Annotated in this window: 47 protein-coding genes (2 of these 47 cut by a window edge); 19 read left to right on the forward strand and 28 right to left on the reverse strand. The window is 65.9% G+C overall.

The window, feature by feature from the left end; translation table 11 throughout:
• The 17 genes from AC0KVN_RS07310 to AC0KVN_RS07390 form a co-directional block, all read right to left on the reverse strand.
• Positions 1–393 carry the 5' end (the start) of an acyltransferase family protein gene (locus tag AC0KVN_RS07310; protein WP_435566528.1) on the reverse strand. The gene continues 693 nt to the left of window position 1, outside the view, so 393 of the gene's 1,086 nt are visible here — the first part of the coding sequence; the start codon lies at positions 391–393; its stop codon lies off the left edge, out of view.
• On the reverse strand, positions 390–1,511 hold the full coding sequence (locus AC0KVN_RS07315; RefSeq protein WP_435566529.1) for an endo-1,4-beta-xylanase: 1,122 nt from the start codon (positions 1,509–1,511) through the stop codon (positions 390–392). The genes AC0KVN_RS07310 and AC0KVN_RS07315 overlap by 4 nt, the downstream gene beginning before the upstream one ends.
• Positions 1,508–2,473, reverse strand: coding sequence for a glycosyltransferase family 2 protein (locus AC0KVN_RS07320; protein ID WP_333701026.1), 966 nt, complete (start codon positions 2,471–2,473; stop codon positions 1,508–1,510). The genes AC0KVN_RS07315 and AC0KVN_RS07320 overlap by 4 nt, the downstream gene beginning before the upstream one ends.
• The gene (locus tag AC0KVN_RS07325) at positions 2,473–3,414 is read right to left on the reverse strand and encodes a glycosyltransferase family 2 protein (protein ID WP_097382948.1); all 942 of its coding nucleotides are present in this window, start codon (positions 3,412–3,414) and stop codon (positions 2,473–2,475) included. Before AC0KVN_RS07325 ends, AC0KVN_RS07320 begins: the two co-directional genes overlap by 1 nt.
• Positions 3,411–4,340, reverse strand: a complete 930-nt coding sequence (locus tag AC0KVN_RS07330; protein WP_159366367.1) for a glycosyltransferase family 2 protein — start codon at positions 4,338–4,340, stop codon at positions 3,411–3,413. The genes AC0KVN_RS07325 and AC0KVN_RS07330 overlap by 4 nt, the downstream gene beginning before the upstream one ends.
• Positions 4,333–5,715 carry an O-antigen ligase family protein gene (locus AC0KVN_RS07335; RefSeq protein ID WP_136187150.1) on the reverse strand — a complete coding sequence of 461 codons (1,383 nt, stop codon included), beginning with the start codon at positions 5,713–5,715 and terminating at the stop codon, positions 4,333–4,335. Before AC0KVN_RS07335 ends, AC0KVN_RS07330 begins: the two co-directional genes overlap by 8 nt.
• Before the next feature lie 3 nt (positions 5,716–5,718).
• Complete coding sequence (locus AC0KVN_RS07340) at positions 5,719–6,993, reverse strand: polysaccharide biosynthesis protein (protein WP_435566530.1); 1,275 nt, start codon at positions 6,991–6,993, stop codon at positions 5,719–5,721.
• Positions 6,986–7,792, reverse strand: coding sequence for a WecB/TagA/CpsF family glycosyltransferase (locus AC0KVN_RS07345; protein ID WP_435566531.1), 807 nt, complete (start codon positions 7,790–7,792; stop codon positions 6,986–6,988). Before AC0KVN_RS07345 ends, AC0KVN_RS07340 begins: the two co-directional genes overlap by 8 nt.
• Complete coding sequence (locus AC0KVN_RS07350) at positions 7,789–8,694, reverse strand: P-loop NTPase family protein (RefSeq protein ID WP_099232688.1); 906 nt, start codon at positions 8,692–8,694, stop codon at positions 7,789–7,791. The genes AC0KVN_RS07345 and AC0KVN_RS07350 overlap by 4 nt, the downstream gene beginning before the upstream one ends.
• Positions 8,691–10,046 (reverse strand): GNVR domain-containing protein, encoded by a 1,356-nt coding sequence (locus tag AC0KVN_RS07355; RefSeq protein WP_017499212.1) that lies wholly within the window; start codon positions 10,044–10,046, stop codon positions 8,691–8,693. Before AC0KVN_RS07355 ends, AC0KVN_RS07350 begins: the two co-directional genes overlap by 4 nt.
• Complete coding sequence (locus tag AC0KVN_RS07360) at positions 10,043–11,455, reverse strand: AAA family ATPase (protein WP_435566629.1); 1,413 nt, start codon at positions 11,453–11,455, stop codon at positions 10,043–10,045. Before AC0KVN_RS07360 ends, AC0KVN_RS07355 begins: the two co-directional genes overlap by 4 nt.
• Before the next feature lie 5 nt (positions 11,456–11,460).
• Entirely contained in the window at positions 11,461–12,324 is an 864-nt protein-coding gene (locus AC0KVN_RS07365) for a polysaccharide biosynthesis/export family protein (protein WP_435566532.1), read from the reverse strand.
• A 19-nt stretch (positions 12,325–12,343) separates the two neighbouring features.
• Positions 12,344–13,501 carry a hypothetical protein gene (locus AC0KVN_RS07370; RefSeq protein ID WP_435566533.1) on the reverse strand — a complete coding sequence of 386 codons (1,158 nt, stop codon included), beginning with the start codon at positions 13,499–13,501 and terminating at the stop codon, positions 12,344–12,346.
• 261 nt (positions 13,502–13,762) lie between these two features.
• The gene (locus AC0KVN_RS07375; protein ID WP_010339081.1) at positions 13,763–13,972 is read right to left on the reverse strand and encodes a hypothetical protein; all 210 of its coding nucleotides are present in this window, start codon (positions 13,970–13,972) and stop codon (positions 13,763–13,765) included.
• Between the two features lie 168 nt (positions 13,973–14,140).
• Positions 14,141–15,532 carry a sugar transferase gene (locus tag AC0KVN_RS07380; protein WP_435566534.1) on the reverse strand — a complete coding sequence of 464 codons (1,392 nt, stop codon included), beginning with the start codon at positions 15,530–15,532 and terminating at the stop codon, positions 14,141–14,143.
• A gap of 286 nt (positions 15,533–15,818) precedes the next feature.
• Positions 15,819–16,055 (reverse strand): hypothetical protein, encoded by a 237-nt coding sequence (locus AC0KVN_RS07385; protein ID WP_313229385.1) that lies wholly within the window; start codon positions 16,053–16,055, stop codon positions 15,819–15,821.
• Between the two features lie 91 nt (positions 16,056–16,146).
• A complete protein-coding gene (locus tag AC0KVN_RS07390) occupies positions 16,147–18,294 on the reverse strand; it encodes a TonB-dependent receptor plug domain-containing protein (protein WP_435566535.1) in 2,148 nt (715 codons plus the stop codon).
• Between the two features lie 75 nt (positions 18,295–18,369).
• On the opposite strand from AC0KVN_RS07390, the gene AC0KVN_RS07395 reads away from it, so the two are divergent.
• Both AC0KVN_RS07395 and AC0KVN_RS07400 read left to right on the forward strand, forming a co-directional pair.
• Complete coding sequence (locus AC0KVN_RS07395) at positions 18,370–18,897, forward strand: hypothetical protein (RefSeq protein ID WP_435566536.1); 528 nt, start codon at positions 18,370–18,372, stop codon at positions 18,895–18,897.
• Entirely contained in the window at positions 18,894–19,880 is a 987-nt protein-coding gene (locus AC0KVN_RS07400; RefSeq protein ID WP_435566537.1) for a cytochrome-c peroxidase, read from the forward strand. Before AC0KVN_RS07395 ends, AC0KVN_RS07400 begins: the two co-directional genes overlap by 4 nt.
• On the opposite strand, the gene AC0KVN_RS07405 is transcribed toward AC0KVN_RS07400, so the two are convergent.
• Entirely contained in the window at positions 19,875–20,252 is a 378-nt protein-coding gene (locus tag AC0KVN_RS07405) for a winged helix-turn-helix domain-containing protein (protein ID WP_099232695.1), read from the reverse strand. The genes AC0KVN_RS07400 and AC0KVN_RS07405 overlap by 6 nt on opposite strands.
• Before the next feature lie 160 nt (positions 20,253–20,412).
• Here AC0KVN_RS07405 and AC0KVN_RS07410 point away from each other — a divergent pair, with 160 nt between their 5' ends.
• The 3 genes from AC0KVN_RS07410 to AC0KVN_RS07420 all read left to right on the forward strand — a co-directional run bounded on the left by AC0KVN_RS07410 (position 20,413) and on the right by AC0KVN_RS07420 (position 24,966).
• Positions 20,413–22,854 (forward strand): hypothetical protein, encoded by a 2,442-nt coding sequence (locus AC0KVN_RS07410; RefSeq protein ID WP_435566538.1) that lies wholly within the window; start codon positions 20,413–20,415, stop codon positions 22,852–22,854.
• Between the two features lie 62 nt (positions 22,855–22,916).
• A complete protein-coding gene (locus AC0KVN_RS07415; RefSeq protein WP_435566539.1) occupies positions 22,917–23,885 on the forward strand; it encodes a magnesium and cobalt transport protein CorA in 969 nt (322 codons plus the stop codon).
• Positions 23,886–23,970: 85 nt separating this feature from the next.
• Positions 23,971–24,966, forward strand: a complete 996-nt coding sequence (locus AC0KVN_RS07420; RefSeq protein ID WP_435566540.1) for an AraC family transcriptional regulator — start codon at positions 23,971–23,973, stop codon at positions 24,964–24,966.
• Positions 24,967–24,970: 4 nt separating this feature from the next.
• Here AC0KVN_RS07420 and AC0KVN_RS07425 read toward each other — a convergent pair whose 3' ends face one another.
• From AC0KVN_RS07425 to AC0KVN_RS07440, 4 genes are all read right to left on the reverse strand, one after another.
• Complete coding sequence (locus tag AC0KVN_RS07425; RefSeq protein ID WP_435566541.1) at positions 24,971–25,810, reverse strand: TauD/TfdA dioxygenase family protein; 840 nt, start codon at positions 25,808–25,810, stop codon at positions 24,971–24,973.
• A gap of 18 nt (positions 25,811–25,828) precedes the next feature.
• Positions 25,829–26,602, reverse strand: a complete 774-nt coding sequence (locus tag AC0KVN_RS07430; protein ID WP_435566542.1) for an SDR family NAD(P)-dependent oxidoreductase — start codon at positions 26,600–26,602, stop codon at positions 25,829–25,831.
• Positions 26,599–27,354: an SDR family oxidoreductase gene (locus AC0KVN_RS07435; RefSeq protein WP_435566543.1), complete on the reverse strand. Its 756-nt coding sequence runs from the start codon at positions 27,352–27,354 to the stop codon at positions 26,599–26,601. Before AC0KVN_RS07435 ends, AC0KVN_RS07430 begins: the two co-directional genes overlap by 4 nt.
• A 108-nt stretch (positions 27,355–27,462) precedes the next feature.
• Positions 27,463–28,032: a TetR/AcrR family transcriptional regulator gene (locus AC0KVN_RS07440; RefSeq protein WP_435566544.1), complete on the reverse strand. Its 570-nt coding sequence runs from the start codon at positions 28,030–28,032 to the stop codon at positions 27,463–27,465.
• Positions 28,033–28,181: 149 nt separating this feature from the next.
• On the opposite strand from AC0KVN_RS07440, the gene AC0KVN_RS07445 reads away from it, so the two are divergent.
• The 3 genes from AC0KVN_RS07445 to AC0KVN_RS07455 are packed head-to-tail and all read left to right on the forward strand — an operon-like array spanning position 28,182 to position 30,247.
• Entirely contained in the window at positions 28,182–29,354 is a 1,173-nt protein-coding gene (locus AC0KVN_RS07445; RefSeq protein WP_097382962.1) for an FAS1-like dehydratase domain-containing protein, read from the forward strand.
• 41 nt (positions 29,355–29,395) lie between these two features.
• Positions 29,396–29,644: a hypothetical protein gene (locus AC0KVN_RS07450; RefSeq protein WP_004212448.1), complete on the forward strand. Its 249-nt coding sequence runs from the start codon at positions 29,396–29,398 to the stop codon at positions 29,642–29,644.
• A gap of 12 nt (positions 29,645–29,656) precedes the next feature.
• Positions 29,657–30,247, forward strand: a complete 591-nt coding sequence (locus AC0KVN_RS07455; protein ID WP_435566546.1) for a TetR/AcrR family transcriptional regulator — start codon at positions 29,657–29,659, stop codon at positions 30,245–30,247.
• Positions 30,248–30,285: 38 nt separating this feature from the next.
• On the opposite strand, the gene AC0KVN_RS07460 is transcribed toward AC0KVN_RS07455, so the two are convergent.
• The 4 genes from AC0KVN_RS07460 to AC0KVN_RS07475 all read right to left on the reverse strand — a co-directional run bounded on the left by AC0KVN_RS07460 (position 30,286) and on the right by AC0KVN_RS07475 (position 33,654).
• Positions 30,286–30,600: a hypothetical protein gene (locus AC0KVN_RS07460; RefSeq protein WP_037521534.1), complete on the reverse strand. Its 315-nt coding sequence runs from the start codon at positions 30,598–30,600 to the stop codon at positions 30,286–30,288.
• A 125-nt stretch (positions 30,601–30,725) separates the two neighbouring features.
• Entirely contained in the window at positions 30,726–31,859 is a 1,134-nt protein-coding gene (nagA, locus tag AC0KVN_RS07465; protein WP_435566547.1) for an N-acetylglucosamine-6-phosphate deacetylase, read from the reverse strand.
• Positions 31,859–32,902 carry an SIS domain-containing protein gene (locus AC0KVN_RS07470; protein WP_279606538.1) on the reverse strand — a complete coding sequence of 348 codons (1,044 nt, stop codon included), beginning with the start codon at positions 32,900–32,902 and terminating at the stop codon, positions 31,859–31,861. The genes nagA and AC0KVN_RS07470 overlap by 1 nt, the downstream gene beginning before the upstream one ends.
• A gap of 8 nt (positions 32,903–32,910) precedes the next feature.
• Positions 32,911–33,654 (reverse strand): GntR family transcriptional regulator, encoded by a 744-nt coding sequence (locus AC0KVN_RS07475; RefSeq protein WP_435566548.1) that lies wholly within the window; start codon positions 33,652–33,654, stop codon positions 32,911–32,913.
• A gap of 200 nt (positions 33,655–33,854) precedes the next feature.
• Here AC0KVN_RS07475 and AC0KVN_RS07480 point away from each other — a divergent pair, with 200 nt between their 5' ends.
• From AC0KVN_RS07480 to nagE, 4 genes are all read left to right on the forward strand, one after another.
• Positions 33,855–36,515, forward strand: a complete 2,661-nt coding sequence (locus AC0KVN_RS07480; RefSeq protein WP_435566549.1) for a TonB-dependent receptor — start codon at positions 33,855–33,857, stop codon at positions 36,513–36,515.
• Positions 36,516–36,645: 130 nt separating this feature from the next.
• Positions 36,646–38,922, forward strand: a complete 2,277-nt coding sequence (locus tag AC0KVN_RS07485; RefSeq protein ID WP_435566550.1) for a beta-N-acetylhexosaminidase — start codon at positions 36,646–36,648, stop codon at positions 38,920–38,922.
• The gene (gene ptsP / locus AC0KVN_RS07490) at positions 38,919–41,387 is read left to right on the forward strand and encodes a phosphoenolpyruvate--protein phosphotransferase (RefSeq protein WP_435566551.1); all 2,469 of its coding nucleotides are present in this window, start codon (positions 38,919–38,921) and stop codon (positions 41,385–41,387) included. The genes AC0KVN_RS07485 and ptsP overlap by 4 nt, the downstream gene beginning before the upstream one ends.
• A complete protein-coding gene (gene nagE / locus AC0KVN_RS07495; protein ID WP_435566552.1) occupies positions 41,384–43,060 on the forward strand; it encodes an N-acetylglucosamine-specific PTS transporter subunit IIBC in 1,677 nt (558 codons plus the stop codon). The genes ptsP and nagE overlap by 4 nt, the downstream gene beginning before the upstream one ends.
• Here nagE and AC0KVN_RS07500 read toward each other — a convergent pair.
• Complete coding sequence (locus AC0KVN_RS07500) at positions 43,057–44,637, reverse strand: ABC-F family ATP-binding cassette domain-containing protein (RefSeq protein WP_435566553.1); 1,581 nt, start codon at positions 44,635–44,637, stop codon at positions 43,057–43,059. The two genes, nagE and AC0KVN_RS07500, sit on opposite strands and share 4 nt — an antisense overlap.
• A gap of 295 nt (positions 44,638–44,932) precedes the next feature.
• On the opposite strand from AC0KVN_RS07500, the gene AC0KVN_RS07505 reads away from it, so the two are divergent.
• The 7 genes from AC0KVN_RS07505 to AC0KVN_RS07535 all read left to right on the forward strand — a co-directional run bounded on the left by AC0KVN_RS07505 (position 44,933) and on the right by AC0KVN_RS07535 (position 56,572).
• Positions 44,933–46,105 (forward strand): FAS1-like dehydratase domain-containing protein, encoded by a 1,173-nt coding sequence (locus AC0KVN_RS07505; RefSeq protein WP_435566554.1) that lies wholly within the window; start codon positions 44,933–44,935, stop codon positions 46,103–46,105.
• Between the two features lie 192 nt (positions 46,106–46,297).
• Positions 46,298–46,645 carry a hypothetical protein gene (locus tag AC0KVN_RS07510; RefSeq protein ID WP_004212463.1) on the forward strand — a complete coding sequence of 116 codons (348 nt, stop codon included), beginning with the start codon at positions 46,298–46,300 and terminating at the stop codon, positions 46,643–46,645.
• Positions 46,645–47,364 (forward strand): ParA family protein, encoded by a 720-nt coding sequence (locus tag AC0KVN_RS07515; protein ID WP_037521547.1) that lies wholly within the window; start codon positions 46,645–46,647, stop codon positions 47,362–47,364. The genes AC0KVN_RS07510 and AC0KVN_RS07515 overlap by 1 nt, the downstream gene beginning before the upstream one ends.
• The gene (bcsA, locus tag AC0KVN_RS07520; protein WP_435566555.1) at positions 47,361–51,737 is read left to right on the forward strand and encodes a UDP-forming cellulose synthase catalytic subunit; all 4,377 of its coding nucleotides are present in this window, start codon (positions 47,361–47,363) and stop codon (positions 51,735–51,737) included. Before AC0KVN_RS07515 ends, bcsA begins: the two co-directional genes overlap by 4 nt.
• On the forward strand, positions 51,734–55,108 hold the full coding sequence (locus tag AC0KVN_RS07525; RefSeq protein ID WP_435566556.1) for a cellulose synthase subunit BcsC-related outer membrane protein: 3,375 nt from the start codon (positions 51,734–51,736) through the stop codon (positions 55,106–55,108). The genes bcsA and AC0KVN_RS07525 overlap by 4 nt, the downstream gene beginning before the upstream one ends.
• Entirely contained in the window at positions 55,108–55,572 is a 465-nt protein-coding gene (gene bcsD / locus AC0KVN_RS07530) for a cellulose biosynthesis protein BcsD (RefSeq protein WP_010339109.1), read from the forward strand. The genes AC0KVN_RS07525 and bcsD overlap by 1 nt, the downstream gene beginning before the upstream one ends.
• Positions 55,562–56,572, forward strand: coding sequence for a family 8 glycosyl hydrolase (locus AC0KVN_RS07535; protein ID WP_435566557.1), 1,011 nt, complete (start codon positions 55,562–55,564; stop codon positions 56,570–56,572). Before bcsD ends, AC0KVN_RS07535 begins: the two co-directional genes overlap by 11 nt.
• A 19-nt stretch (positions 56,573–56,591) precedes the next feature.
• On the opposite strand, the gene hutU is transcribed toward AC0KVN_RS07535, so the two are convergent.
• On the reverse strand, positions 56,592–57,671 hold the 3' portion of the coding sequence (gene hutU, locus AC0KVN_RS07540) for a urocanate hydratase (protein ID WP_435566558.1). Its footprint extends 588 nt past the window's final position; only the last 1,080 of its 1,668 coding nucleotides appear in the window; the start codon falls outside the window, past its right edge — the gene reads right to left on this strand; its stop codon occupies positions 56,592–56,594.

Genomic DNA, 57,671 nt, shown 5'->3' on the forward strand with positions numbered 1-57,671 from the left:
AATCGGCTGGGTACCCCATCCCCAGCTCTGGATCATCAGCAGGTTGGTGAGGATATTGGGCAGGTCGAGCGGGATCGCCTGCGTTCCCGACACATTGACCAGGATGCGGGCCATGAACACCAGGGTGACGATCAGGTGCAGCGGCCAGACGCGGGCGGTGCGGTTGATAAGGAAGTCCATGTAGCTGGACCGCCCCAGATTGTGCATCAGCCGGTCATAATAGCCGTAGGAAATGACGAAGCCACTGAGAATGAAGAAAAGATCGACAGCCAGATAGGCGCGCGAGAAAAGCGGGATCGCGAAGGCCTGAAAGGCCGGCGCATGGGGGATATGGTAGAGCAGGACCGAAACGGCGGCGATGCCGCGCAGGCCCGTGAGCGAGGAAATTCTCATGCGGCATGTCTCCCGGCCGGCGGCGCGTCGTCGAAGGCGGCGGCGATGGCGTCCCACAGCGGCTTGCGGCGCAGGGAACCGTCCAGCGGCAATCCGCGCGACAGTTGGCCGTCGGGCCATTTATAATCCTTGTAGTTGGACAGCCAGGAATAGCGGTCCGACAGACCCCAGCAGAGCACGGCCTGCATCGCCGGATTGTCCAGCGCGACATCGATGAAGGCCCGGCCGACACTGGCAACTTCGCTGTCACGTTTGGCCGGGTTGGGTGGGCCGCCAATGTCGGCAATGTCGAACTCGGTAATCTCCAGCTTCAGGCCATAGCCGCGCAACTGGTCGAGGAAATCGGCGAAGCGACGCTCGTTGAACCCTTCCTTATAGGGTTTGAGATGGCCCTGGATGCCGATCGCGTCGATCGGCACGTCGCGGGCCTTCAGTCGGTCGAGCAGCTTCAGCATCGCGGTCCGGCGGCGCTCGCAGCGGGGCGAGTCATGTTCGATGCCATAATCGGTCAGGAACAGGGTCGCCTTGGGATCGGTATCGCGCGCGGTGTGGAAGGCGATGTCGATATAATGTTCGCCGAGCGCCTGCATCCACATGCTGTCGGCGCGCATCCCGTCGGCGCGGCCGTCATTGGGTTCCAGCGCCTCGTTCACCACGTCCCATTCCTGGATGCGGCCGGCATAGCGGGGCATGGCGGTGGTGATATAGCTGGTCATCAGTTTCTGGCGGCCGCGATCGCTGGCGGCCTGCAGTGCGGGTTCCAGCCATTTGGGCTGGGCGGCATACCAGACCAGGGCATGACCGCGCGCGCGCATGTCATGCTTCTGGGCGAAATCGATGATCTGGTCGGCACCGCTGAAATCATATTGGCCCGGCTTGGGCTCGGTCGTGCCGCGCTTCAGCTCATATTCCTGCACCAGGATATTGCATTCCTGCGCCACCGCCTGGGTGAAGCCCGCATCCTCGCGCAACTGGCGCGACTTGACCGCCGCGCCGAAATAGCGGCCCTTGGCACGGGCATGGGTGGCGAGGCCGGGCGGCATGGCGGCCGCCGCCACGCCAGCGGGCAGCGTCGCCGCCAGCGCCATGCCGCCGGCCAGAAATTCGCGACGCTTCACAGGCGCGGCCTCCCGCCCACCATCTGGGCCATGTCGATCCAACGGTCGGAAATCCGGCGATAGACGGGATCGGGCAGGATGATCTGCATCAGCACGGTCGCGGCCAGCCGCGGGCCGAAGGCGCCGCGCAGCACGGCGCCGATATAATAGCGCATCGCCTGAAACCGACTGGTCGGCCAGATGCTCTTGGCCGCATGCCAGCCCATATAGGCGGAAAAGGCGCGGGCCGAGATATGCGGGCGCAGGTCGCGCAGCCAGATGAGGCTGCCGACGCTGCCGCGCACCGCCGACAGCCGATGTTCGGCATCGCGGTCGGCCCAGATCGTGCCGGGCCGCGCGGTCATCTGGAACTGACCGCCGGCCAGCGCCAGACGGACGGCAAAGTCGGTATCGTCGCCGAACTTCACATCCTCGCGATAGCGGACCTTGTTGGCGAGGCCGCGACTGAGCGCCAGGCTGCTGGTCTGGATGAACCCGCGATCGCACATGAGATAGCGGTCGATCGTCTCGCCGGTCGCGATCGCGCGCGGGGGTTTGAGGAAATTGCGGCCCTGGCCGCGATCGACCAGCACCTGGCCATAGGCGACCACATTCTCGTCCTGTTGCAGCAGGGGCAGCAGGTCGGCCAGATGATGGGGCAGGAAGCGGTCATCGCAGTCAAGAAAGGCGATATAGCGCCCGTGCGCCTGCGCGATCCCGGTGTTGCGCGCCGCCGATGCGCCGCGATTGGGCTGGACGATGACGCGCAGGCGCGGATCTGCGATCCCGGCCAGAACCTGTTCGGTGTCGTCGGTCGATCCGTCGATCACGACGATCACCTCAATCAGCGCGATTGTCTGGTCGAGCGCGGATAGCACCGCGTCGACCACCTTGTCGCGGCGCTGATAGGTCGGGATGACCACGGAAAAGAGCGGCGAGGCCGCCTGTTCCTGCAGCGCGGACGGAGGTTGCCAGGCCGCCATCACGAACGGGCGCCGCTACTGAGGGCATCGGCCTTGCCGAAGCGCAGAACGAAGCCGTTGACGAGCGAGCGATAGAGCGACTTGGGCATGTAGGAGCGCAGCAGCTGGCGCGCGATCACCCGTGGCGGAACACCGCCCGCGGTCAGGCCGATGGCGAGGTCGCGGATCGCCGCGACCGGGCGGATCGGCGCCATATGATAGGCGAGCACGGTGGCGCGATAGCCACGCCGCGCCCGGTTGGTCAGCATATGGCCGCAGCGATCGAGCCAGTCGAGCGAGGTTTCATAGCCGCGTACATAGGAGGTACGGCCGACCTCGGTCGCGTCCAGCCAGATGGTGAGCGGGCGGTCGATCATCCGGAAGCGCGCGCCGGCGCCCTGAAGCCGGACGCAGAAGTCGAGATCCTGCCCCTTCTTGAGCGCGGGGTCGAACAGCACCTGCTGGGCCATCCGGGTTGGCACGACCATCGTCGAGGTCTGCATGAACTGGTTGGCGCAGAAGAGATATTCGCCGACATCCTCATCTTCCCGAATGCCGCGGTCGGGGCGGATCCAGTAGCGATCGACGCCTCGATCGACCTTCATCCGCGAATAGAGAACCGTGCGGCCGCCGTCGCCCGCCAGCGCTTCCGCCATGGTCGACAGCTTGCCGGGCAGGAACAGGTCGTCGGAATCGAGGAAGGCGATGTAGCGCCCCTCGGCGGCGAGAATGCCCCGATTGCGCGCCGCACCACCACCGGCATTGTCCTGGCGGATGTAACGCAGGCGCGGGTCGCCAATCGCCTCGATCACCGGGCCGGGATTGTCATGCGAGCCATCATCGACGACGACGATCTCGAAATCGGTCCAGTCCTGCGCCAGCACCGACCGGATCGTGTCGGTGACCACGTCGGCGCGGTTGTAGAGCGGGATGACGACGGAGAAGAAGGGGATGTTGGTCATGCGCCATGGACCTTTCGATATTCTTCATAATGGATGCCGGTGAGGCCGGCGATCTTGCCCGCGGCGCGATAGAGCTTGCCGAGGCGCTCCACCCGCTTGCCGCGGTCCAATGTGGTGAGGGGGCCGACCGCGCCGACCAGGAAACCGACCGCGATACGGGGGCTTTCGCTGAGCGCTGCACGAAGGGCGCCGCCATGGGTGCGGGCGACGATCATGTCGGTCATGCCGACGCGATAGCCGCGCATCAGCAGCCATTTGGCGGTGACGCGGCTGGCCGGGATGAGTTCGGTGACCAGCGCTTCCTCCGACCAGGCAAAGCGGAAACCGGCGCGCTGCATCCGGGTGAAGAGCTGCTTGTCCGACCCGCCGGTGAGCGCCATGCGCTCGTCGAACGGGCGGGCGCCGATGCGGCGCAATGCATTCGCGGACATCAGTACATTGGCGGTGCTGTCGACCAGCGACACGGGGCCGGACTTGTCGCGTCGTTTGGGCTGGAGCAGCGGATGGCGCGAGGCCCAGGCGGGCAGCGGGCTGTCCATCTCGCGCAGCACCGCGCCGCCGACGACATCGGCGTCCCAGCGATCGGCCGCCGTCACCAGCGCGTCGATCCAACCGGGACAGGCGGCCTCGTCATCGTCCATCATCGCCACATGGGTGACGCCGGGCCGGGCGAGAGCCGCCTCGACCAGCGCATTGCGGACCAGAGGGATGCCGCGTTCGCGCACCAGCAGCGCCTCGATCGGCCAGCGATAGCCCGATGTCGCCAGCGCCTCCACCACGGCCAGTCCCTGTTGCTCCCTGGCGTCATTGTCGGCGACCAGCACATCGATCCGGTGGCGGGTTTCGAGCGCGGCGAGCGAGGCAAGCGTGCGCCGCAGCCCCTGGGGGCGATTGCAGGTCGCGATGCAGATGACGACATTAGCCATGGGAAGCCTCCGGGCGGGCGAGAAAGCGGCGGCGCCACTGCGGAAGCGGGCGCGCCTTGTAGGTGGCGTGAGCGGCGGCGATGGCCGCCAGGAAGATCACCCAGACCTGCCGATCCTTGTCGAAGAACGAGGTTTCCAGCAGATTCTGGTAGAGGACGAAGACCCAGATCGCGAAGCAGGGCACCATGATCGGCCGGTTCTGCGGCGTCGCCCCAGTCAGGAACCAGATGGCGGGCAGCGCCAGGAAGGTGAGCAGCAACATGATGAGGCCCAGCGGTCCGGTGGTCACCAGGATTTCCAGATAGCCATTGTGCGAATGGGCGGTCAGCGTCTGGAACGCCTGGTTGAGATAATCGAGCGAGGGGCTGCGATCGCCGACCTGCCAGAAGCCGCCGAAACCCGCGCCCAGGAACGGATGGTCCTTGAGATAGGCGAGGTCGACTTCCCAGATCGACACGCGGCCGGTGAAGGAGGTGGGATCGGCGAAGATCCGCTCCACCACGGGCTGGAAAGCGACATAGAGCCACAGCACCCCGACCATACCGAGCGCGACCATGATCAGCAGCACAGCCCGTTTCTGGGTGGAATCGCTCAGTGCCCGATAGACGGCGCAGACGCCCAGGATGGCGAAGGACAAGGCGAGCGAGGTCTTGCTCTTGGTCCCGATCACGAAGACGAAGGCCATCACCGAGAAGAGGGCATAATACCATTTCTTGGTATCGACCCAGGCATTGGCCGCAACCATGAAGGTGAGCGCCATGACCGCGCCGGCAATATTCTTGTGGAAGAAGAAGCCGCGCCAGGCGCCGATCAGTGCCTTGTCGCTCTCGGTCGGCGGATGGACTGCAGCGGAGGTCAAGGGCAGCGAGACCCAGCAGATGATGAGGGACAGGATCAGGGCGTAGCGCAGCGCCTGGAGCAGCCTTTCGGGGCCGATCAGGCTGAGCGCGCTGAAAGTGATGTAGATCACGATCAGCTGCTGCATCGCCCGCTTGAACGACACGAACGGATCGACACCCCAGCTGCAGGTGATGAAGAACCAGGCAAGCATGATGGCCAGCGGCCAGAGCGTGAAACGATAGCGTGGCGGATAGCGGCGGATCAGCTGCACGCCGGTCAGCAGCATGGCAAAGCCAATGAATAGCGCCTGCTTGAACAGGTCCGATCCGTTATTTTCCTGGGCCATGGCCACCAGTTCATCCTGGGTGCGCGAGGCGAAAGGCTGCTGGCCGATGAAGACCAGCATCAGGAAGGTGAAATAGAAGATTTGGGCGACAAGGATCAGCCGGGCGCTTTCGGTCTTCTTGATGGCGGCGACGCCCGGCCGGGCCAGGACCGGCGCGGGAATGTCACGATGCCAGGGGGTGCTTGCCATCGCTCAACCCTCCGCCTGGTTGCGGCGCCAGCTGCGGTCGAGCTGCCAGATGCCGAGCATCATGACGAACTGCGACAGCACGACGCCGGCGATCGAGAAGACGGGCGCGACCAGCAGGGTCAGCAGGGTGACGGCGGCAATGCCGACGCCGCAGCTACGCAGGCTCTGGGCGGCGAGCGGACGGAAGGCCTTGCGTGCCTGGGTCATGACGCTCATCGGCGTCTGCACGCACTGGACCAGCGAGAGCAGGGCGCAGAGCGCCACGGCAGTGATCACCAGCTGATGGTCGAGCGTGGGCTTGAGGATCAGGCCGGGGAAGAAATAGAGCGCGCCGGCCGCGACGACGCAGGTGCCGAGCCACAGGAAGACAAGGGCGCCCATGAAGATGCGTTCCGACTGGATCGCGGCCTGATGATCGCCGCGCGCGACGGCACGGGTCATGCGCGGGCGTTCCAGCTGAGTGAGGGCGGTGATGCAGACATTGACCGGGCGGAAGAACAGCATACCGACGGCGATCGGAGCGAAAGCGGTCGGCCCCGCGAGCAGGGTCACGGCATAGCTGTGGGCGTTCGACGTTGCCTCAGTCGATAGCACGCCGACCAGCGTCCAGGCCGACTGTTCCTTCCACACCGGGCGGTAGGCGCGCAGGGCGGCCAGCGGCGACATGGCGACATGGCGGCGCAGATAGGGACTGCCGAAGGGCAGCAGGCCAGCGAGGCTCGCGGCGACCAGCATGGTGCCGATGCCGGTCAGGTCCGCGCCGGTGCGCATCGCGACCAGCAGGCCAATCAGGATGGTCGCGGCATAGGCGATGTCGGACCGGGCGGCCTGCATCGGCGCATGATGGGCATAGGCGTTGGAACGGCCGAACCAGCGGATCAGCGACAATGTGCCCGCGAGGCCGAAGACCAGGGCGGCCTGCGGCGAGGCGGTGGTCCAGGCGATCGCGGCGCAGATCAGCCCCTGGCTGAGTGACAGCAGCAGGTTGACCGGAAAGAAGAAGCCATGCGCCGCGCGATCGACATCCTCGCCCTGGTTCACGGCGATCGTATAGGGCGTCGACACCAACGCGTTGGACAGGCTGTAGCCGAACTGGATGATGACCAGCAGGAAGGCGAGCACGCCGATGCCGGTGGTGGCGAGATGGTGGATCGAGAAGAGCTGGACCAGCAGATGGCTGACCGAGACGATCGCCGAGGAGAAGCTGGCGAGGCCGAAGCGGCCGAAGATGGTGCCCAGGCGCTGGGTACGGCCGGAAGCCGCCTGCGCCTCAGCCATGGCGGTGCTTCCAGATCAGCCACAGGGCATGGGGATTGGTGGTGATATAGCGCCAGGCCAGTTCCTTGGGCCGGGTGCCCATGCGGTGCAGCCATTCCAGGCCATTGCGCTGCATCCACATCGGTGCGCGCGGATAGTCGCCGGTGATATAGTTGAACAGGCCGCCGCAGGTGACGATCCAGCCGGCCTTGATCCGGTCGCGATTGCGCACGCAAAAGGCCTGCTCGCGCGGCTTGCCGGTGCCGACCCACAGGACGTCAGGCGCGGCCGCATTGATCGCGTCGATCACCGCATCCTCTTCCTCGGGCTTCCAGAAGCCGTTGCGGCGCCCCGCGACGGTGAGGCCGGGTGCCATCTCGACGATCCGATCGGCGCAGGCGGCGTTCACCTTTTCCTCGCCGCCGAGCAGATAGTAGCTGACCCCCGCCTTCGCTGCGGGCACCAGGCTGTCGATGAACATGTCGGTGGTGCTCGACCGGTCGGCGATCGGCGGCTGGCCGACCCAGCGCGAGGCGGCGACGACGATCTGGCCATCGGCATGGATCAGGTCCGCCTGCGCCAGATTGTCGCGAAACCCCTTGTCGGTGGCGTTCATCGACAGGCCCTGACCATTGCAATCGAAGATCAGCAGCGGCCGCTGGTCGAGCGCGCGGCGCAGCGGCGCCTCGCCCAGCATCCGGTCGATCAGCGCTTCGAGCGACAGGGTCGACACCGGAATGCCGCCGACCAGGGCGATCTCCTCCGGTGTGGACACGGGCTGTTGCAGCGGTTGGCGGGGAATGGCCTGCTCCAGGCTCATGCGATCACGCTCCCTGCGATTGCGACGCCGTGGCGGTCCAGATCGTCGATCACGCGGCGCATGTCGGCGATCGCGGTCTCGCCACGCCGGGCGACAATGGTGACGGCATCGAAGCCCGCGAGGATGGAGCCGAATGGTGTCTGCTCGCCGCGCCGCTGGGCGAGATAGAAGAGCATCGACGTGTCGTGCAGGCCCCAGCCGGCGGCGGTGTCCGCCAGCGGCCCCTTGGTCACCAGGCTCGATGCGCTGCCCGATGCCCGGCCGGCTGTCATCAGCCACAGGCCATCGACCGCCGTGCGTGCGGCAGGCAGCAGCGCGGCACTGCCCAGCAATTGTTCGGCCAGACCCGCCTTGTTGGCGACGCGGAACAGCCGATCGAGCGAGGGGCGGTCGATATCGACATCGACCAGCATCGTCTGCCCGTCCATCTGCGCCATCACGACGGCCAGATTGGCGGCAAGGATCGCGGCCTCGTCGCCCGCGTCGATCGACAGGATGGCAAGGCGCAGGGCTGCGCCGTCGCTGTCCTTTGCCGCCGCGCGCATCTTGGCGCGGATGGTGCGGACCTTGGCGGCATAGGCGTCCGCCGGGTCGAAGGCGCTGACCACCAGCGGATCGACCCGCTGGTCGCCGGCCGCCAGCAGCGGGAAGCCGCCCTGCATGGCGAGGATGATGCCCGCCGTCTCGGGATCGAGCAGGCCAAGGTCGATCGCGGCCTGCTGGAAGGGCTGGCCGGCGGCATGGCCATGGGCTTCGATCCGGCCGATGTCGGTTTCGGCAAGGAAGCCATGTTCGACCGCGAGTTGCGCGAAATCCTTGGTGTCGCGGGCGCGGGGCTTGAGGCCGGTCGTGGCGCCGGCGGTCAGATGGGGATGGGCACTAGCCGTGGAACGCAGTCTCATGCGGCCTCCTGTCGCTTGGGGAGCCAGCCGCCCCGCGCGGGGGCAGGCAGCAATTCGGTGATGACTTCGACCTCGGTCGCGCGGGCCACGCCGGCGGCGGAGCGGACGCGGGGCTGGGCGATTTCGATCAGGACGACCGCCGCGATGCCGCCGACCAGGCCAAGGGCGATGCCGCCGACCAGCCAGAGCAGCAGGTTGGGCTTGGCCGGCAGCAGCGGCACGGTCGCCTCGTCGAGCAGGCTGGCATTAGGCTGCGAGATCTGGCTCTTGAGCGCCGCTTCGTTGAAGCGCTGGCGCACCGTGTCATAGGTCTGGCGGGCAGCATCGACGTCGCGTTGCATGACCATCAACTGGTCCTGCACGTCGGACATGCGGATCATGCGGTCTTCCTGCGACGCCATGTTCGACTTGAGGTCGCCCTCGCGGCGGCTGGCGGCGACGCTGTTGGCGCTGACCGCACCGGCCTGGCTGGCGCGGGCGGCGCCAAGCTTGGTCTGGAGTTCGGACAATTGCGCCGAAGCGGCCGCCATGGTCGGATGGTTCGGACCAAGCGTCTTGCCCAGTTCCTGCACCTTGGCCGACTGGGCAGCAACCTGTTCCTGCAAATTCTGGACGATCAGCGATCCTTCGATGTCCGATACCGAACCGGCGCCGGCCTTGCCGCGCGCGGCGGCGGCTTCGGCCTGGGCCTGGGTCAGCTGATAGGACATGTTCTTCAGCTTTTCGGCCTCAAGATCCATGCGGTTGATGCCGATGATGTCATGGGCGCGCTGGAAGTCGGACAGGCGCTTCTGCGCATCCTCATAGCGGCGACGCACGTCGGCGGTCTGTTCGTTGAACCATTTGGCCGAGGTGCGCGCCGGTGAGGCGCGCAGTTCCACCTGCTCGCGCATGTAGATCTGCGCGGCGAGGTTGGCGACGCGGGCGGCGACCTGCGGATCGGGATCGAGATACTGGATTTGCAGCACGTTGCTCTGGCGGCCGGTGGTCACCAGCAGCCCGGCGCGCACGCGCGCGGCGGCCTGTTGCAGGCGGGCATCGGCCGGCATGTCCGCGGGCAGTGCGTCGATGAAGCCCGCTTCCTTGGCGACCGCATTGATCACCTTGGCGCTGCGGATGATGTCGGTCTGGGTGCCCAGGATCGAGTCCACCTCGACCCGGCCCTGATTCTGGGTCGTGTCGGTCGGATCGGTCTGCGACAGGTCCAGCATCAGCGAGGTCGTCGCCATATATTGGCGCGACTGCATGAAGGCCGCGACGGCGATCAGCAGGAACAGGGCGCCGCCGATCATCGCGGCGACCCGCCAGCGCGCCTTGACGGCGGCGGCAAGGTCCAGGGGGTTCATCGTCATAGTCCGTCCACTCCTCGGAGCATGGCGCGCATTTCCTCGGCCGGCGTCGGCGCGACGGTGCGCGGCGCGGGCTGCTTGGCCATCAGCAGCAGAAATTGCGGCGCCAGCGTGTCTTCAAACATCCACAATTCGCCGCCCGGCGTGGGCGTAAGGGCAGGCTCCAACCGGGCCAGTGCATCGCTGGCATCGGCCTCCATGCCCGGATATTCGCCCAATATGTCGCTGCCGACGCGCAGCAGCCGCTCCAGCGAAATCGCTGACATCTGCGATGCGACGATGCCGGCCAGCGCGATCATCCGGCGCCCTGATGCGCTGTCGCGCAGGGCGCGCGTGAACAGGCCATGGCTGGCGCTGCTCATTTCCGCCCAGTCGTCCAGCGCGCTGGCCAGCCCCTGTTCGACATCGCTGGCGGTCACCTGCTCGCGGCCGCCGGCCTCGGTAACAAGCGCCGCCTGCATGCCGAACAGCCTCGCATGATAGGGCGACCCCATTGCTGCGCCGGCCAGCGCCTCGACGGCTTCGGGCGTGATCGACAGCCCGGCCTTCTCACCGCAGCTTGCCAACAGCAACTCCAACTCGGGGCGGGCGATCGGGCTGACCCGCTGGGGCGCGATATGGCGGCGGAGCGAGGGATGGGCGGCGATCAGGCCGTCCACATCCCCGGCTATGCCGACCAGCACGACCTGCACCGGCGAATGGATATCCGTCAGCAGCTTGAGCAGCGTCGCCACATCCTGCTTGGCGGTGTCGGAGCGGACCCGGTCATATTCGTCGAGGATCAGGATGGAGCGCTGGCGCACCTCCTCGACCAGCAGGGTCGCAAGGCCATTCACGTCGAGCGGACCGGTGGCGAGCTTGCGGGCCCGTTCCTGACCCGCGCCGCTCATCGGCAGTTCGGTCAGGAAGGGGCGGAACAGCGAGTCGAAATCGGCCTCGCCGCTCGCCGACCCGTAAAGGGCGACGCAGCCCGCCTCGTCGGCCAGATCGCCGAAGACGCGCGCGAGCGAGGTTTTGCCCGATCCGCGCGTGCCGAAGATGATCGCATGCTTGCGCTGGACCACGATCGCTTCGACCAGCTTTTCCAGCTCATTGTTGCGGCCGGCCAGGCCATGGCGGTCGGTCACCGGCATGGCGGTGTTGAAGGCGCTGTAGATCGAATCGCGGCGCAGGCTGATGGGCTTGAGCGGCGTTGCCATCGCGCCCATCGAAAGCGGTCGCGGGGTGTCGTCGGGCGCCGGTTCGGGCTCTGCCGTCCGGTGGAAGCTCGGTGCGACCGGTTCCTCCAGCAGCAACGGAGCCTGATCGGGGATGACACGGGCGGAGAGGCTGGAGCCGCCGGCCAGTCGGCGCGGCAGGGACCAGAGCCAGTCGAGCGTGCCCGCCGAGCGGGCGCCGAAATCATGTTCCATCGCGGTCAAAACAGCTTCTCCCGGATGATGAGGACGTCTTCGGGCTTGACCGGATCATCCAGCTTGGCCTGTACCTCCTGGCCGCCGCGCTTCACCTTGATGCTGCGGGTCGAACCGGCGAGGGTCGGACCACCGGCCAGGGCAAGCGCCTGGCGGAAGGTCTGGCCCGCGACATAGGAGAAGGCGCCGGGCTGCTGGACCTGGCCATAGACATAGACCTTCTCGGCCGGCGGCACGAACAAGATGTCGCCGGCCTGGAGCGGCCGTCCGGCGCCGGCGCTCATGTCGGTGAGCGAGATGCGCACCGCGCCGCTGCCATCGGCCGGGGTCAGGATGACGGCATTGGCGCCGGCCGTGGTCGCGCCGCCGGCCTTGGCCAGCATCGATGCCACCGTATAGTTGCGATCGAGTGGGTAATTGCCGGCTTGGGGCACATTGCCCAGCACCGTGACCGAGCGGCTGACATAGTCGCTCACCTCGACACTGACCGAGGGTTTGGTCAAATAGCCGCCACCGGCATAGCTGGCGGCGATGTCGGACGCGAGCTGGGACGTGGTCTTGCCTTTCGCATCCACCGGCCCGACCAACGCGAGCAGCACCGTGCCGTCGGCCTTGATCCGAGTTTCGGTCGAGAGGTCGGGCTGGCCGAAGATCGAAATCTTCAGCTGATCGTCCGGGCCGAGCAGATAGCCGGCGGGGGCAGAGGCCGTCGGCCGCGCGGGCGTGGCGGCAACCGCCGCGGCTGCGGCGGCACCGGCAGGCGCCTGTGCTGTCTGGACCTGGGCCGTTTGGGTTTGCGCCGACAATGCGTTCGGCACCGCCAGCAGGGGGAGGGCGGCAAGGATATGGAAGCGTGTCGCTATTCTCATGGGTCAGGCTCCCTTCGGGTCAAAAGCGCAGCAGGGCTGAGAGCGTCACCTGCGTGCCGCTATAGTTGGAGACATCGGTGTCGGTACGACGGCGGTAATGTTGGGCGTCGAGGCTGAGATCGAAGCGATCGGTCAGCTTGCGCTTGAGCGTCGCGCCGAACTGGCGATTGCGGTCCGCCTCAATCGAGAAGGGGCGCAGCGCCGCATCCTGCCGGAACTTGCGCCTCTGCCAGTCGGCGTAGAGGCCGGCCGAGGTCAGCTCGCTGATCGCGAACTCCCCCTCGATCCGATAGCTGGAACGGATCGCGAAGCCGCTGGCGATCAGGCTGTCGTTCATGATGTCGCGGGCGGTGGAGGCGGTCAGCTTGACGCGCGGGATGATGCTGGTCGACAGCCGCACATCCCAGCCCATGCCATTATAGTTGCCGACGGCGGCGGAATCGCTGCTGACATCCAGCCATTGCAGGTCAGCATCGATCTGGGTGATCGGCGTTACCGACCGCTGGAAGCGCAGGCCATAGGCGTTGATGCGGTTCTTGATGCCCAGCGTGCGCCGGTCGCTGACCGTCCGCTCATAATAAGTGGTGAGCGTGCCGAAACTGGGCTTGTTATAGCCCAGGCCGACCTTGAAGCTGTCGCTGTCCTGGTCGGCATAGTCGAAATCATCGGCGTTGCGGGTCGTGTCATGCTGGTAGCCGGCGACGGGAAAGAAGCCCGGCCGTTCGCACGACAGGTCGGCCTCCAGCGTCGAGAAGCGCTGGAGATTTTCGGTTGCGGCGTTGATGTCGCCATAATCGGCCCGCTGCTGACGATAGCTGGCGTGTGGCGTGATGCCGCAGGTCGCTCCGAATCGAATCGTCGCCCTGGCCTCCGCATCGAGTCGCAGCTTGCTGCGCTGGGTCTCCGACACGAACTGGTCATAGCCGGCCTTGGCCCGGATCTGGATGTCGTGCCGCCCGATCGGATGGGCATAGGTCGCCTCGATTGAGGGTGTGACGATCAGGTCGCCGGTGGGGTCTTCGACCCGGTCGTCGACGCGATAGACATTGTCGTCATAGAGAAGATCGAGCCCGGCCGTCAGGTGCAGGCCGAGCGTATCTATACGCTTGTCATCATCCTGGGCCTGCGCCGTGGAGGGCAGGCCGGCGAACAGCATTGCGCCGCCTAGAGCGGCCATGGCGGCCGCATGCGGCCATGCAAAATCATTTGCTGCGGGCGCACAGGGGCGCGCCCGCAAACACGGGTTATGGGCATTATCCAAACGCATGAATCCTTATTGCATTGCAGCAACAAGGGGCATGCTAATCGTATTTTTACGTAATGCACACGGGTCCGGACGCGACTTGTCGCGCCAAAACAACGGCTCGTTTCATCGACGAAAGGAGCCGTTAACAGCCGATCCCGGCTGTTAATCTGAGGGCAAGGAAACTGGCCCCGATCAGAAGATCAGATAAGCGATCGCGCCGATTGCCGCGCAGAAGGCGAGGATGCCCGCCCAGCGCGAAACAAACTGAATCGGCCCTTCCGCGCGGTCGGCGATCGACAGCGCATGGCCGTTTTCGGGGAGATCGCGGACGGCGATGCCCGCATCGGAAAAGGAGGTTTTCGTTGCGGCAACTGCCGCCAATTCATCAGCCACGACCGTCATCCTGGGAACTTTATGAACGGTCGTTAATATAGGATTTTAGGGTTCACAAATAGTTTACATCGGCATGAAAGCCGGCTCAGCTCATCGCAAAAGCCGGCTTCTGATGCGAAAAATCCTCAATCCTGGTCAAAGCCCCTGTAAACATTGGGGCTTCGCCAGGAAGCGGGATCAATAGGCGTTGCGGTGAACCAGAACCCGTGCCGTGCCGACCAGGATGCCGATGTCGCGCATCAGGCTCCAGCCGTGCAGATATTCCAGATCCGCCTCGACCCGGTTCAGAATGTCGCGCCGGGTTTCGGTCGCGCCGCGGAAGCCGCGGATCTGGGCCAGGCCGGTGATGCCGGGCTTGAGCGCATGGCGATGCCAATATTGACGGTCGACCTGCCAGAACAGTTGGTCTTCGGCGGTCGAACCCAGCGCATGGGGGCGCGGGCCGACCAGGCTCATCTCGCCAAGCAGCACGTTGAGCAGCTGGGGCAGCTCGTCGATGCTGGTGCTGCGGATGAAGCGGCCGACGCGGGTGATGCGGTTATCGTCGCGCTGGGTCGAGGTGGCGCCGGCGGTGTCGCACTGTTCCACCCTCATGCTGCGGAACTTGAGGATGTGGAACAGGCGGTTGCCGCGGCCGATCCGTTCCTGGCGGAAGAAGACCGGGCCCGGCGAGTCCAGCCGGATCGCGATGGCCACCGCGATCATCAGCGGCGCCAGCGCGATCAGCACCGGCACGGTCAGGATGATGTCGAGCAGCCGCTTCTTGGCGCGATTGGCAAGATTGAGCGGGCCGCGAGCGACCACCAGCGTCGACACGCCGCGATGGCTCTGCACCGCGAGCGGCGCCATCGGGTCAAGCTCCGGCACGATGATCTCGCCCAGGATGTTGCCACCCTTGAGCATCTGTGCCCAGTCCGCCTTGCGCTCCAGCGGGCAGGAAATGACCACCCGATCGAAATCGCGCAGCAGCATGCCAAGACGATGCAGCATATAGGGATCGTCCAGATCGGCGCGCAGGCCGAGCGTCGGAGCGTCCACGATCGTCATGCCGTTCACATCGTCGGGGATCAGGCCGTCGTCGATGATCAGCAACTGGGCGAACAGGCCTTCGGCGAAATGGCGGCGAACGGCGCGGACGACCAGCACCCGCTGCATGACGATCAGCGCGCCGCTGAAGAACAGGCCGGTGCTGATCCCCAGGCGCGAGAAATTGTCGGTAACCTTCAGCGAGAAGACGACCAGCAGGAAGATCAACAGGGTTCCGGCGAAGGCCATTACTGCACTGCGGCATGAAGCCGTCATGCTGGTCAGGCAACGCGGGTTGTAGGCCTGGTTGTGAAAGGCGATGGTGCCATAGACCAATATCCCCCCGGCGAGCGGTTGCCAGACCTCCATCGACAGGATCGGAATGCCGGCCACGCGCAGGCCGATGACGAACCCTGCGGCCAGGGCCATCATGTCTGCAAGCAGCAGAACCAGGCTCAGCCACAGGCGCGCGTTCCGCTGGAAAGCGGCGGTGGCGGGCTGGCGACTGGGGGTTCCTGCAATCGCCAGATCTATTTTGGACATCGGCAACCCTTTAAATGCGTCGTGACGTCATGGTCCGCCCGCCCGTTGTCAGACGGTGGCGATCTTTCCCCAGGACATCCGCTGCCTTTGATTTATGTTGCGTAGCAGCAGGACATAGTTGCTCGGTTGTTACAATTGGGGGAGGGATATTCGGACGCACATTTCCGACGATCCGTTGAACGCACAATTTTCATCCTGCCGCCCCTTCGTTCTGTCGCAGGGAAAATCGATCAGACGCGGTGAGAGGCCTTGCCGGCCTGATGGAAACGACGTCGAATCAAATCGCTCAGCGAAACAGCCACCAGCCGATCAGAAGCAGCGCGCCGACGAGGGCCACGGGGCCGGCCCAGCGCGACAGCAACTGCACGCCGGCTTCGGCCAGATGATGGGGGAAAGGCCAGATTCTGGGGCCATCCGCATCCTCGCCATGCTGCGGGACGGGATCATGCCGTGGCGCCGACCGGGCGCTGTCGTGTCCGGCGTTGCGATCCTGTGGTGGCGGAAACAGATCGACCATCATCATTCCCGATGCGATGCGAGAATAGCGACCGCAGATCACGATAACCTGCGGCCGGGTAAAGATAAACCATTATCCCCACCCGGCCGCGTTCGGTTCAATAGCGGAAACGGGCCGACGCATAGACGGTGCGTCCCGGTTCGGGAAAACCATCCGTCAGCGTGTAATAGTCATCGAACAGATTGCGCCCACCAATGCTGAGGTCGATCTGGTCGGTCAGCGCCAGATCAACGCGCAGGCTGGCATTCACATAGGCGCCGGTGCGGTAATAGCGGGCGGGCTGTGAGGCCGGGGTTGCGGTGAACAATGTCCAGCGGTTCGACGCCAGATCGACGCTGGGGACGATGTGCAGCCGTTCGACCGGCGCCCAGTCGAGATAGGCAAAGCCCTTGTGCGTGGGAACGCCGGTGGGACGGAAGCGCGCGTTTGACGGGTCGGTCAGGTCGCGCTTGATGCCGGTATAGTTGATGCCCGCGTCCAGCGCCGGCAGCAGCGTCGCCGACGCCGACAGTTCGATGCCATAATATTCGCCCTTGCCGACATTGCGGCTCTGGCTGAGGTTGGTGAGGGCGCAGCCCGTGGTCGGGACGGCGGGCGGCGTGGTCGACGCGGTGCAGGGATAGGCCGGCGTCGGCACGCTGAAGATCGCGTCCCGCACCCAACTGTAGAAGAGCGCGCCTTCCAGCCGGATCGATCCCTGGCTCCAACTTCCGCCGATCTCCGCATTGGTCGCCCGTTCCGCCTTCAGGTCGGGGTTGGGGATGGCGGTGTTGAAGCGCTGGCTGAACCGTTCAAAGATGGTCGGGAAGCGGGCACGCGATGACAGGCTGGCGTGGAGCGACAGCGCATCGCTGGCCTGCCAGTCGAACCGGCCTTGCGCATTCCAGGTGTCGGCGTCCCTGCGCGGATAATTGTAGATGACCGATGGCGTGCCCGACGTGCCGAGCGGGGCGCCATATTCCTCCGCCCGTTCCAGGTTGCGCCAGTCATAGCTGCCACCCAGGGTGAAGCGAAGCGTCGGGCTCAGCGCCAGCTCATTTTCCAGCGCAATGGAATAGGTGGCCTCGCTCTGGGTTTGTTTCGGCTCCGTGGTGGCGACGCCGACCGTCGAAAAGCTGGTCTGGAACTCGACATGCTCATCATGGCGATAATGGAAGGCGAGGCGCAGCGTGTCCGCATCGGTCGCGGTGAAATCCAGTTGGGCCGATCCGCCCCAGGCCTTGTCCTCATAGGGGCTGTCAAAGGCGTAGGGGCGGCTCTGCGTGGTCTGCGTCCGGTCGTTGAAGGAGCGGAGCATCGAATCGAACTGGTTATAATAGGCGCGGGTCTTGAGCGTCGCCCGGTCGCCCAGCGCCGTGGTCGACAGGAAATAGACGCTGGTGATGTCCCAGGACGGCCAGTCCCAGAAACGAGCCGTGGTGACCGTGTCGCTGATATGCAGCGGCGCGCCCTTCGATCCTTCCTGATGGGTATAGCTCAGCGCATATTCGTCGGTGGCGTTGGGGGTGAAGCCGACCTTGGCATTGACCCGCCAGTCCTCCGACCGCGAAAAGTCGCGCGCGCCGCCATCTTCCAGCGTGGACACGCGCGGCGTGAAATCATTGGGCAGGTCCCAATGATCGGTAAAGCTGCGCGCATAGCTGGCCTGCGCATACCAGAGATCGTGCCGGGTGCCGATCTTGGCCGACGTGGTATAGCCGGCATAGTCCATGTCATTGTCGAAGCTGACCTGTCCGCGAAGATCGATGTCGAGCGCTTTGGTCGGTTTGCTGGTCACCAGATTGATGGCGCCGCCCATGGCGCCGGGCCCGTCCAGCACGGAGGCATAGCCCTTGGCCACCTGGACCTCGGCAATGTCGGTGGTCAGGAAACGGCCATAATCGAGCCGGTTGTCGGCGGGCAGATAGACACGGATGCCGTCGATCGAGAGCGGCACCTGGAACCGGTCGAACCCACGCACGAAGACCAGTCGCTCGTTGCGGGTGCCGCCGCTGTTGCCGGCGGACACGCCGGGCATGAGGTTGACCGCATCGTCGAGCGAGGTGCGGTTGAAGCTGTAGATGGCGTCGGAGGACAGGGTGCTGCCGTCAATCTCGATCCCGCTGGTGCGGGGGGCGGTGACGATGATCTGGCCGAGCGAGAAGCGATCGCTGTCGCCGGCCGCGTCGGGCGCGCCCTGCGCCTGGGCCGTCGCGGTCCAGCAGCACGCGCTGGCCAGCAAAATGCGCATCATGGTCTGTCGCATGAAAATCCCCCTATTCTTGGTCGTTCGACTCGCTATATCCCGCCGTATATAGTTTTGCCTTCGGGAGGGAAGCCCGTGCGTCAGCCACTGTTCCTGCTGTTTCCGGCCCTGTGCGCGGCTTTGGTGCCGGCATCGGCCTTCGCGCAAATGTCGGGCATGCCGGCCTGCGCCGCGCCGGCCGATCCGCCGGCGGAGATGGCATCCTGGCGCGCGCCGCAGCCGATGAAGGCGGCGGCGGATGCCAAGGGAGCCGGCAAGGTCAAGCTGAAAGCCGGGCAGGCCGCGGCGCTGACCCTGCTGCCGACACCCAGGATCAGCTATCCGTTTCGCCCGGCCAAGCCGGGCGGCAGTGTCAGCTTCGGTGGCATCGTCCATTTCACCGTCGATCAGCCCGGCACCTGGCGAGTGGCGCTGAGCAGTGGCGCCTGGGTCGATGTGGTGAAGGACGGCACCGCCGCGACCTCGACCGCGCATGGCCATGGCCCCGATTGCACCGGCATCCGCAAGATGGTCGATTACAGCCTGGAACCAGGCGACTATATCCTGCAACTCGCGGCCAATGGCGATCCGCAGATGACGGTGCTGGTGACCCGCCTGCCGTGAAGCCGGCGCGCTGGCCGCTATTGCTCGCGACGCTGCTGCTGATCGGGGCAGGGCGGCCATGGCATTGGAGCTTGCCCCTGGGCGAAGCACCGCCCCCGGTCCCGGTCGGCAACGCAATGAGCGGGGCGAAGGTCGAGCTTGGCCGCCGCCTTTTCTATGACGCCGACCTGTCGGCCAATGGCACGTTGAGCTGTGCCGGATGCCATGAGCAGCATCGCGGCTTTGCCGACGGCAATCGCACGCGGCCCGGCGTCCATGGTGATCCGGGCCTGCGCAATGTGCCGGGCCTGGCCAATGTCGCCTGGTTCCCGCGCCTCACCATGGCTGATCCGGCGATCACCAGCCTGGAGGCGCAGGTCGCCGTGCCGCTGCTCGGCGAGCATCCCGTCGAAATGGGGATGAAGGGGCTGGAGGCGGAACTCCCGCGTCGGCTGGGCGCCGATGCCTGCTATCGCCGGATGTTCGCGCGCGCTTTCCCGGACCGTCGCGGCCGGATCGACATCGTGACGGTGTCGGCGGCGCTTGCGGCGTTCGAACGCACGCTGATTTCGCGCGACAGCCCTTATGATCGCGATCGACGGGGGCAGGCTGATGCCCTGTCGATGTCGGCCCGGCAGGGCGCACATCTGTTCGCGGACAAGGGCTGTGCGTCATGCCATGCGGGGCGGGATTTCAGCGACGGCGCCTATCATCGGCTGGAACCGGCGACGGCAGCCGATCAGGGGCTGGCCGAAAAGACGGGGCTCACAAGTGATGCCGGGCGTTTTCGCACGCCCCCGCTCCGCAATGTCGCGGTGACCGGTCCCTGGTGGCATGATGGGTCCGCGCAAACGCTGGATGCGGCGATCCTGCGCCATGGCCAGAAATTGACCGACGCCGAACGGATAGCGATCACGGCTTTCCTCGACAGCCTGACCGATCAGGCGTTCCTCACCGATCCACGCTTCGCCATGCCGGACGAATCCTGCGGCAAGAAACTATGAAAGAGGGGCGGGCAGGGGGATCGGCCGCAGCAGGGTGTCAAGCTGGCCCTGTGCCCGTCCTCCGGTCGCGGTGAGCGCGGCCTCTTCCAGCGCGCGATAGGCGGCCAGCACGGCCTGCCCTGCTTCCGTCACCCGCGCGCCGCGATCACGGCCGCCGCCGGCGACCGTCTCGACCAGCCGGTCGTTCCAGCAACGGTTCATCGTGTCGACCAGCAGCCAGCTGCGTCGATAGCTCATGCCCAGTGCTCGTCCGGCCGCCGATATGGAGCCGTGCAGCGCGATCGCATCGAGCAGATCGGCCTTGCCCGGTCCCATGGCGATCTCGTCCCCGCAAAGGATCTGGATCTTGAGCTTGAGCGTTCCGGTCTGCATGGTCCTGCCTGATTGCGTGCGATTTTCTCCTCTTAGCCCGTTGTCGCAGGTTCAGCGAGGGGGTGGCATGGCGCGCATTTACTACCGCCTTGGAATTGCCGAATTCCTGTGGGACAGCCGCAATGGTCGCCGAAAAACATAGATAGCCGGATAGAGAGACATGCCCCAGCCTTCCGCCCCGATCCAGACCGCGCGCCTGCGCCAGCCGATCGGCCTGTTGATCGGAATGGCATTGGAGGCTGCATTGCTGACGCCGGGCCTTGCGGCCGAGCCTGCGCCGTTCGAGCTGACCGGGCCGGACCTCAAGGTCAGCGTGACCCGCGGCACGACCAGCTTGCCGATCAGCCAGGTGCCGAGCCTGAGGGCGGGCGACAAGCTGCTGATCGAACCGAACCTGCCCAAGGAACAGGGCGCCAATTTCGTGCTGATGTCGGCCTTCCTGCGGGGCGCGACCAATCCGCCGCCCAAGGACTGGATCGACAGCGCGGAGACATGGAAGAAGAAGGACAAGGATCGCCGCCTCGCCCTGACAGTGCCGGACGGCGCGCGACAGATGGTGCTGTTCCTGGTGCCCGAGACCGGCGGTGGCGAGGGGACGGTCAGTGACGCGGTGCGCGGCAAGCCGGGCGAGTTCGTGCGGGCAACCCAGGAACTCAATCAGGCGTCGCTTGATCGCTCGCGGCTGGATGCCTTCATGACGGCGATCCGGACACAGGAAAACAGCCATCCCGAATTTCTGCGCAGCGTCGCACCGGCGCTGGCCCGCAGCCTATCGATGAAGCTTAATGAGGATTGCCTGTCCAAGGTGATCGAGCTTCAGGCGGCCTGCCTGCTGGAGAATAAGGATCAGCTGGTCCTCGCCGATGTTCACAGCAGTTCGATTGCCGAGACGCTGAGTGGCACGCCGACCGACCTGGCCCTACAACTCGCGTCCACGCGTGAGGCGGGCTATGGCTATTACAGCCCCTATATCGGCGTGGTGCGCGATCTGGCCCGGATGTTCGGGGCCTTTAGCAGCCCCAGCTTCGAATATCTGCCGACCGTCAGCCTGCGCCGCGACGACAATATCGGGCTGATGCTGAACAAGGCGCCGTCCTTCGCCAAGCCCAAGTCGGTGATGGTGGTCGGCATGCCCTCGATCGAGGCGGACAGCCCGCCGCGCCTGCGCAGCGGTGCGCAGGCACCGATCTGCGCGGCATTGCCCGGCACGGTGCTGCCGGTCGAGGGGGCGCCGCTCATCTATTCGACCAGTTATGCGCGCGGCATGACGGTGCAGTTGAAGGCTGCGTCGGGCCAGACGATCGAATATCCGCTGGAGGCGCGGGCCGATCGCGGCGGCTATGTGATCCGCGCCGATGGTCCCTGGCCGGCCGACTTCAGGGGATCGATCGAGGCTCATGTCTATGGTCAATGGGGGTTCGACCGGTTCGAAGGGCCCGATTACATCCTGCAGCGGCCCGATGATGCGGCCTGGCAGGTGAAGGGCGAGGCGCCGACGCTGGTGGTCGGCCGCGACAATGGCCTGACGTTGACGGGCGGCGCACCTTCTTGCGTTGAAAGTGTCACCCTGCGCCAGGGCAATGCGGCGCCCCAGGCGATCGGCTGGAAGGTGCAGGGCCACGACGCGCTGGACCTGACCCTGCCGCTGGCCGATCGGCGCGCCGGACCTGTCACTGTCGATGTCAAATATCAGGGCGTCGCCAAGCCTTTCTCCGTGGCGCTGCGCGCTTATGCCCCGGCGAGCAAGCTGGACGGATTGACCGTGTATCAGGGCGATGCTTGGGGCGAAATGACGGGGCAACGGCTCGATCAGGTGGCGAGCGTCGACCTTGGCGGGCGTAGCTGGAAACCCGATGGCCTGATCCGCGACGGTTCGGTCGATCGGCTGCGTCTGACGGCCGCGGGCGATGGGACTGTGCCGGCCGAAGGCGCCAGCGCCCGCGTGCAGCTGGAGGATGGGCGCGTCGTATCCGTGCCGGTCACGATCGCCCCCGCGCGGCCCCGTGTGACCCTGCTCAACAAGAGCGTCACGCCAGCTGCGGCAACGGGTCTGCCGGTGACGCTGGGTGGATCGGATGTGCTGCCCAATAATGGCCGCCTGGTCTTTTCCGTGCAGGCGCAGGACGGCACCAAATTGGCCATGACCGATGCGATCGAGGTAGCGACGCAGGATGGCGGCGCCAGCGTCCGGCTGGCGGCCGGTTCCGGCCTGCAACTGCAAAGTCCGCAGGTGATGGTGGCGACCCTTGATCCGGCGGCGCTCGGCCCCGCCTTTGGCCCGCTGCAATTCCGCATCGTGCGGGGCCGCGAACAGGGGGATTGGCAGCCACTGATGCCGCTTGCCCGCCTGCCGCGGATCGAGGCGGTGGATTGCGCGGGCCAGGAGCAGAAGGATCAGGGCTGCACCATCAAGGGACGCGACCTGTTCCTGGTCGATGCCGTCGCCGGCAATCCCGCCTTCGATCAGCCGGCGCCGGTGGCGCAGGGCTTCACTGGATCGACCCTGACGGTCCCGGCGCCGACGGATGGCAAGCTCTATGTCCGCCTGCGCGACGCACAGGGCGCGATGCTGGTGGTGCAGGCGCCATCGCCCGCCGCCTGATCGCCTTCCCGATCAAGGCTGGCCGCGCTAAGCTGGCAGAATAGCATGATTTCGAGGCCCGAATGACCGTCATTGCCGCCTATCTCTATCGCAACGGCCAGCGCGTGCGCGAAGTGTCGATCACCGAACGGATCGACTGCGCCGAGGACAAGTCGGAATTTGTCTGGATCGGCGTCGCCAGCCCGACCGCCGAGGAAATGCGGACGTTGCAGCAAAATTATAACCTCCACCCGCTGGCGGTGGAGGATGCGATCAAGGCGGATCAACTGCCCAAGGTCGACATTTATGGCGAGCAGCTGTTCGTTGTGGCCCGCACCGCCCATGTCGAGGAGAAGACGATCGCCTATGGCGAAACCGCGATCTTCGTCGGCCACAGCCATATCATCAGTGTCCGCCATGGTTCGGCGCGCGGGCATATCGAGCTGCGTCACGCGCTGGAGGCGGTGCCGGACCGACTGGCCCATGGCGTCGATTATGTGCTGCATGCCATCCTCGACTTCATCGTCGACGGCTATTTGCCGATCGTCGAGGGAATCGAGGAGGAAGTGCTGACCATGGAGCAGCACACGGTCGACAATTTCCTCGGCCGCGACGAGATCACCCGTATCTTCAACCTGCGGCGCCAGCTTATCCGCTTTCAGCGTATATTGGGGCCGATGCAGGAGGTCGCGACCAAGTTTGTGAAGATCGACCTGCCCTGCATCGATCCGGAAACCCGGCCCTATTTCAGCGATGTGCGCGACCATGTGCGGCGGGTGCAGACGATGGTCGACGATTTGCGCGAGGTGCTGAATTCCGTCTTCGAGTTCAGCAATTTGCTGGAACAGCAGCGCACCGGCACGATCACCCGTCAGCTTGCCGCCTGGGCCGCGATCCTGGCGGTGCCGACCGCAATCGCCGGCATTTACGGCATGAATTTTGAGCATATGCCCGAGCTCAAGACCCGCTACGGCTATTTCGTCGTGCTGTCGGTGATCCTGCTGATCTGTTCGATCCTCTACCGGCGTTTTCGCAAGCTCAACTGGCTCTGAGCGCATCGCCCCGCCGAAATGGGGCGGCGGCCGCTTGACCTATTTGGACAGGCGGTGCCAGCCTGCCCGAATGGGAGGTCAGGCGATGGATGAGGCGCGCGACGCGTTCGAGGCGATCAATGCCCACATGCTGCGGTTCCTGCCGGAGCTGGTGGCGGAACTGGGCGGCGAGGCGCCGGACAGCGGCGATGCGTCGCCCAGCTATCGCCAGACCATCGCGCTGATCGAGGAGGCTGCGCATCGGCTTGGCTGTCCGGACTTCGGCATGCGTCTTGCCCTGCGGCAGCGCGGCGTCGACCTGTTCGGGCCGCTGGGCGACGCGATGCGCAACGCGCCGACCTTTGGCGCGGCGATCGATTATGTGTGCAGCCATAATTATGCGCACAGTCTGGCTGCGGCGGTGTGGCTGCGGCGCTTTCCTTCGGTCCGCCATGTCTTCGTTGGGCATGACATATTGCTCGACGGCGTGCCAAACCGGGCGCAGGCGATGGAGCATATTTTGCTGGTCGGCCATCTCTTCGCGATGGAACTGACCGGCGGGCGGGCACGGGCGCGGCGGGTGCATTTCCGCCATCAGCCGATCTCGCCGGCGCGCATCTATCGCCGCTATTTCGGATGCCCGGTCCATTTCGGCCAGAATGAGGACGGGATCAGCTTTTCCGAGCGCGACATGGCGAGCCCGGTGATCGACCGGGATGCCACGGTCTTTGCCGCCGTCACCGCCTATATCGAACGGGAATTTCCCCATCGCCATCCGCCGCTGCATGCGCAGGTGCGCGGCATCGTCATGCAATGGCTATGGACCGCCCATTGCTCGAACGATCGGGTCGCGGCCGAACTGGGGCTGCACCCGCGCACCCTGCACCGCCGGCTGGCGACGGAGGGCACGAGCTTCCAGAAGATCAAGGACGAGGTGCGGCGCGACATATTGCGCTACTATCTGGAGCAGACCGACATCGACTTCGCCCATGTGTCGGAGAAGCTCGGTTTTTCAGAACAATCGGTGATGACACGCAGCTGCAACCACTGGTTCGGCGCGTCGCCGACGCGGTTGCGGGCGCGGTTGCACGCGCCCGCCTGACCCTTCAGCCCGCAATCGAGGTGCGGTGCATCATCCGTCCGGAATCGCGGGCATAGGGCACGACCCGATGCAGCGCGCCGGTGTTGCTCCAGATCACGAAGTCGCCCGCCTGCCACTGATGCTGATAGACGAAATCGGGCTGGGTCGCCCATTCGTTGAGCCGGGCGATATAGGCGCGGCCATAGGCCAGTTCCATGCCGACGATCCGGTCGGCGGTCGACCCGACGATCAGGCTCTTGCGGCCATTCTTGTGGGTCTGGACCAGCGGCCGTTCCTTCTCGACGCCGATCGCCAGCTTGCCCTTTTCCGCCTCGGGAATGGCGTCGGCGATCGAGCGCAGGCTGGCGGCGACGCTGTGGATGATGCGCAGATCCTCGATCTCGGCGCGCTGTGTTTCGGGCATCTGTTCATAGGCGGCGAAGGTGTTGGCGAATTCTGTCTGGCCGCCCTTGGGCGCCAGGCGCCGGGCCGACAGCAGCGTCGCGAGCGGCGGCGGCATTTCCATCGGCATGCCGTCCATGTGCCAGAAGAAGGTGCCCAGCACATATTCGGGCGCGCGGTTGATCTTGCGATCGAGCGTCACCTGATAGACGTCCTCGTCCTTGTTGGTCGTCGCCTCGCTGGTGAGGTTGAGCCGCCCGCCGAGCAGGTCGGCAAAGGCCAGTTGCTCCTCATTGGTGAAATGGACCTGCGGCATGACCAGCACGGTCCGCTCCTCCAGCATGTCGCGGCACTGGGCGACCACCTCGGGATCGAACAGCGCCTCCCGATCGGCCTCGACCAGCGCGCCGATCAGCGGCTTGACCGGGCGGAAGGTGACGCGGCTCTTGTGAATGACGTTCATGATCCTGCTCCTTCGATCTCAACCCTGTTCGGCGGCCATGCCGGAAAAACCGATGCAATAGCCGCCATCGACCGGCAGCAAGGTGCCGGTGATGTAGGATGCCTCGTCACTGGCGAGGAACAGCGCGGCATTGGCGATCTCGCTGGCGAGGCCCCACCGGTCCATCGGGATGCCGGGCACGCGGAAGATGCCGGGCGGCGGTTCGGGATGGTCCTTGGCCATTGGCACCAGCCCGGTCCAGATCGATCCGGGCAGCACGGCGTTCACGCGGATATTGTGCGCGGCATAATCGAGCGCGGCGCATTTTGTCATCTGGCTGACCCCGCCCTTGGCGGCGGCATAGACGCCATGGCCCTTCCACCCGACCATGCCGGTGGCCGATCCGATATTGACGATCGCGCCGCCACCGCTTTCCAGCATGGCGGTCACGCCATATTTCATGCCCAGGAACACGCCCTTCAGATTGACGGCATGGACCCGGTCCCAATTGTCGCTGCTCTGTTCGTGCAGCGGCATGATGCCGCCGCCGAAGCCGGCATTGTTGACGAGGATGTCGACCCGGTCAAAGGCGTCGCGGGCAGCGGCGATCATCGCCTGCACGTCCGCTTCCTCGGCCACGTCGACATGCAGGCCGATCGCGCCATTGCCGATGGCGGCGGCGACCTCATCCTGCGCGCCGCTGATGTCAGCGCAGAGTACCCGCGCGCCTTCCTGTGCGAAGCGCTGCGCTATCGCTTTGCCCATGCCCGATCCCGCGCCGGTGATGACCGTGCTCTTGCCCGCCAGCCTCATGGCATCGGCTCCGTGTCGATGGTCGGCTGGATCAGGATGCGGCTGACATTGGCCCGGCGCGGCAGGCTGACGGCGAGCAATATGCCGGCGACGATATCGTCCGGCGCCATCGCCCCGTCCTTGTGGGTGTGCTGCTGGATCATGTCGCGCCATTGCGGGTCGGAAATGGAGCTGGCGATCTCGGTCGCGGTGGCGCCCGGTTCGATGATCGAGACGCGGATGCCGGCCTGGCCGCCCTCCTGCCGCAGGCTTTCGGTGAAGCCGGTCAGGCCGAACTTGCTGGTCGAATAGGCAGCGAAGCGCCAGCCCGAGCGGCGCCCGGCGGTCGAGGAGATATTGACGATGTCGCCGCTGCCCTGTGCCTTCATCACCGGGAAGGCGGCACGGCAGGCATGGATGGTGCCCATCAGGTTGATGTCGATCACCCGCTGCCACTGGGCGCTGGTCAGGCTTTCGATCCCGCCCGCCTCGTTGACGCCGGCGGAGTTGACGAGGATGTCGAGCCGGCCGAACCGCGCCACCGTGTCAGCGACGGAGGATGCCGCATCCGCCTCGACCGAGACATCGCCGGGCAGGGCGATCGCAGTGCCGCCTGCCGCTTCGATCCGGGCGACCAGCGCGTCGAGCCGATCGCGGCGCCGTCCGTTGACAGCGATGTTGACACCCTCAAGCGCCAGCGCGAGTGCCGCCGCCTCGCCAATGCCCGAGGATGCGCCGGTGACCAGCGCGACCTTGCTTTCCAGTGCTGCCATGACCTCTCCTTGCTCCGCTGGCCTGTGCCGGACCGCGATGCTGAACAGGTTGTTAGCAGGGGTGGACGGGGTGGTGCGATGGCAGGATCGGTAATAGCGCCGGGGCGATCATTTGGCTTCGAGCTGGTCCAGCATGGCCTCGATCATCGCCAAGGCCTGGTCATGGCCTTCGGTGAGGCCAAGCGCGGTCTCGCTGACCAGCATGCGGGCGAGCGAGGCGGCGATCATCACCAGGCCGCCGGCCTGACCCGCCTGATCGGCCGGTAGCAGCGCCGCGACGGCCCGCGCCTGATGCGCGCGGAACGCCTGGGCCGCGGTGACGATCTCGGCCCGCACCGCCTCGCGATGATGGGCGATGGCGCTGAGTTCGGCCGCGAGCGCAGCGGTCGAGGGATCGCGCATCATCTCCCACATGGCGCGCAGCGGGCGGGGGGCGGCCAGTGCCTGCTCGAACCGGGACATGCGCCGATCGTTGATCCGCTGCACCACGGCGCGCAGCAGGTCGTCCATGGTGCGGAAATAATAATAGAGAAGCTGGGTCTTCAGGCCCGCCTGCTGCGCCACCTGCCGCGCGGAAATACCATGTTCGCCGACCTTGGCCAGGATCGTTTCGGCCGCGTCGATGAAGCGGGCGCGGTTCTGCGATCCTTCGGCGCCAAGTCTGCGAGCGGTAGCCATATCTTCCCTTCCGTCCTTTTCCGCCTCCGCTTCTGGGCAATTTTGCGAGGCGCGGCAATGGCCGGGCGCCTGTCCATTTTGGTCAAGTCGCTGCGCCGGGGCACCGCTAGCCTTGGCGTCAAACAAGCCCATTTGCGGAGAGACGATCCATGACCAGCCCGACGCTCGATTGTTCGGATATCGACAATTATCTGGGCAAGCCGATCCAGCCCGCGCGGATGGTCGAACCGATCAACAATGGCGATATCCGCCGCTGGGTGCAGGCGATGCATTATCCCAACCGGCTCCATTATGATGCCGGCTATGCCGCGCAGAGCCGTTGGGGCGGGATGGTCGCGCCACAGAGCTTTGCCGTGACCATGGACTGCGCCCATGGCTCCGCGCCGTCCTGCATCGGCCGGGTGCCCAATTCGCACATGCTGTTCGGCGGCGACGAATGGTGGTTCTACGGCCCGCGCATGGTGGCGGGCGACCGCATCCTCAATGAACGCATCCCGTTCGACTATACGGTCAAGGATACCAAGTTCGCCGGCCCGACCTGTTTCCAGCGCGGCGATAATTTCTATTATAACCAGCAGGGCGACCTGATCGCCAAGCAGCGCTCGACGTCAATCCGCTACAGCCAGGAAGCGGGCAAGGATAATGTCCCGACCGAAGGTTTTGACGATCCGGTCTGGACCGACGACCAACTGGAGGAACTGGAAGCGCGCAAGATGCAGTGGATTCAGATGCTCCATGATCTGGGCCATGACCGGCGCTGGTGGGATGATGTGACGGTCGGCGCGGCGCTGCCAGAACGGGTGGTCGGCCCGCATTCGATCGTCTCCTTCGCCACCGAATGGCGATCCTATATCTTCACCCAATGGGGCGGCACCCATCGGCGGACGGATCTCGACATGGAGGCGCTGGGCTTCGTCAAGGAAATGGCGGGCCATGAAAATGACCCGGTGATGGAGGCGATCAACCCGGAATTCACCGACGGCGCCTATGTCGGCCCGTCGCGCGGCCATCTCTTCCCGCGCTGGGCCCGCTTCATCGGCATGCCGCGCGGCTATGGCTATGGCGCGTCGATGGGGGCGTGGATCACCGACTATTTCGCCGGTTGGGCCGGGGAATGGGGGATGATCCGCCATTCCGCCTGCAATTATCGCAGCCCGGCGCTGACCGGCGACATCACCATCACCACCGGCACCATCCTCGACAAGTTCGTGGATGAGGACGGCCGGCACATGGTGCAGGTCGATTGCCGCATGGCCAATCAGGCGGGGGCCGTGCTGGCCACGGCCAAGGCGGAGATCGAACTGCCCAAACGGCCGGCCTGATCCATCTGGTCAAGCGCGCCGCGCTGTGGGATAGCGCGGCGATGGATTTAGACGATCAATTTCGCCATTATTTCGGCACCGACGACCTTGCCAGCGTACCACCCGAGGGCATGGCGGCCGGGATCGAGCGCATGCAGGTGGCCTTCGGGCTGGAGACCGACCGCCCCCGGCGTTTCGCCCTGTGGACGTTGCTCTACATGCTGGGCGCCGCGCCCGATCTGGATGTCGCCTTCGAGGATGAAGCCGATCGCAATGCCGCGCGCGACGTGATGGACATGCTGGACGAATAGGCCGCAGGGGCGATGGAAAAAGGCATAACCCGCGCCGGCAGGAAGGAACGCGCATCGGCGCGCGGCGCCCTATTGGCCGCGACCGAGAGGCTGATGGTCGAGGAAGGCTATGCCGCCGTCACCACCCGGCGCGTGGCCAAGATCGTCGGCGTGACGCCGGCGCTGGTCCATTATCATTTCGCGACGACCGACGACCTGCTGCTGGCGCTGTTCCGCAGCCTGTCGGCCCGGTTCAAGGAAGAATTGGCCAGCCGGCTGGATACGCCCGATCCGCTGCGCGCGCTGTGGCAGCTCAATTCCGATCCGGATGGCAGCGCGATCGTGCTGGAGTTCATGGCGCTGTCCAACCATCGCAAGGCGATCCGGCAGGAAATCGCCGCCTTTGTCGAGGAATTGCGCGATATCCAGACGCGGGCGATCGGCGCGGCCGATGGCGCGGGGCTGTCGCCGGTGGGGCTTTCGGTGCTGACGGCGGGCATGGCCCGGTCGATCGTGATGGAACAAAGCCTGGGCGTGACGCTGGGCCATGACGAGGCGCTGGCCATGGTGGAGGCGCTGATGCGCCACGCCACCGGCAAGGATGCCGATGGGCGAGGCAGCTAACAGGTTAGCCGGCGCGACTATGCGCGCCGGGCAAGTCCTTATTTCTTGGCCGGGATCTTGTTGAGATCGGCCTGCACCTTGGCAAGCGCGGCGTCGGTCAGCGTGTCGGCCGCATATTGCTGCACGCCCTTCAGCGTCATCGAACGCGCCATGTCGATCTGCGGATTGGCGGTGAAGCCCGGCAGATTCTTGTCCAGGACGGCCTTGGTCGCCGGATTGTCGAGCAATGTGCCGATGTCGGTCGTCTCGACGCTATAGGCCGGGGCAGGCGCGGCGGCAGGGGCCTGCGCCATGGCGATGTGCGGCGTGGTCGCAGCGAAGATCAGGCTGGTGGCGATCAGGGCAGTTTTCATCGGCATCCTCTCAATGCAACAGGTCTTGTCCCGACGTCCAGCGGCCGTGAGACGATCTGTATCATAAGCGGGGCCGAGCAGGCAGGGAACCGGGGCGCGATCCAAACGCCCCCGCGATGTTTGGCTCAGTAGCTGCCGCCGATCCAGCTGCGCACGACGGCGCCCTGGGCATCCAGTTGCAGCAGGTCGGCACGCAGGTCCGGCGCGATGCGGCCGGTTTCTGCGGCAAGGCCGAGGAAGGCGGCCGGGGCCGCCGATGCCATGGCGATGGCGCGTTCGATCGGGACGTCCAGCATGGCGACGCTGTTGTGGACGGCGGTGATCATGTCGAGATTGGAGCCGGCCAACGTGCCGGCATCATCGGTGCAGGCGCCGTTGCGGACCAGGATATGGCGGCCCTGGAGCATGAACTCGTCCGCGTCGGAGCCGACCGAGGGCATGGCGTCGGTGACGAGCATCAGCTTGTCGCATGGCTTGCAGCGCAGAGCTATCTTGAGCGCGGTGGCGCTGACATGATGGCCATCGACGATGATACCGCAGGTCACGCTGTCCTGCTCCAGCGCGGCGCCGACGATGCCGGGCTTGCGCGATCCCAGTGGCGACATGGCATTGTAGAGATGGGTGACGCCGGACAGGCCGGCCTCGACCGCGCCGATCATGTCCTCATAGCGGCCATTGCTGTGGCCGGCCGCGACGATTACGCCGCGCTCCACAAGCTGGCGCACCATGTCGGGGGAGGTCCGCTCGGGCGCCAGCGTAACGAGGGTGCGGCCGCGCTTGAGCGAAGACAGCACTTCCAGCCCCTCGGCATCGAGCGGGCGGATCTTGTCGCCGTCGTGAATGCCCTTGCGCTCGATATTGAGATAGGGCCCTTCGATATGGATGCCGAGCACGCCCGGCACGCCGGCCTCGATCGCGGCATCGACGGCGGCGACCGCCTGGCGGATGACGGCCAGATCGTCGCTGATGAGCGTCGGCAGGAAGCCGGTGGTGCCGAAACGACGATGGGCGGCGCCGATCGCGGCGATGCCTTCGACCGTCGGGGCATCATTGAACAGCACGCCGCCGCCGCCATTGACCTGCGTATCGATGAAGCCGGGCACCAGCCGGTCGCCGCCCAGGTCGCGCCGCGGGACATCGGCCGGGACATCGGCGTCGGGCAGGATCGCGGCAATGCGATTGCCCTCGATCAGCAGCGCCTTGCCGGCATGGAAGTGGCCGTCGATCAGGATCGACCCGTTGACCAGAGCGTGACGCATCAGAGGGTCTCCGTCACCTTGGCAAGGTGCGGGGGCTGATCCGGGTTGAAGCCGCGCCGGACCGACAGCGCATTGACCGCGCGGTAGAAAGCCTGGACCTGCAGCATCGGCTCGATCGCGGGATGGGCGGCGGGCACCGGCAGGTGGATGGCGCCATCCACCGGCTCGCCGGCGATCAGCACCTGGCCGCCCCGCGCAACGACTTCGCGCACCAGTTCATCGACGCTTTCGGCGGTCTCGTCCGCCTGGCGGAAGACCAGCAGCGGGAAATCTGGGCCGACCAGCGCCATCGGGCCATGCTTGACCTCCGCCGCGCTGAACGCTTCGGCATGAAGGCCGCTGGTTTCCTTGAACTTGAGCGCCGCTTCCTGCGCGATGCCGAAGCCGATGCCGCGGCCGATGACGTAGAGGCCGCGCGCGGTGGCGAGTTGTTCGACCAGCGGCGTCCAGTCGCAGGCCCAGGCCTGGGCGAGCAGGGCAGGGGCGGCGTCCAGCGCTGCCAGCAGTTCCGCATCCTCGCTCCAATGGGCGGCAAGGTTCAGCAGACTGGCGATCGAGGCGATGTAGGATTTGGTGGCGGCGACGCTGCGTTCCGGCCCGGCATGGAGCGGCAGCAGCGTATCGACCTGGCCGGCAAGCGGCGAGTCGGCGACATTGACCATCGCGACGGTCCTTGCGCCCGCGCTTTTGGCGGCATCGACCGTGGCCAGGATGTCGGGGCTCTTGCCCGACTGAGAGATGGCGATGGCCAGCATGTCGGCGAGCGCCGGGGCGGTGCCATAGACCGAGGCGATCGAGGGGGCGGCCGACGTGGTCAGCAGGCCCAGGCGGGTTTCGAACAGATATTTTGCGAAGGTCGCCGCATGATCGGAACTGCCGCGGGCACAGGTGACGATGCCGCGCGGCGGATCGGCGCGCAGGCTGGCGGCCAGCGCCTTGACCGTTTCGGCGTTGGCGGCGAACTGGCGGGCGATGACGGCGCCGGCCTCTGCGGCCTCGGCGAACATCAGGGTATCTTGCGGATTGAGCATCGTGTCAGGCATCTTTTCGGTCAGGCGCGCATGTCGAGTTCGGCAACGAAGTCATAGGCATCGCCCCTGTACCAGCTTTGCGTCGCTTCGATGACGCGGCCATCGTCCAGGAAGCCGCGCCGTTCGATATAGAGGCCGGGCGCCCCCGCCTCGATCCCCAGCAGCTTGGCCTGTTCGGCGTTGAACAGGACGGCGCGCAGGCGCTGGAGGGCGCGGACCGGGCGGTTGCCGGCGGCTTCCAGGGCGGCATAGAGCGAGGCGTCGACGACATCGACACCGTCGAGGCCGAAGCCGGGAATGGTCGAATATTCGAGCGCCATCGCGACATCGTCGGCATAGCGGATGCGGTTGAAGCGGTAGACGGCCGCGCCGGGGCTGAGGCCCAGCGTCAGCGCGTCGTCGGGCGTGACTGCGCCGACGCTGCGGCCCAGCCACTCGCTGCGCACGGTGCGGCCGCGTGCCGCCATATCCTCGGAAAAGGAGGAGAGTTTGGCGAACTGCTTTTCGACCCGGTTGGCGACGAAGGTGCCGGCGCCCTGCTTGCGCACCAGTAGTCCTTCCTCGACCAGAGAATCCAGCGCCTTGCGCAGGGTGATGCGGGACACCGAGAGTTCCGATGCCAGGTCGCGTTCGGGCGGCAGCGCCTCATTGGGCTTCAGTCGCTGGGTGCGCAGCGCTTCGCGCAGCGCGTCTTCGAGCCGGCGATAGAGCGGGCCACCGCCCAGTGCGTCGAGCGGTCCAATCTGTTCGGCAAGCAGCGGCATCTCGTCTCCACCAGCATCTGTGTTGTTTGCACACTAAGACCAATTAAATACCATATGCCAGTGAAAAATTTCAAACACCGTCACAATTTTGAAAATATCCCTCTTGACGGCGATATGACTTCGGCGGATGGTCTGCTTATTGGTATGCAGTTGGTCCGCCCAATTGGTGCCATGCATCAAATATAAATAAGGGGTGAGATATGGGGATTCGGACTTTTCTGGTCGGTACCGCCAGCGCCATCGCGCTGTTTTCCGGTGCCGCGCATGCGCAGGGAAGCGATGCTTCCGCGCCGGACGCCGATGCAAATGCCAGCGATATCGTCGTCACCGGCTATCGTGCCTCGCTCGCCAAGGCGATCGACGTCAAGCGTAACGCCGACGCGATCGTCGACAGCATTTCCGCCGAAGATGTCGGCAAATTCCCCAATACCAATGTCGCCGAAGCGCTGACGCTGGTGCCGGGCGTCACCGTCGACCGCCAGTTTGGCCAGGGCGAAAAAGTGTCGATCCTGGGCACCGATCCGGCGCTCAACCGCACCCTGCTGGACGGCCAGACGGTGGCGTCGGCCGACTGGTTCATCCTCGACTCGCCGGGCCGCACCTTCAACTATGCGCTGCTCGCGCCGCAACTGGTCGGCCGGGTCGATGTCTACAAGTCGCCCGAACCGCGCATCGACGAAGGTTCGATCGGCGGCACGGTCAATGTCGTGACCCGCAAGCCGCTGGAGCTGAAGCCCTTCACCATGGCGGGCCAGCTTGGCTATCTCTACAATGATCGCTCGAAGAAGGGCGATATCCAGGGGTCGGCGCTGGTCAGCTGGCATAATGAGGAAGGCACGTTCGGCATTCTCGCCTCGTTCCAGCGCGCCAAGGACCGGCTGCGCCGCGACGGCGTCGAAACCTATGGCACGATGAAGGCCGACCAGTGGGCCGGCGGCAATGCTGACAATCCGGTGGACTCGCGCGACAATGGCTGCGTCGGCGAATGCGCTACCACGCTCAGCAACAATCTCGACGCGATCAGCCCCAACGCCTTTGGCACTTCCTATTTCGAACAGGGCCGTGAGCGCCTGACCTATTCGGCCACCGCCCAGTGGAAGCCGGTCGACGAACTGACCCTGGAAGCGAGCTGGCTCAAGATCGACGCCACCTACAACAACCTCAACCAGTCCATGTATGCCTTCCAGGGCAATACCTGGAACAGTCTGGGCGCACTGACCGGTCTGGAGGTCAATAACGGCATCGTTACCAGCGCGAGCTTCAAGAATGCGCTGTCGGTGCTGGACGTCCAGTATCGTGAAGCCGAGATGAAGTCAGATACCTATCGCGGCAAGGCGCGTTGGGACGGCGGCACCTGGGATCTGACGGTCGAAGGCGGCCTGTCCGACGCGGACGGCGGCACCAAGCGTCAGGTCTTCCTCGAATTCCTGAACTGGGCGGATTATACCGTGAATATTGGCGGTGCGCCCAAGTCGCCGGGTTCGCTGAGCTATGCCACCGACGTTCAGGGTAACCCCAATGCCTTCGTGACCGATCCGGGCTGGAGCGGCAACACCGTCACCAAGCCGACCAGCGACAAGGAGCGTTACGGCCAGGCTGACCTCGGCTTCGATTTCGACGGTGCTTTGAAGCGCATCCAGATCGGTTATAAATATCGCCATCACGAGACCGGCCAGCAATATGCGGGCATCGCGCTCAATGGTCTGGGCGTCGCCGCGGCGCAGTTCGATCCCAAGACGGTCGCGGGCAATTATCTGCGCGGCTTCAGCGGCGTGAACGACCAGATGACCGACCGCTTCATCATCAGCGGCCCGTCGATGGTCGACTATCTGGAAGGCCAGACGCTGCCGACGCCGTCGATCTTCGCGGCGGCCGAATTTACCGCCGGCAACTGGAACATCCAGGAAGACATCAACGCGGTCTATGCCCAGGCCAATTTCGACACCGGCACGCTGCGCGGCAATTTCGGCGTGCGCTATGTGAATACCAAGACCGACAGCGCCGGCTATGTCTGCAACGCCGGAGCGCCCTGCAACAGCGCGGCGGACTGGACCTGGCAGACCACCAAGCGCAGCTATGACAACTGGCTGCCCAGCGCCAACATCGCCTGGACCGCGCAGCAGGATCTGATCCTGCGCTTCTCCGCCGCCAAGGTGATGTCGCGTCCCAACTATGCCGACATGACCAATTATTTCTGGCTGTCGGACACGGTGCTGACCGGCGGTGGCGGCAACCCCAATCTGAAACCCTATACCTCGGGCAATCTCAACGCCTCGGTCGAATGGTATTTCAAGCAGGGCTCGATCCTGTCGGCGGAAGTCTTCTACAAGGATATCAGCAACTATATCCTGCAGAAGACGGCGCCCGAGAGCTATTTCAACCAGTCGCAGGGCCGGGTGACGACCTATCAGATCAGCCGTCCCTATAATGCCGGTTCGGCCGAGGTGAAGGGTTTTGCCGTCGCCTATCAGCAGAACCTGCCCTATGGCTTCGGCATATTGGCCAACTACACCTATTCCGACGGTTCGGGTGAAGGCGGCCAGGCGCTGCCCTATAATTCCAAGCATCAGGCCAGCGTCAGCCCCTTCTTCGAAAGCGGCCCGGTCGCGCTGCGCGCCACTTACACCTGGCGGTCGAAATATTTCACCGGCATCGACCGTGGCGACAATATGTTCGTGCGGGACTCCGACAATCTGGACGTGTCGGCGACCTATAATGTCACGCCGCAGATCGGCATCACCCTGTCGGGCATGAACCTGACCGACGCGGAATATTATGCCTATGCCAACACTACGGCGCTGCCGCGCGGCGTCTATCGCTCGGGCCGCAAGTTCCTGGCGACGGTGAACTTCAACTATTGATTGCCTCGCCTGTCAGAAGGCGCATGACTTGAAGACGGCGGGACGGAACGCAACAGCGTCCGCCCGCCGCACGTCCCTTGTCGCGTCCGCGCGGCGCGGCAGGGGCACGCTATTTTCGGGAGCCTGTTTCGTGATCCGTGCCCGCCGCCTGACGCTGCTTGCGTCGCTGATGCTGTCCGGCATCGCCATCGCCCCGGCCATGGCCGAACTGCCCCGCCTGTTGCCGGTGCCCGCGCAGATGCGCGAGGGGCAGGGCGCTTTTCTTATCAACTCGACCACGCCGATCCGGGTTCCGACCGGCGATGCCGCTGCCCGCAACGCGGCGGAGCGGTTCGCCGATCTGGTCGCGCGCAGCCGGGGCTTCCGCCCTCGGATCGAGACGGGGGGCGATCGCGGCAACGCTGTATCGTTTCGCCGGGCAAAGACCGGCACGGCTGAATCCTACACGTTAGACGTGACGGAGAAGGGGGCCAAGATCGCCGCTGGCGACGATGCGGGCCTGCTCTATGGCGCGGTGACGCTGTGGCAGGCGATGACGCAGGATCAGGCAGCCGGCCCGGTATCGGTCGCGGCGATGCAGATTGCCGACGCGCCGCGCTTCCAGTGGCGCGGGCTGATGCTCGACAGTGCGCGCCATTTCCAGTCGCCCGCCTATGTTCGCCAGTTGATCGACTGGATGGCGGTCAACAAGCTCAATCGGCTGCATTGGCATCTGGTCGATGACCAGGGCTGGCGCATCGAGATCCCCAAATATCCGCGCCTCACGGAAATTTCCGCCTGGCGCGTGCCCGCCGGGGCGCCCGGCGCGCCGCCGTTGCCCAAGGTCGGCGGCTTCTACACCCGGGCCGAAATCCGCGAGATCGTCACCTATGCCGCCGCGCGCGGCGTCATGATCGTGCCGGAGATCGAGATGCCGGGCCATGCGCTGGCCGCGATCCGCGCTTATCCCAAGCTGGGCATGGGCGTGGCCATCCCGCCGGGCACAGAGTCCGACTGGGGCGTCTTTCCCTGGCTCTATAATGCCGATGACGCGACCTTTGGCTTTCTGGAGGACGTGCTGACCGATGTGATGGCGCTGTTCCCGTCGCCCTATATCCATATCGGCGGCGACGAGGCGGTGAAGGACCAGTGGAAATCCTCGCCGGCGATGCAGGCGAAGATGAAGGCGTTGGGCATCGGCAGCGAGGATGCGATGCAGGGCTGGTTCATGCACCGCATCGATGATTTCCTGACCAAGCGTGGTCGCAAGCCGATCGGTTGGGACGAGATATTGGAAGGCGGCGCCTCGCCCCATGCCACCATCACCTCCTGGCGCGGGATCGAGGGGGCGGTGACCGCCGCCAAGTCCGGCCATGACGCGATATTGAGTCCGGCGCCGATCCTCTATTTCGACAATCGCCAGGGCTTCGGGCCGCTGGAGTCGCCGGGGCGCGGCCATCTGTCGGACCTGCACAGCGTCTATGACTTCAATCCCGAGCCCGAAGGACTGAGCGCCGCCGAGCAGCAGCATATTTTGGGACTGCAGGGCAACCTGTTCACCGAGCATGTGCGGACCGAGGAACGCGCCCAGTGGCAGCAATTCCCGCGCGGCAGTGCCGTCGCCGAAATCGGCTGGTCGCCGGTCGCGAGCCATGATTTTGCCAGCTTCATGGACCGGCTGGTGCCGCAGATGGCACGCATGGGGACGCTGGGCCTCAAGCCCGCGATCAGCGCGCTGACGGTGACGGCAAAGGCCGACTATGCGCCGGGTGACAAGAACACGCGGGTGACGCTGGAAAGCCAGTCGGGCTTCCCGATCCATTATACGCTGGACGGCAGCGCGGTGACGCCGCGCGCACCGGTTTACAAGGACGGTCTCAGCCTGCCGGTCGGCACCCGGCTGCGCGCCGGCACCGCCTGGCACGGCGGGATGATGCCGGGCGCGATCGACATCGGTCTCGACGCGTCCTTCCTGCGGCGCCGCACCGACGAGCAACTGGCAAGCTGCGCCAACAAGGTCGTGCTGTCGCTGGAGGATGATGCTCCGGCGCAGGGCGAGCGGGCGCATTTCCTGACGGATATCCTGCAGCCCTGCTGGTTCTATGCCGACGCCCCGGTCGGCGGCGCGTCGAAGATTGCGATCGATGTCGGCCAGCTGCCGTTCAATTTCCAGATCGGCAAGGATCGCGACGCCATCCATTTCCGCCCCCCGGCGACCCCGGCGGGCGAGATGGAAGTGCGGGCCGGTAGTTGCGAGGGCGAGCGCATTGCCGTGCTGCCGCTGGCGCCGGCGGTCGGGAACCCGGAAGTGACCCGCCTGGTCGCGCCGATCACGCCGCGCAGCGGCAAGGAGAATTTGTGCATCACCTATACGGCGAAGGATGTTGAGCCCCTATGGGCGATCAAGCAGGTGGAACTGATCCCATGAGCGGCATGATGGCCAGCGTGACGTTGCGCGCGCCCCTTACGGGCTGGCTGGCGCCGATCGAAAGCGTGCCCGATCCGGTCTTTGCCGAGCGGATGATGGGTGAGGGCTTTGCCATCGACCCGATCGAAGGCGAAGTCCGCGCGCCGGCCGACGCGACCGTGCTGACGGTGGCGCCGACCGGCCATTCGGTCTCGCTGCGTCTGGCCAATGGCGCGGAACTGCTGATCCATGTCGGTCTGGAGACGGTGACGCTTGCCGGCAAGGGTTTCGCGCCGCAGGTGAAGCCGGGCGATGCCGTTGCGGCCGGCGACCTGCTGATCGGTTTCGATCTCGATGCGGTAGCCGAAGGGGCCAAGGCGCTAATCACGCCGGTGGTGCTGGCGGGCGAGGGCTATGCGCTGTCACTGGAGCCGCTCGACCGGCTGGTCGGCTGGAATGATGGCGTCGCGCGGATCACGGCGCCGGCGCCGGTGGCGGCCAAGGGTGACAGCGAAGGTGACACCCATGAACGGGTGATGCGCGTCGAAGCCCCCCATGGCATCCACGCCCGTCCGGCCGCGCGGATCGCGGCGCTGCTGCGCACCTTCGTCGCGCCGGTGGCGATCCTGCGGGACGGCAAGAGCGTCAATGCGCGCAGCACGGTCGCGCTGCTTGGTCTGGGCGTGCGCTCCGGCGACGAGATCATGATCCGGGGCGAGGGCAGCGATGCCCGCGCGGCGGTCGAGGCGCTGGTGGTGCTGATCGCAGCGGGGCTGGGCGAGGAGGCGAAGGCCGATCATCCTGCGCCGGCGCCGGTCGTGCCGCAGCACGGGCCGGTGACGGCTGCACCGGGGCTGGCGATCGGGCAGGTGGTGCAGCTGCGCGTCGCCGATGTCGATGTGCCGCGCGACGGACAGGGCGGGGCGGCCGAACATGCCGCGCTCGCGCGAGCGATGGCAGCGGTCGATGCCGAATTGTCGGCCGGCCATGGTCTGGCCGCTGAAATTGCGGCGGCGCATCGCGCGCTGCTGGCCGACCCGGAACTGGCCGAGGCGGCCGGGCACCAGATCGATGCCGGGCGCAGCGCAGCCTTCGCCTGGCGCCACGCGACCGCGCAGGCGGCCGAGGCGATCCGCGCGACCGGCGATCCGCTGCTGATGGAGCGTGTCGCCGACCTGATCGATATCGAGCGACAGCTGATCGCCGCCCTGCTCGGCACCGATGCCAGCGCGGTGCCGACGCTGCCTCCTCAAAGCATATTGATCGCTGAGGATCTGCTCCCCTCGCAGTTCCTGGCGCTCGATAGGGACCGTCTGGCCGGAATCTGCACGGCGGCCGGCGGTCCCACTTCCCATGTCGCGATCCTCGCGGCGTCGGCCGGCATCCCGATGCTGGTGGCCGCCGGGCGGGATGTGCTGGCCATCGCCGAGGGGCGCACGGTCATCCTGGACGCGGACGGGGCCCGGATCGATGCCGATCCGGGCGTGAACAGTCTGGCCGAGGTCAGCGAACGGATCGCCGCCGCACGCGAACAGCGCAGCCGCGACCGGGCGCAGGCCCATGCCGATTGCCGCATGGCCGACGGCACCCGGATCGAGATTTTCGCCAATCTGGGATCGCAGGCCGATGCCGCCGCCGCCGTGGCGGCCGGGGCGGAGGGGTGCGGCCTGCTGCGCACCGAATTCCTGTTCCTGGAGCGGGAGGAGGCGCCGGACGAGGCCGAACAACGGGAAATCTATTCCGGTATAGCAACGACATTGGGCGATCGGCCGCTGATCGTGCGCACGCTCGACATCGGCGGCGACAAGCCGGTGCCCTATCTGCCGATGGCGGCCGAGGAAAATCCGGCGCTGGGCCTGCGCGGCGTCCGCCTCAGCCTCGCCCGGCCGGACTTGATGCAGGTGCAGTTGCGCGCGATCCTGCGCGCCGTGCCGGCGGACCAGTGCCGCATCATGCTGCCGATGATCGCCGACCTGTCCGACTATCGGGCGGTCAGGGCGATGCTGGATGCGGAAAAGGCGGCGCTGGGTATCGACGCGCCGGTGCCGCTGGGCGTGATGATCGAGACGCCGGCGGCGGCGATGCTGGCGGACATGCTGGCGGCCGAGGCCGATTTCCTGTCGGTCGGCACCAATGACCTGACCCAATATACGCTGGCCGTCGATCGCGGCAATGCGGCGGTGTCGCACCGGATCGATGCGCTGCATCCCGCCGTGCTGCGCCTGATCCGCGAGGTCGGGCGCGGGGCGCAGCGCCATGGCCGCTGGGCCGGCGTCTGTGGCGGTCTTGCCTCCGACCCGCTCGCGGCGCCGATCCTGATCGGCCTTGGCATTACCGAATTGTCCGCCACCCCGGCCGCCATCGCCCGGCTGAAGGCGGTGGTGCGCACGCTCGACATGGGCCGCTGCATCGACCTGGCAGAGCGCGCCTGCGCCGCCGAAAGCGCCGCCGCGGTGCGCGGCATGGCCCAAGGAGTCCTGGCATGAGCTTTCGTCCCGCCACCCTGCTGGCCCGGCTGCAACCGCTTGGTCGTGCGCTGATGCTGCCGATCGCGGTGTTGCCGATCGCGGCGCTGCTGCTGCGCCTTGGCCAGCCCGACATGCTTGCCATTCCCTTCGTCGCGGCGGCGGGCGACGCGATCTTCTCCAATCTTGGTCTGCTGTTTGCGGCCGGTGTCGCCGTGGGTCTCGCCCGCGAAAATCATGGCGCGGCTAGCCTGGCCGGCGTGATCGCCTATCTGGTGACGACCGAGGGCGCGAAGGTGCTGCTGGTCCTGCCGCCCGACGTGGCGGAGGCGGCGCAGGCCGCCTGGCGCGCCAAGGAAATCGCCAAGGTCTCCGTGCCCGCCGGCATCCTGTCGGGTATCGTCGCCGGGCTGCTCTACAACCGCTTTTCCGACATCAAGCTGCCCGATTATCTGGCCTTCTTCGCGGGACGGCGCTTCGTGCCGATCGTCGCGGGGCTGGCCGGCCTGTTCGGCGCGCTGATGTTCGGCTTGGGCTTCCCCTGGATCGAGGCGGGGATCGATCGCCTGAGCCAATGGGTTGTGGCGGCCGGACCGCTCGGCCTGTTCGTCTATGGCCTGCTCAACCGGCTGCTGCTGATTACCGGGCTGCACCATATCATCAACAATGTCGCCTGGTTCCTGCTTGGCGATTTCCATGGCGCGACCGGCGATATCAAGCGCTTCTTCGCGGGCGATCCGACTGCCGGCGGCTTCATGTCGGGCTTCTTCCCGGTGATGATGTTCGGCCTGCCGGCCGCCTGTCTTGCCATGTATCGCACCGCCTTGCCCGATCGGCGCAAGCGGGTCGGCGGCCTGTTGCTCAGCCTGGCGCTCACTTCCTTCCTTACCGGCGTGACCGAGCCGATCGAGTTCAGCTTCATCTTCCTGGCGCCGATCCTCTATGTCGTCCATGCGGTGCTGACCGGCCTGTCGATGGTCGTCATGGACGCGCTGGGCGTGAAGCTGGGCTTCGGCTTTTCCGCCGGCCTGTTCGACTATCTGATGAACTATGGCCTCGCGACCAAGCCGCTGATGCTGATCCCGGTCGGGCTTGTCTATTTCGCTGTCTATTATGCCACCTTCAGCTGGTGCATCCGTCGCTTCAACCTGAAGACGCCGGGGCGCGAGGATGAGCCCGCCGCTGCGGCCGAGATGCCAAGCGTGGCCGGTGCGCGCGGGCCGGCGATGGTCGCGGCGCTGGGCGGCAAAGCCAATGTCCGATCGGTCGATGCCTGTACCACCCGGCTGCGGTTGGTGCTGGGCGACAGCACAATCGCGGACGAGGCTCGTCTGCGGGCATTGGGCGCGCGCGGCGTCGTCCGCCTGCGCGATGGCGGTTTTCAGGTCGTTCTGGGGCCGATCGCCGATCAGGTCGCAGCGGAGATCCGCAGCGCGCTGGCCGGGCATGATCCGGCGCCGGTCGCGGGCACGTCCGATCTGGTCGGGCTGCTCAAGGGCGCGGGCGTGCGCGCCGTCGAGCGGCGCGGCACGCGTTTGCTGGTGCGGGTCGATCGCCCCGCCGCCGTGGACGCGGCGACGTTGCGGGGCGCCGGGGTCAAGGCCTGGGTGCTGCCGGCATCGGCCGATGGCTGGCTGCACCTGATCCTGGGCGATCAGGCGGAGCCATTGGCGGATGCGTTGCGGGCTGCCTAGGCGAGGGCAATCCGGCGCGTGATGCCGATCGCGTCGAGGAAGCGCTCGTCATGGCTGACGACCAGCAGGGCGCCGTCATAGCTGCGCAGTCCCGCTTCCACTGCCTCGATCGCTTCGAGGTCGAGATGGTTGGTCGGCTCGTCGAGGATCAGGAGCGGCGGCGGCGCGCTGCCCAGCACGCAGGCTAGGCCCGCGCGCAGCATCTGCCCGCCGCTGAGGCTCCCGACGCGCTGCAGCGCGGCGTCGCCGCGAAAACGGAAATGGGCGAGCAGGGCGCGACGGCCATTTTCGTCGAGTTCCGGGTGCAGACGCGCGAGATTGTCCGCGATCGACAGTGCGGGATCGAGCAGCGCGGCGGTCTGGTCCAGCACGGCGTGGCGCACCGGGCGGTCGATCCGCCCGGCGAGCGGCGGCAATGTGCCGGCCATGGTCGCAAGCAGGCTGGTCTTGCCCGATCCATTGGGGCCGGTGATGGCGATCCGTTCCGGCCCTTCGACCAGCAGGTCGACATGCGCCAGCAAGGGCATGGCGGGATCATGGCCGACGCTGACATCGGTGAGGCGCAGGACGATCCGATCCGGCGCAAGGCCGGTCGAGGGCAGGGTGATGCGGATCGGTTCCAATATCTCTACCCGGCTGCGTGCGGCCTGCGCCTGGTCCTCCGCCTCGGCGCGCAGCCGCTCCGCGACATGGCGGCCAGCGGCGGAGGATGCCTCCGCCTGGTTCTTGCGCGCGCCGATCAGGATGCGGGGCATGTCGCCGCGGGCGCCCTTGCGGGCACCGGCGGCGTCGCGGCGCTGCTGGCGCTCGGTCGCGACCTGGGCCTTGCGCGCGGCCTGCTTCACCTGTCGTTCCGCGATGTCGAGATCATGGGCAGCAGCGGAAAGTTCGGCCGCCTTGCGCTCGCGATAATGGGACCAGTTGCCGCCATAGCGCTGGGCGCCGAGGCCGGTGAGTTCGACAATCGCGTCGACCCGCTCCAGCAGCTCGCGATCATGGCTGACGAGGATCAGTCCGGCGCGCCAGTCATCGACCAGTTCAGCGACGGCCGCGCGCCCGGCCCGGTCGAGATTGTTGGTCGGTTCGTCCAGCAACAGGAAATCGGGTGCGTCAAGGATCGCGCCGGCAAGCGCCGCGCGGGTACGCTGGCCGCCCGACAAAGTGCAAAGCCGGGTATCCGGCCCAGCATCGAGCCCGACCCGCTCCAGCGCCGCGTCGATCCGGCTTTCCAGCGTCCAGTCGGCATCGGCCAGCTGTTCTGCGGATGCGTCGCCGCTTTCCGCTAGGCGCAGCAGGGCGATGGCATCGGCCACGCCCCACAGATCGGCGATCCGTTCATCCGCGCCGAACTGCACTGCCTGGCGCAGGCAGGCGAGCCGGCCTTGCACGGCGATGCTGCCGCTGCTGGGGGTGAGATCGCCAGCAATCAGGCGCAGCAAGGTCGTCTTGCCGACGCCGTTGCGGCCGACAAGGGCGGTGCGCTCGCTCTGGAAACGAAGGTCTAGACCGGAAAGGACGGACTGGCCGTCAGGCGTGGTCCAGCCGAGATTGGAACAGGATATGGCGGGCATGAGCATGAATTTCCCTGGCAGCGTTGCGGATCGGCATTGCGGTCAGATTGAAATCCACGACACGGTCTCTTTTCTTGTGAATTGAGGCGACAATCTAGCTGTGATCGGGGCCCTGTTCAAGCGCCGGGCTGCACAGGACAAACATCGGCATCGCGATAAACGTTGAAAAACCGCGCTTTTCTGCGGCCTGGCGGGATGTTCCCACTTGTCTGTGCGCATGCTGTCGCCGGTCCTGGACTTGTGCCGTAGGGCGCTGCTCCGCCATGGCAGGGCGGAACAAAGATTTCCTCGGAGGGGAACCATGAGCATAGCTGTCTTCGACTGTTCGGACATCGACCAATATCTCGGCAAACCGATGCAGCCCGCGCGGATGCGCGAGCCGATCCACAATAATGACATCCGCCGCTGGGCGCAGGCGATGCATTATCCCAACCTGCTGCATTATGATGCCGATTATGCCGCCGAAGGGCGCTGGGGGCGGCTGGTCGCTCCGCAGAGCTTTGCGGTGACGATGGATGATGGCCATGGGGCCGGGCCGGCCTGCGTGGGCGCCATTCCCAATTCACACCTGCTGTTCGGCGGCGACGAATGGTGGTTCTATGGTCCGCGCATCCAGGGCGGCGACCTGGTCCATAATGAGCGCATTCCGTTCGACTATACGGTCAAGGATACCAAGTTCGCCGGGCCGACCTGTTTCCAGCGTGGCGACAATAATTATTACAACCAGAATGGCGAACTGATCGCCAAGCAGCGCTCGACCTCGATCCGCTATCTGGCCGAGGCGGGGCGCGAGAAGACGACTGATGTGGTCGAGGGCACCGAAGATCCGGTGTGGAGCGACGAGGAACTGGCGCAGATCCAGCATCGCAAGTTCGACTGGGTGCAGATGCTGCATGAGCTGGGCCATGGCAAACGCTATTGGGACGATATCCAGATCGGCGCCGCGCTGCCCGAGCGCGTCATCGGCCCGCACAGCATTGCCAGCTTCACCACCGAATGGCGCGCCTATCTCTTCACCATCTGGGGCGGCACGCACCGGCGCACCGATCTCGACATGGAGGCGCTGGGCTTCGTCAAGGAAATGGCGGGGCATGAAAATGACCCGGTGATGGAGCGGATCAATCCTGAACTGACCGATGGCGCCTATTTCGGGCCATCGCGCGGCCATCTCTTCCCGCGCTGGGCCCGCTTCATCGGCATGCCGCGCGCCTATGGCTATGGCGCGTCGATGGGTGCCTGGATCGTCGATTATCTGGCGGGCTGGGCCGGCGAATGGGGCATGGTGACCCATTCGGTCGCCTCCTATCGCGGGCCGGCCTTCACCGGCGACATCACGATCATGACCGGCACGGTGGTCGACAAGTTCGTCGACGATAACGGACGCGACGTGGTGCAGATTGACTGCCGCATGGTCAATCAGCTGGGCACGACCCTGGCGACCGCCAAGGCGGAAGTTGCATTGCCGCGCAAATAATCGCGGCAATGGCCGCGGCGCGTTTTTGCGGCTCGCGGCGCCAAGATGTTGAAGCAAAAAGGGGATTTTCCTGCGTGCGACGAACGGTGCGTCGCACGCAGCGCCCGCAATGGCGCAACTTCTTCGAATTTCTAAAGATTTTGTTAACCATTTTACTCTAGGTTTTCCTTGGATATCAGGGAGAACAGGGCCATGCGCTCCGACGCAGAAAGCCTTCTGGCCCGGCTGGGGCGCCGGGATTTTCGCTATCGCGAGTTCGCGGACAGTTTCGCGGACATGGAATTGTGGCCGATCTTCGAGGCCCTGCTGACCGACCCGCGCGTGGTTGGACGCCCCCTGTCCAAACTGGAAGCGCGCGAGGCGGAAGCCGTGCTGGCGATCCGCCGCGCGGAGCCGGAACAGCCTGCGCCCGCACCCCGCGCCAATGTGACCAGCATGTTCGACGCCTATCAGGACGCGCCGCCATCCGCTGCGCCGCGCGGCAATTTGCGCGATTTCCTGGGCCATCTGTCGAACGACCCCGACAAGCGAGATTATTGATGCCGCTGATCCTCTGTCATTCGCCCAAGGGCGGCGTCGGCACCAGCTTCATCGCGGCGCAACTGGCGATCCATCTGGCGCAGCGCGGGCATGACGTCAGCGCGCTCGACTTCACCTATCAGGATTCTCTCAAGCTCTATTTCGGCCTGACCCCGGCTCAGGGCCTGCCGGAACTGAACGACGGCAGCGCCGACCAGATCGCGGTGTCGGGCGTCGCGCTCTTTTCCGCCTATGGCCTGCGCCGTGACGCGACCTTCCAGGATTTGCTGGGCAAGCCGGATCATTCGCCGTTCGCCGGCAAGAAGATCTTCATTGCCGATGTGGCGGCGGGTGACCGCGAGACCAAGGACATGCTGTTGCCGCATGCCGCCCTGCATGTCTGCCCCCTGCATCCGCGTCCCGGATCGCTCGCGGCCCTGCCCAAGGTTGAGCCGGGCACGGCGACGATCGATCTCGCCAAGACCGGGTTCGTGCTCAACCATCTCGACGATACCCATCGCCTGTCGCGCCACACCCATATCTTCCTGCGCGAACTGTTCGGCAGCAAGCTGCTCGGTACGATCCGCCGTGACGAGGCGGTGAACGAGGCGAGCGCGATGTTCGAGCCGCTGGCCCGCTTCGCGCCCGCCAGCGTGGCGCTCAACGATCTGCGCAGGCTGGTAACGACCGTGGAACAGGCGGCTGGCCTGGTCGAGGCGGCCGAGGAGGCTTCTTCGTGAAGGGCCGGCAGGCGATCCTGAGCAACGGACTGCTGGTGCTGGCCGGGCTGTTCGCCCTGCTGGCGATCACCGTGCCGCTCGATCTGGAAGCGCAATGGATCTTTGCCGGCATCACCATCGTGGGCGCGACCATATTGGGGCGGATGCGCAGTCGCCGTGCGCTGCTGGTGCTGGCGATCCTGTCGATGATCGTATCGACCCGCTACATGTTCTGGCGCACCACCGAAACGCTGGAGTTCGGTACCCTGGCAGAGTTTCTGCTGGGATCGGGCCTGTATCTGGCCGAAGTCTATGCCTGGCTGATCCTGGTGCTGGGCTTCCTGCAGACCGGCTGGCCGCTCGACCGTGAAGTCGTCGAGATCGAGGGTGAACCCGACCAGTGGCCCAGCGTCGACGTCTATGTCCCGACCTATAATGAAAGCCTGGAGATCGTCCGCAACACCGTGTTCGCGGCGATGGACATGGATTATCCCGCCGACCGTTTCCGCGTCTTCATCCTAGATGACGGGCGCCGGCCCGAGTTTCAGGCGTTCGCGCGCCAGGCCGGCTGCGGCTATCTGACCCGCGGCGACAATCTTCATGCCAAGGCTGGCAACCTCAATGCCGCGATGAAGAAGACCAATGGCGAACTGATCGCGATCTTCGACTGCGACCATGTGCCGACCCGCGCCTTCCTGCAGATGACCATAGGCTGGTTCCAGCAAGATCCCAAGCTGGCGCTGATGCAGACGCCGCATCATTTCTATTCGCCCGACCCCGCCCAGCGCAATCTGGGCACGGTGCGCGATCTGCCGGGCGAGGGCGATCTGTTCTACGGTGCGGTCCAGTCCGGCAACGATCTGTGGAATGCGACCTTCTTCTGCGGTTCCTGCGCCGTCATCCGCCGTGATGCGTTGGCCCAGACCAACGGCTTTGCCGGTGAGACGGTGACAGAGGACGCGCATACCGCGTTGAAGTTGCAGCGCATGGGCTGGAATACCGCCTATATCGGCGCGCGCCTGTCCGCTGGCCTCGCGACCGAGCGTCTGGTGCTGCATATCGGCCAGCGCATCCGCTGGGCGCGCGGCATGACCCAGATCCTGCGGATCGACAATCCGCTGTTCGGGCGCGGCCTCAATTGGCAGCAGCGACTTTGCTACCTGAACGCGATGCTGCATTTCCAGTTTCCGCTGCCGCGCATCGTCTTCCTGACCAGCCCGCTTGCCTATCTGATCTTCGGCCAGAACATCATCCATGCCTCGGCCTCGCTGATCTTCGCCTATGCGCTGCCGCATCTGGTCTGTTCGATGACCTCGTCGGCGAACACGCAGGGCGGGGATCGCCGACCGTTCTGGGGCGAAATCTACGAGACGATCCTGGCCTTCCACCTCGCGCGCCCCACGGTCATGACCTTCTTCCAGCCGCGCAAGGGCAAGTTCAACGTGACGGACAAGGGCAGCCTGCTCGACCGGACCTATTTCGACCTGTCGACGGTGCGCCCGCACCTGATCTGCATCGGCCTCATCATCTTCGGCATCGGGCTGGCGATCGTGAAGCGGGTCTTCTTCCCGCATCTGTTCAACATCCAGACCGATACGCTGGTGCTGAACGTCGTCTGGGCCGTGTTCAGTCTGATCATCCTGATCGCCGCCGTTTCGGTCGCGCGCGAGACGCGGCAGGCGCGCGAATATATCCGCATCGTCACCGAATTGCCGGTCACCCTCTACATGGCCGATGGCTATGTGATCGACGCGACGACGATCGACATTTCGATGGGCGGTGCCGCGATCGCCGTGCCGCCCGACTTCCCGCTGCGCGACCGGCGCGTCGCCTATATGTCGCTGCCGATGGGTGACGAGAAGCTGACGATCCCGGTCGAAATGGTGCGGTTCGATCGGGGCGAGGTCAATCTGCGCTTCCAGGAACTGGACATGATCTCTTCGCGTCACCTTGTCCGCGCGGTGATGGGCCGTGCCGATGCCTGGCAGCCCGCAGCCCCCCGCAAGCCGGTTTCGGCCCTGCACTCTCTCTGGGATATCATCGTGGTCGACTATATGACCCTCAAGCGCCTGTTCCGCCTCAACCGCACGGAGCGCCGCAAGCAGAAGAAGGCCGTTCGCCTGGCCGCCGCGGCGAAAGCCGCCAAGCAGGCCGCAGCCGCATTGCTGGGCCTGGCCGCGATCGGGACGCTGCTGCTCGCAGGCAGCGGTCACGCCTTCGCGCAGGCGGCACAGGCGCCCGCGGCGACGCTTGCACCCGCCACCGCGGCGGGCGTGCAGAAGCAGCGGCTCAGCTTCCGCGACCTGCAGGTCAAGATGCCGATCCGCCTGGCCGGGACGCGCGGCGAAATCGGCATTCCCTTCGGCATGCGCCGCAACGAGGTGGTGACCGATAGCAGCCTGACGCTGAACTTCGCCTGGTCGCCGGCCATGCTCGGCGATCTCAGCCAGCTGGTCGTGTTGCTGAACGGCGAGGTGGTCCGCACCATTCGCCTGACCCCGGCGGAATCCGGTGGTCAGAACATCACCATTCCGGTCAATCCGGCGCTGTTCCTGCCGGGCGACAACCAGCTGAACCTGCGCCTGGTCGGCCATTATGCGCGCGATTGCGAGGATCCGTTCCACAGTTCGCTCTGGGCCAATATCAGCAATGTCCGGTCCTGGTTCGACCTCAGCGTCCAGACGCTGCCGATGGCGCCGGATCTGGGCCGTCTGCCCGGTCCCTTCTTTGATCGGCACGACAATCTGCCGCTGCGCCTGCCCTTCGTCTTCGCCGGCACGCCGCGCGCTGGCGAGCTGGAGGCGGCCGCCAGCCTGGCTTCCTGGTTGGGTGCGCAAGCCAGCTATCGCGGCTTTTCGTTCAAGCCGGTCTACAACCAGATCCCGACCGGCAACGCGATCCTGTTCGCGACGCCGGACCGGCCGATTGTGGGTCTGAACCTGTCGATCACCGGGCCGAGCGCGACGGTCATCCGCAATCCGCGCGACACGTTCGGCGAATTGCTGGTGGTGATGGGCCGCAACGCCAGCGAGTTGAAGCTGGCCGCTGCGGCGATCGCCAGCGGCCGCGGTGTGCTGAGCGGCGCGCGGATGAATTTCGATGGCGTCCGCATCCCCACCTATGCGCGCTATGCCGCGCCGCGCTGGCTGCGCACCGACCGCCCTGTCCAACTGGGCGAGATCATGGATGCCAATGCGCTGCAGGGCATGGGCCTGCCGCCTGGCCCGTTGTCGGCGCGCTTCCGGGTCGCGCCCGACCTCTTCTTCTGGCCACGCCAGGGCGGTCGCCTCGACCTGCGCTATCGCTATCCGGCGGCCAAATGGCTTGATCGTCGTGCCTCGCGCCTCGATGTCTCGATCAACAACCAGTATCTGCGCACGCTGCCGCTCGCTGGGGCTGGCTGGTGGGACAGCCTGTTCGGGGCGCAGGGCGCATCGTCCAACGATTCCAGCGCCTCGATCGTGCTGCCGCGCTACAATCTGTTCGGCCAGAACGAGCTGATCTTCGACTATAATCTGATCATTGCCGACAAGAAGAAGTGCGAAGGGACGCTGCCCGATAATGTCCGGGTCAGCGTGCGTCCGAGCAGCAGCATTGACCTCAGCCGCGCCTATCACGCGCTGCACATGCCCGATCTCGCCACCTTTGCCGGCGCCGGCTATCCCTTCACCATTCGTCCCGACCTGTCGGAGACCACGGTGCTGATGGGCGGCCAGCCTTCGGCCGGGGCGGTCGAGGCTTTCCTGGTGCTGATGGGCCGTATGGGCGATTCCACCGGCGCGCCAGTGACGGGGGTCGTCGTCGCCAACGCGGTCGATGGCGAGCGGCTGCAGGGCAGGGACATCATCGTCATTGGTGGCAGCAGCGTCGCGGGTTCCGACCAGCTCTTTGCCGGCGCGCCGGTCCGCTATGAAAATGGCCGGCTGCAGGTGACGGAGATGAGCCCGATCCAGCGCATCTTCGCCTTCTTCTCGCCGTTCGATCGATCGGGTGATGGCGAAGCAGACGCGTTCGTGACCTCGTCCAGCGGTTTTGCCGGCATTGTCGGCTTCGAATCCCCGTTCGAGGGTGGTCGCAGCGTCGTGGCCCTGCTGGCGGACGATCCGCGCGCATTGCCTGATCTGGTCGGCGGCATGGCCGATGCCAAGATCAACGCCCAGATCCAGGGCGACCTGGCCGTCACCAGCGGCGACGGGATGAGCAGCTTTGCGGTTGGACCCGGCTATTGGGTCGGTTACCTGCCCTTCTGGATGAAGGCGGCCTTCTGGCTGAGCCAGCGTCCTTTGCTGATGGCCGCCTGTGGCCTGCTCGCGGCGCTCATCCTCGCCGGACCGCTCTATCTCTACCTCAGCCGGCAGCAGCGCCGCCGCCTGAGCAAGGAGGATGAGGCATGAGCCGCACCCTCCGTCTACGTGTCACCTGCGCCGCCCTGGCGCTGGCCTGCATGGCGCCGCTGCCCACGCTGGCCGATGTGCCGGGCGTTGCGCCGCTGATCCAGCAGGGCCGCTACTGGCAGTCCAAGGGGCGACAGGATCTCGCCAACCAGGCCTATCGCCGGGCGCTGGCGCTTGATCCCAATAATGCCGAAGCGCGCAAGGGGCTGGCCGGCCCGCCGCCCAAGGCACAGCCGGCACCGAAACCCACGCCCGCGCCAGCGCCGGCACGGCGCGCCGAAGCGACGCCACGCCCGACGCCCACGCCGGCTGCAACTCCCTCGGCGGCAAATCGGACGCAAGCAGCGCGCCCGAGCGGCAATGTAGGCGGTGGCGCGTCGCGCGCGAGCGGTTTCAAGGCGCTCGACGCCAATGATCTGGATGGCGCGGAGCGCGCGTTCGAGCGCGCCGTGGCGGCCAATCGCAATGATGCCGACGCGCTGGGCGGCCTTGGACTGGTGCGCCTGCGCCAGGGGCGCTTTGGCGAAGCGCGTGACCTGCTCGATCAGGCGTCGCAGCGCGGTTCGGCGGCCCAATGGGCGCAGGCGCTGGCCTCCGCCCGCTTCTTTGGCGGGCTGGCCGACGCCCGCGCGGCGCTGGCGCAGGGCCGGCTTGGCGAAGCGCAGGCGGATGCCGAGGCACTGGTCCGTTCCGGCTATCCGCAGCGTGGCCCGGCGCTCGAATTGCTGGCCGATATCTATGAGCGGCAGGGGCGCTATGCCGATGCGGCAGACCTCTACCGGCAGGCAAATGAAGGGGCCAAGCAGTCCGATGGTCGGCTGGCGAGCCGGGCCGCGCGCGATCGCGCCCGTGCCGCGGCTGCGCGCGGCGATGATGTCACCGCCGAACAGGAATTTCATTCCGGCCTGCTGCTGGACCAGCAGGATCCGTGGATCCGTTATGAATTTGCCCGCTATCTGATCCAGCGCCAGCGCCTGCCCGAGGCGGAATCGCTGATCAACTCGCTGGGGTCGTCGAGCGACCCGGACTGGCTCTACGCGGCAGCGCTGCTCAACGCCGATCGCGGCCGGGCGTCGGCCGCCGATACGCTGATGGCGCGCATTCCCGAAATGCAGCGCACGGAACAGATGCGCAATTTCGCCGTCGGCCTGAAGGTGGACGGTGCGATCGAGCGGGCCAAGGCGATGGCCGCGCAGGGCCGGCAGGCCGATGCGCTGATGGCGCTGCGCCAACTGGCCGCGACCCCCGGCATCGACCCGACCAAGCAGGCTGCGGTGGCCGATGCGATGTTCGAACTGGGTGACCGGGAAGGGGCGGCGCAACTGGCGCAGCAGGCGCTGACCGCCGGCACCATCACCGACCCGGCCGGTTATGAGCCGATCGTGCGCGTGCTGGCCAAGACCGGGCGCGATGCCTTTGCCACCAGCGCCGTGCAGCGCGCCGCGCAACTGGCGGGCAATACGCCCGACGGCCAGCGTGTCGTCGCGCGCATGAACGGCATCATGGCGGCGTCGCAGGCCGATCGGCTGCGACTGGCAGGCCAGAACGCCCAGGCTTTCGACCTGCTGCAGGGCGCGTGGAACGCTGCGCCGGGCAATCAGGAAGTGCTGGCCGCGCTGGCCCGGCTCTATCAGTCGGGTGGCATGCCGGCCCAGGCGGCCCAGACCTACCAACTGGTCCTGGCCCAGTCGCCCAATGACAAGGGCGCGCTGATGGGCCTGATCGAGACGGCGGGCGCAGCGGGCGACAAGGATCTGGCACGCGCCACGATCGAGCGCGCCTTGCAGCAATCGCCCAATGATTATCAGATCTACATGGCAGCGGCGCGGATGGAGCAGGCGCGGGGCGACGAGGGCGCCGCGTTGCGCTATCTGAAGCGCGCGAAGGAAGTCTATGCCGCGCAGAGCGGCGCAGGCAATGTCACCGCCAGCAATCCCTTCGCCGCGACGATGCAGGGCAATAACCCGTTCCGCAACCAGTCGGCTGCGGCCGCTCCGGCGGCGGTCAATCCGTTCGCGCTTGGATCGGGCGCGCGGCTGGCCGGACAGGCGCCGTCACCGGCAGGCATGGCGTTCTCGCCGATGCCGCAGGTTGGTGAAACGGGTGGCTTCCCGCCCGCTGTCGTGGCCCAGTCTGCGCCGATGCCGGGCGGCTATCCGGCCGTCGGCGTGCCGGCGTCTGCGCCGGGCGGATCGATGATGACAAGCGGTGATCCGGTGATGGACCGTATCCAGACCGAGATCCGCACCCTGACCCGTGAGAGCGGCCCACGCGCCGAACTGCGCACCGGCTATCGCGAGCGATCGGGTGAAGCGGGGCTGAGCGAACTCAAGGAACTGACCGGATCGGCCGAAGTCTCCACCAGCCTTGGCAACGGCCGGATCAAGGCCAGGGCGGAAGCCGTGGTGCTGGATGCCGGTCGTCCCAGCCGGTCGGGGCTTGCCCGCTTCGGACGCAATGCGACGCCCGAAGCGCAGGGGATCGTCGATCAGGAAGAGTCCGCGCTGGTGGATGCCGATACCCAGCATGCGTCCGGCGTGGCGCTGTCGGCCGCTTATGAGACGCCGCTGCTGAAGCTGGAGGCTGGCGTCACGCCGCTCGGTTTCGAGGATAGCGACGTCACCTGGCATGCAGCGATCAGCCCGCGTTTCTCGCCCTATGCGACGGCGCGCGCCTGGTTCGAGCGCAAGCCGGTGACCGACAGCGTCCTGTCCTATGCTGGCACACGCGATCCCGTGACCGGGGCGATGTGGGGCCAGGTGATGCGGACCGGTGGTGGTGCATCCTTCTCCTATGATCAGGATGGGGCGGGGGTCTATGGCGACCTGTCCTATTATAAATATGCCGGGCATGACGTCCGCAAGAACCATGGTTTCCAGGCCAATGTCGGTGGCTATCTGCCCTTCTATCGCGGTGATCGCTCGTCGATCACTGGCGGCGTCAATGTGAACTATCAGGATTTCGACAATAATCAGAATTACTTCACCTATGGCTTTGGCGGCTATTTCAGCCCGCAGCGCTTCTTCAGCATCAGCCTGCCGGTGCGGTATGCCTATGCGTCGGACCTGCTGGAGGTGAAGGCCGGCGTGGCGCCTGGTTATCAGAGCTACAGCCAGGATCAGGTCAATGTCTATCCGACCGATCCGGCGGCACAGGCGGTGCTGGATGGCCTCAAGGCCCAGAACAGCGATGTGCGGTCTTATTATGACAGCCTGAGCAAGACCGGCTTTGCCCTTTCGGCGGACGGCTCGATCTATTATCGTGTCAGTCCCAGCACGCGGGTCGGCGGTGAAATGAGCATCAACACCTTCGGCAGCTATGACGAGTTCAAGTCGCTGATTGGGATCAAACAGTCTCTGGGAGGCAATTGATGATCCGGGAAGCCGTGGAATATCAGCCCGCAGAAACCGATCAGTGGACGATGGACGGGCTGTCGCTGCTGACCGCGATGATCGGCAGCGAGGTGTTCGGCACCGCGACCCGTGGCCAGGCCGATGCCTTTTTCGGCGCGGTCGGTCGGCGCATCGCGTCGCTGCTTCAGGTCGCCGACATTTCGGACGGCGATGCGCTGATGGCGCGGATCAACCGGCTGTGGCGGACGTTGGGCTGGGGTGAGGCGCAATTGCGGATGACGGACGATGCAATCATGATCCAGCATGTCGGCTTGCCCGAAACGCTCCAGGGCGATGTCGATGGCCGCTGGGCGGACATGGCGCCGCCGCTGCTGCGTGGCGCCTATGACGCCTGGTTCCGGGCGCTGGGCGGCGGCGCGGACCTGCATACATCAGTGCTGCAATGGCGCGACGGCATCATGGAAATACGCCATGGGCGTTGACCGGCGTGCGTTGCTGGTGGGGATGGGACTGGTTTTCACGGCAGCCTGTGCCAAGGCGCGTCAGCCGCGGGGCAGCAGCGTGACCAATGGCGACTGGGCCCGTTTCAAGGCCGCCTTCCTCGACCCGTCCGGCCGCATCATCGACAATGGCAATGGCGGTGTCAGCCATAGCGAGGGGCAGGGCTATGGCCTGGGCCTGGCATTGTGGAACGATGACCGGGAAGCGTTCGACGCTATCCTGCGCTGGACCGATAGCAATCTGGTCCGGCCCGACATGGCGCTTTACGCCTGGCGCTATGATCCGCGGCAGCCCAATCCGGTGGCGGACACCAATAATGCGACCGATGGCGACCTGTTCATCGCCTGGGCGCTGGCCGAAGCCGCGAAAAGCTGGGGCGAGGGGCATTATGCCAGTCGTTCGGCCGATATCCGTGCTGCCATCCGCCAGCATCTGGTGCTGGAACGCCATGGGCGCAAATTGCTGCTGCCCGGCCTGCAGGGCTTCGTCACGCCGGAAGCGGTGACGCTCAACCCTTCCTATTTCGTCTGGCCCGCGCTCGACGCCTTCCGCCGCCTGGATGGGGAGGCGGCCTGGGGGCGGATCATCAGCGACAGCGAAGCGCTGATGGCGGCGGCGCAATTCGGTCCGCTCAAGCTGCCGACCGACTGGGTCGATGTGACGGGACATGACATGGTCGTGCCGGCCGTGGGCAAGCCCGCCCGTTTCGGCTTCGACGCGATCCGCGTGCCGCTCTACGCCCAGGCTGGGCGCCGGGCTGCGCTGCTGAAGCCGATCCGCGACTATTGGCAGGGCTATGTGACCCGGCAACAGCCGATCCCGGCCTGGGTCGATGTCCAGTCCGGGGAGGTCGCGCCCTATGCCCTGTCGGCAGGCGGGATGGCGATTGCCGGCAAGATCATGGGCCTGCCGCAACCGGCAGGCCTGTCGACGGATTATTATGCAGCATCCTTGCAGATGCTGGCCGGCAAGCTCGCCTGATCGGGGCTGAGCCGACGGCTCAGCCCAATATCCCCGGCAAATCCAGTCCCTTGTCACGGGCACAGTCGCGCGCAATCTCGTAGCCCGCATCGGCATGGCGCATCACACCGGTGGCTGGGTCGTTCCACAACACCCGTTCCAGCCGTGCGGCCGCTTCCGCCGTGCCGTCGGCGACGATGACCATGCCGCTATGCTGGCTATAACCCATGCCGACGCCGCCACCATGGTGCAGCGATACCCAGGTCGCGCCCGACGCGGTGTTGAGCAGGGCGTTGAGCAGCGGCCAGTCGCTGACCGCGTCCGACCCGTCCATCATCGCTTCGGTCTCGCGATTGGGGGAGGCGACCGACCCGCTGTCGAGATGGTCGCGGCCGATGACGACGGGGGCCTTCAATTCCCCCTTCGCCACCATCTCGTTGAAGGCGAGGCCAAGGCGATGGCGATCGCCCAGCCCGACCCAGCAGATGCGCGCGGGCAAGCCCTGGAAGTGGATCTTCTCCCGCGCCATGTCGAGCCAGTTGTGGAGATGGGCGTTGTCGGGCAGCAGTTCCTTCACCTTGGCGTCGGTCTTGTAGATATCCTCCGGATCGCCGGACAGCGCCGCCCAGCGGAACGGGCCGATGCCGCGGCAGAAGAGCGGGCGGATATAGGCGGGCACGAAGCCGGGGAAGTCGAAGGCATTGTCGACGCCCTCGTCCTTCGCCATCTGGCGGATATTATTGCCATAGTCGGTCGTGGGGACGCCGGCTGCCTGGAAATCCAGCATGGCGCGGACATGAACCGCCATGCTGGCCTTGGCGGCCTTTGCCACCGCTTCGGGCTCGCGCTCGCGCCGTTCGATCCACTCGGCAACACTCCAGCCGGCGGGCAGGTAGCCGTTTATCGGGTCATGAGCGCTGGTTTGGTCGGTCAGAAGGTCGGGGCGGATGCCGCGCGCGAACATGTCGGGGAGGATTTCGGCGGCATTGCCGAGCAGGCCGACCGAGACGGGCTTTTTTTCCGCGCAGCTTTTCTCGATGATCGCCATGGCTTCCTCGATCGTCGCGGCCGCGACATCCAGATAACCGGTGCGCAGGCGCATCTCGATGCGGCTGGGCTG

It is taken from the genome of Sphingobium sp. SG1 (genome assembly GCF_057063145.1).

Coding starts and splice junctions, on each gene's coding strand:
- AC0KVN_RS07320 (WP_333701026.1), bottom strand. CDS start 2,473: ATGGCGGCCTGGCAACCTCCGTCCGCGCTGCAGGAACAGGCGGCCTCG.
- AC0KVN_RS07325 (WP_097382948.1), bottom strand. CDS start 3,414: ATGACCAACATCCCCTTCTTCTCCGTCGTCATCCCGCTCTACAACCGC.
- AC0KVN_RS07330 (WP_159366367.1), bottom strand. CDS start 4,340: ATGGCTAATGTCGTCATCTGCATCGCGACCTGCAATCGCCCCCAGGGG.
- AC0KVN_RS07335 (WP_136187150.1), bottom strand. CDS start 5,715: ATGGCAAGCACCCCCTGGCATCGTGACATTCCCGCGCCGGTCCTGGCC.
- AC0KVN_RS07340 (WP_435566530.1), bottom strand. CDS start 6,993: ATGGCTGAGGCGCAGGCGGCTTCCGGCCGTACCCAGCGCCTGGGCACC.
- AC0KVN_RS07345 (WP_435566531.1), bottom strand. CDS start 7,792: ATGAGCCTGGAGCAGGCCATTCCCCGCCAACCGCTGCAACAGCCCGTG.
- AC0KVN_RS07350 (WP_099232688.1), bottom strand. CDS start 8,694: ATGAGACTGCGTTCCACGGCTAGTGCCCATCCCCATCTGACCGCCGGC.
- AC0KVN_RS07355 (WP_017499212.1), bottom strand. CDS start 10,046: ATGACGATGAACCCCCTGGACCTTGCCGCCGCCGTCAAGGCGCGCTGG.
- AC0KVN_RS07360 (WP_435566629.1), bottom strand. CDS start 11,455: ATGGAACATGATTTCGGCGCCCGCTCGGCGGGCACGCTCGACTGGCTC.
- AC0KVN_RS07365 (WP_435566532.1), bottom strand. CDS start 12,324: ATGAGAATAGCGACACGCTTCCATATCCTTGCCGCCCTCCCCCTGCTG.
- AC0KVN_RS07370 (WP_435566533.1), bottom strand. CDS start 13,501: ATGGCCGCTCTAGGCGGCGCAATGCTGTTCGCCGGCCTGCCCTCCACG.
- AC0KVN_RS07375 (WP_010339081.1), bottom strand. CDS start 13,972: ATGACGGTCGTGGCTGATGAATTGGCGGCAGTTGCCGCAACGAAAACC.
- AC0KVN_RS07380 (WP_435566534.1), bottom strand. CDS start 15,532: ATGTCCAAAATAGATCTGGCGATTGCAGGAACCCCCAGTCGCCAGCCC.
- AC0KVN_RS07385 (WP_313229385.1), bottom strand. CDS start 16,055: ATGATGATGGTCGATCTGTTTCCGCCACCACAGGATCGCAACGCCGGA.
- AC0KVN_RS07390 (WP_435566535.1), bottom strand. CDS start 18,294: ATGCGACAGACCATGATGCGCATTTTGCTGGCCAGCGCGTGCTGCTGG.
- AC0KVN_RS07405 (WP_099232695.1), bottom strand. CDS start 20,252: ATGCAGACCGGAACGCTCAAGCTCAAGATCCAGATCCTTTGCGGGGAC.
- AC0KVN_RS07410 (WP_435566538.1), top strand. CDS start 20,413: ATGCCCCAGCCTTCCGCCCCGATCCAGACCGCGCGCCTGCGCCAGCCG.
- AC0KVN_RS07415 (WP_435566539.1), top strand. CDS start 22,917: ATGACCGTCATTGCCGCCTATCTCTATCGCAACGGCCAGCGCGTGCGC.
- AC0KVN_RS07420 (WP_435566540.1), top strand. CDS start 23,971: ATGGATGAGGCGCGCGACGCGTTCGAGGCGATCAATGCCCACATGCTG.
- AC0KVN_RS07425 (WP_435566541.1), bottom strand. CDS start 25,810: ATGAACGTCATTCACAAGAGCCGCGTCACCTTCCGCCCGGTCAAGCCG.
- AC0KVN_RS07430 (WP_435566542.1), bottom strand. CDS start 26,602: ATGAGGCTGGCGGGCAAGAGCACGGTCATCACCGGCGCGGGATCGGGC.
- AC0KVN_RS07435 (WP_435566543.1), bottom strand. CDS start 27,354: ATGGCAGCACTGGAAAGCAAGGTCGCGCTGGTCACCGGCGCATCCTCG.
- AC0KVN_RS07440 (WP_435566544.1), bottom strand. CDS start 28,032: ATGGCTACCGCTCGCAGACTTGGCGCCGAAGGATCGCAGAACCGCGCC.
- AC0KVN_RS07445 (WP_097382962.1), top strand. CDS start 28,182: ATGACCAGCCCGACGCTCGATTGTTCGGATATCGACAATTATCTGGGC.
- AC0KVN_RS07450 (WP_004212448.1), top strand. CDS start 29,396: ATGGATTTAGACGATCAATTTCGCCATTATTTCGGCACCGACGACCTT.
- AC0KVN_RS07455 (WP_435566546.1), top strand. CDS start 29,657: ATGGAAAAAGGCATAACCCGCGCCGGCAGGAAGGAACGCGCATCGGCG.
- AC0KVN_RS07460 (WP_037521534.1), bottom strand. CDS start 30,600: ATGAAAACTGCCCTGATCGCCACCAGCCTGATCTTCGCTGCGACCACG.
- nagA (WP_435566547.1), bottom strand. CDS start 31,859: ATGCGTCACGCTCTGGTCAACGGGTCGATCCTGATCGACGGCCACTTC.
- AC0KVN_RS07470 (WP_279606538.1), bottom strand. CDS start 32,902: ATGCCTGACACGATGCTCAATCCGCAAGATACCCTGATGTTCGCCGAG.
- AC0KVN_RS07475 (WP_435566548.1), bottom strand. CDS start 33,654: ATGCCGCTGCTTGCCGAACAGATTGGACCGCTCGACGCACTGGGCGGT.
- AC0KVN_RS07480 (WP_435566549.1), top strand. CDS start 33,855: ATGGGGATTCGGACTTTTCTGGTCGGTACCGCCAGCGCCATCGCGCTG.
- ptsP (WP_435566551.1), top strand. CDS start 38,919: ATGAGCGGCATGATGGCCAGCGTGACGTTGCGCGCGCCCCTTACGGGC.
- nagE (WP_435566552.1), top strand. CDS start 41,384: ATGAGCTTTCGTCCCGCCACCCTGCTGGCCCGGCTGCAACCGCTTGGT.
- AC0KVN_RS07500 (WP_435566553.1), bottom strand. CDS start 44,637: ATGCTCATGCCCGCCATATCCTGTTCCAATCTCGGCTGGACCACGCCT.
- AC0KVN_RS07505 (WP_435566554.1), top strand. CDS start 44,933: ATGAGCATAGCTGTCTTCGACTGTTCGGACATCGACCAATATCTCGGC.
- AC0KVN_RS07510 (WP_004212463.1), top strand. CDS start 46,298: ATGCGCTCCGACGCAGAAAGCCTTCTGGCCCGGCTGGGGCGCCGGGAT.
- AC0KVN_RS07515 (WP_037521547.1), top strand. CDS start 46,645: ATGCCGCTGATCCTCTGTCATTCGCCCAAGGGCGGCGTCGGCACCAGC.
- AC0KVN_RS07525 (WP_435566556.1), top strand. CDS start 51,734: ATGAGCCGCACCCTCCGTCTACGTGTCACCTGCGCCGCCCTGGCGCTG.
- bcsD (WP_010339109.1), top strand. CDS start 55,108: ATGATCCGGGAAGCCGTGGAATATCAGCCCGCAGAAACCGATCAGTGG.
- AC0KVN_RS07535 (WP_435566557.1), top strand. CDS start 55,562: ATGGGCGTTGACCGGCGTGCGTTGCTGGTGGGGATGGGACTGGTTTTC.